The sequence below is a fragment of the Hyphomonas sp. genome, from assembly GCF_046313735.1.
GTDB lineage: Bacteria > Pseudomonadota > Alphaproteobacteria > Caulobacterales > Hyphomonadaceae > Hyphomonas.
On sequence record NZ_JBKBXW010000016.1, the window covers coordinates 1 to 49811 of the forward strand.

The 49811-nt window shown below is 65.9% G+C and carries 67 protein-coding genes and 1 riboswitch (1 of these 68 running past the window's edge); of the genes, 33 read left to right on the plus strand and 34 right to left on the minus strand.

Annotation, left to right across the window (positions count from 1 at the left end):
- The coding region (locus tag ACK4SV_RS09120) for a hypothetical protein (RefSeq protein ID WP_409917607.1) at positions 1-152 on the minus strand (152 nt) is incomplete at its 3' end.
- 169 nt (positions 153-321) lie between these two features.
- On the opposite strand from ACK4SV_RS09120, the gene ACK4SV_RS09125 reads away from it, so the two are divergent.
- Positions 322-513: a hypothetical protein gene (locus ACK4SV_RS09125; protein ID WP_409917512.1), complete on the plus strand. Its 192-nt coding sequence runs from the start codon at positions 322-324 to the stop codon at positions 511-513.
- A gap of 4 nt (positions 514-517) precedes the next feature.
- Here the strand turns inward: ACK4SV_RS09125 and ACK4SV_RS09130 are convergent, their stop codons facing one another.
- Together ACK4SV_RS09130 and ACK4SV_RS09135 are read right to left on the minus strand one after the other, a co-directional pair.
- The gene (locus tag ACK4SV_RS09130) at positions 518-1375 is read right to left on the minus strand and encodes a 50S ribosomal protein L11 methyltransferase (RefSeq protein ID WP_409917513.1); all 858 of its coding nucleotides are present in this window, start codon (positions 1373-1375) and stop codon (positions 518-520) included.
- A gap of 56 nt (positions 1376-1431) precedes the next feature.
- A complete protein-coding gene (locus ACK4SV_RS09135) occupies positions 1432-1830 on the minus strand; it encodes a DUF1330 domain-containing protein (RefSeq protein WP_409917514.1) in 399 nt (132 codons plus the stop codon).
- A gap of 157 nt (positions 1831-1987) precedes the next feature.
- Here ACK4SV_RS09135 and ACK4SV_RS09140 point away from each other — a divergent pair, with 157 nt between their 5' ends.
- The 10 genes from ACK4SV_RS09140 to ACK4SV_RS09185 all read left to right on the plus strand — a co-directional run bounded on the left by ACK4SV_RS09140 (position 1988) and on the right by ACK4SV_RS09185 (position 10163).
- Positions 1988-2353, plus strand: a complete 366-nt coding sequence (locus ACK4SV_RS09140; protein WP_409917515.1) for a PRC-barrel domain-containing protein — start codon at positions 1988-1990, stop codon at positions 2351-2353.
- Between the two features lie 188 nt (positions 2354-2541).
- On the plus strand, positions 2542-2835 hold the full coding sequence (locus tag ACK4SV_RS09145) for a TM2 domain-containing protein (protein WP_409917516.1): 294 nt from the start codon (positions 2542-2544) through the stop codon (positions 2833-2835).
- A gap of 159 nt (positions 2836-2994) precedes the next feature.
- Entirely contained in the window at positions 2995-3468 is a 474-nt protein-coding gene (locus ACK4SV_RS09150) for a VOC family protein (RefSeq protein WP_409917517.1), read from the plus strand.
- Positions 3465-3800 carry an ArsR/SmtB family transcription factor gene (locus ACK4SV_RS09155; protein WP_409917518.1) on the plus strand — a complete coding sequence of 112 codons (336 nt, stop codon included), beginning with the start codon at positions 3465-3467 and terminating at the stop codon, positions 3798-3800. The genes ACK4SV_RS09150 and ACK4SV_RS09155 overlap by 4 nt, the downstream gene beginning before the upstream one ends.
- Complete coding sequence (locus tag ACK4SV_RS09160) at positions 3797-4267, plus strand: SRPBCC domain-containing protein (RefSeq protein ID WP_409917519.1); 471 nt, start codon at positions 3797-3799, stop codon at positions 4265-4267. Before ACK4SV_RS09155 ends, ACK4SV_RS09160 begins: the two co-directional genes overlap by 4 nt.
- Before the next feature lie 32 nt (positions 4268-4299).
- Positions 4300-5214: a peptidylprolyl isomerase gene (locus tag ACK4SV_RS09165; RefSeq protein WP_409917520.1), complete on the plus strand. Its 915-nt coding sequence runs from the start codon at positions 4300-4302 to the stop codon at positions 5212-5214.
- 178 nt (positions 5215-5392) lie between these two features.
- Positions 5393-6688, plus strand: coding sequence for a macro domain-containing protein (locus ACK4SV_RS09170; protein ID WP_409917521.1), 1296 nt, complete (start codon positions 5393-5395; stop codon positions 6686-6688).
- Positions 6689-6828: 140 nt separating this feature from the next.
- Positions 6829-7863: a ribonucleotide-diphosphate reductase subunit beta gene (locus tag ACK4SV_RS09175; RefSeq protein ID WP_409917522.1), complete on the plus strand. Its 1035-nt coding sequence runs from the start codon at positions 6829-6831 to the stop codon at positions 7861-7863.
- Between the two features lie 207 nt (positions 7864-8070).
- Complete coding sequence (locus ACK4SV_RS09180) at positions 8071-9801, plus strand: DNA polymerase III subunit gamma/tau (RefSeq protein ID WP_409917523.1); 1731 nt, start codon at positions 8071-8073, stop codon at positions 9799-9801.
- Between the two features lie 38 nt (positions 9802-9839).
- A complete protein-coding gene (locus tag ACK4SV_RS09185) occupies positions 9840-10163 on the plus strand; it encodes a YbaB/EbfC family nucleoid-associated protein (RefSeq protein ID WP_409917524.1) in 324 nt (107 codons plus the stop codon).
- 112 nt (positions 10164-10275) lie between these two features.
- Here ACK4SV_RS09185 and ACK4SV_RS09190 read toward each other — a convergent pair whose 3' ends face one another.
- The 3 genes from ACK4SV_RS09190 to ACK4SV_RS09200 form a co-directional block, all read right to left on the minus strand.
- Positions 10276-10524 (minus strand): HNH endonuclease, encoded by a 249-nt coding sequence (locus ACK4SV_RS09190; RefSeq protein WP_409917525.1) that lies wholly within the window; start codon positions 10522-10524, stop codon positions 10276-10278.
- Positions 10521-11408 (minus strand): bifunctional methylenetetrahydrofolate dehydrogenase/methenyltetrahydrofolate cyclohydrolase FolD, encoded by an 888-nt coding sequence (gene folD, locus ACK4SV_RS09195; protein ID WP_409917526.1) that lies wholly within the window; start codon positions 11406-11408, stop codon positions 10521-10523. The genes ACK4SV_RS09190 and folD overlap by 4 nt, the downstream gene beginning before the upstream one ends.
- 108 nt (positions 11409-11516) lie before the next feature.
- On the minus strand, positions 11517-11810 hold the full coding sequence (locus tag ACK4SV_RS09200; protein ID WP_409917527.1) for a YggT family protein: 294 nt from the start codon (positions 11808-11810) through the stop codon (positions 11517-11519).
- 162 nt (positions 11811-11972) lie between these two features.
- On the opposite strand from ACK4SV_RS09200, the gene ACK4SV_RS09205 reads away from it, so the two are divergent.
- Positions 11973-13217, plus strand: coding sequence for an MFS transporter (locus ACK4SV_RS09205; protein ID WP_409917528.1), 1245 nt, complete (start codon positions 11973-11975; stop codon positions 13215-13217).
- Positions 13218-13222: 5 nt separating this feature from the next.
- Here the strand turns inward: ACK4SV_RS09205 and ACK4SV_RS09210 are convergent, their stop codons facing one another.
- The 3 genes from ACK4SV_RS09210 to ACK4SV_RS09220 form a co-directional block, all read right to left on the minus strand.
- The gene (locus ACK4SV_RS09210; RefSeq protein ID WP_409917529.1) at positions 13223-13720 is read right to left on the minus strand and encodes a hypothetical protein; all 498 of its coding nucleotides are present in this window, start codon (positions 13718-13720) and stop codon (positions 13223-13225) included.
- Positions 13721-13725: 5 nt separating this feature from the next.
- Positions 13726-13962, minus strand: a complete 237-nt coding sequence (locus ACK4SV_RS09215; protein ID WP_409917530.1) for a helix-turn-helix transcriptional regulator — start codon at positions 13960-13962, stop codon at positions 13726-13728.
- 288 nt (positions 13963-14250) lie between these two features.
- Entirely contained in the window at positions 14251-15024 is a 774-nt protein-coding gene (locus ACK4SV_RS09220) for an SDR family oxidoreductase (protein WP_409917531.1), read from the minus strand.
- A 149-nt stretch (positions 15025-15173) separates the two neighbouring features.
- Here ACK4SV_RS09220 and ACK4SV_RS09225 point away from each other — a divergent pair, with 149 nt between their 5' ends.
- The 5 genes from ACK4SV_RS09225 to ACK4SV_RS09245 all read left to right on the plus strand — a co-directional run bounded on the left by ACK4SV_RS09225 (position 15174) and on the right by ACK4SV_RS09245 (position 19607).
- Complete coding sequence (locus tag ACK4SV_RS09225; protein WP_409917532.1) at positions 15174-15815, plus strand: hypothetical protein; 642 nt, start codon at positions 15174-15176, stop codon at positions 15813-15815.
- Between the two features lie 70 nt (positions 15816-15885).
- Positions 15886-16251: a hypothetical protein gene (locus ACK4SV_RS09230; RefSeq protein ID WP_409917533.1), complete on the plus strand. Its 366-nt coding sequence runs from the start codon at positions 15886-15888 to the stop codon at positions 16249-16251.
- A 93-nt stretch (positions 16252-16344) separates the two neighbouring features.
- On the plus strand, positions 16345-17751 hold the full coding sequence (gene lpdA, locus ACK4SV_RS09235; protein ID WP_409917534.1) for a dihydrolipoyl dehydrogenase: 1407 nt from the start codon (positions 16345-16347) through the stop codon (positions 17749-17751).
- A 94-nt stretch (positions 17752-17845) separates the two neighbouring features.
- The gene (locus tag ACK4SV_RS09240; protein ID WP_409917535.1) at positions 17846-18265 is read left to right on the plus strand and encodes an N-acetyltransferase family protein; all 420 of its coding nucleotides are present in this window, start codon (positions 17846-17848) and stop codon (positions 18263-18265) included.
- A gap of 4 nt (positions 18266-18269) precedes the next feature.
- The gene (locus ACK4SV_RS09245) at positions 18270-19607 is read left to right on the plus strand and encodes an ATP-dependent RecD-like DNA helicase (RefSeq protein WP_409917536.1); all 1338 of its coding nucleotides are present in this window, start codon (positions 18270-18272) and stop codon (positions 19605-19607) included.
- A 4-nt stretch (positions 19608-19611) separates the two neighbouring features.
- On the opposite strand, the gene ACK4SV_RS09250 is transcribed toward ACK4SV_RS09245, so the two are convergent.
- The 5 genes from ACK4SV_RS09250 to dut form a co-directional block, all read right to left on the minus strand.
- Positions 19612-20352, minus strand: a complete 741-nt coding sequence (locus ACK4SV_RS09250; protein WP_409917537.1) for an RDD family protein — start codon at positions 20350-20352, stop codon at positions 19612-19614.
- 82 nt (positions 20353-20434) lie between these two features.
- A complete protein-coding gene (locus ACK4SV_RS09255; RefSeq protein ID WP_409917538.1) occupies positions 20435-20665 on the minus strand; it encodes a hypothetical protein in 231 nt (76 codons plus the stop codon).
- Between the two features lie 37 nt (positions 20666-20702).
- Positions 20703-20930 (minus strand): hypothetical protein, encoded by a 228-nt coding sequence (locus ACK4SV_RS09260; protein WP_409917539.1) that lies wholly within the window; start codon positions 20928-20930, stop codon positions 20703-20705.
- A 60-nt stretch (positions 20931-20990) separates the two neighbouring features.
- On the minus strand, positions 20991-21212 hold the full coding sequence (locus ACK4SV_RS09265) for a hypothetical protein (RefSeq protein ID WP_409917540.1): 222 nt from the start codon (positions 21210-21212) through the stop codon (positions 20991-20993).
- 99 nt (positions 21213-21311) lie between these two features.
- Positions 21312-21767 carry a dUTP diphosphatase gene (dut, locus tag ACK4SV_RS09270; protein ID WP_409917541.1) on the minus strand — a complete coding sequence of 152 codons (456 nt, stop codon included), beginning with the start codon at positions 21765-21767 and terminating at the stop codon, positions 21312-21314.
- A gap of 101 nt (positions 21768-21868) precedes the next feature.
- On the opposite strand from dut, the gene ACK4SV_RS09275 reads away from it, so the two are divergent.
- Together ACK4SV_RS09275 and ACK4SV_RS09280 are read left to right on the plus strand one after the other, a co-directional pair.
- A complete protein-coding gene (locus ACK4SV_RS09275) occupies positions 21869-22132 on the plus strand; it encodes a type II toxin-antitoxin system ParD family antitoxin (RefSeq protein ID WP_409917542.1) in 264 nt (87 codons plus the stop codon).
- A complete protein-coding gene (locus ACK4SV_RS09280) occupies positions 22129-22455 on the plus strand; it encodes a type II toxin-antitoxin system RelE/ParE family toxin (RefSeq protein ID WP_409917543.1) in 327 nt (108 codons plus the stop codon). The genes ACK4SV_RS09275 and ACK4SV_RS09280 overlap by 4 nt, the downstream gene beginning before the upstream one ends.
- A 3-nt stretch (positions 22456-22458) precedes the next feature.
- On the opposite strand, the gene coaBC is transcribed toward ACK4SV_RS09280, so the two are convergent.
- Together coaBC and ACK4SV_RS09290 are read right to left on the minus strand one after the other, a co-directional pair.
- On the minus strand, positions 22459-23688 hold the full coding sequence (coaBC, locus tag ACK4SV_RS09285) for a bifunctional phosphopantothenoylcysteine decarboxylase/phosphopantothenate--cysteine ligase CoaBC (RefSeq protein WP_409917544.1): 1230 nt from the start codon (positions 23686-23688) through the stop codon (positions 22459-22461).
- A gap of 141 nt (positions 23689-23829) precedes the next feature.
- On the minus strand, positions 23830-24150 hold the full coding sequence (locus ACK4SV_RS09290) for a hypothetical protein (RefSeq protein WP_409917545.1): 321 nt from the start codon (positions 24148-24150) through the stop codon (positions 23830-23832).
- Between the two features lie 198 nt (positions 24151-24348).
- On the opposite strand from ACK4SV_RS09290, the gene ACK4SV_RS09295 reads away from it, so the two are divergent.
- Positions 24349-24861, plus strand: a complete 513-nt coding sequence (locus tag ACK4SV_RS09295; RefSeq protein ID WP_409917546.1) for a nuclear transport factor 2 family protein — start codon at positions 24349-24351, stop codon at positions 24859-24861.
- Positions 24862-24883: 22 nt separating this feature from the next.
- Here the strand turns inward: ACK4SV_RS09295 and ACK4SV_RS09300 are convergent, their stop codons facing one another.
- Entirely contained in the window at positions 24884-26410 is a 1527-nt protein-coding gene (locus tag ACK4SV_RS09300; protein WP_409917547.1) for an AarF/UbiB family protein, read from the minus strand.
- A gap of 92 nt (positions 26411-26502) precedes the next feature.
- On the opposite strand from ACK4SV_RS09300, the gene ACK4SV_RS09305 reads away from it, so the two are divergent.
- Entirely contained in the window at positions 26503-26667 is a 165-nt protein-coding gene (locus ACK4SV_RS09305) for a hypothetical protein (RefSeq protein WP_409917548.1), read from the plus strand.
- A gap of 17 nt (positions 26668-26684) precedes the next feature.
- Here ACK4SV_RS09305 and ACK4SV_RS09310 read toward each other — a convergent pair whose 3' ends face one another.
- Positions 26685-27473: a class I SAM-dependent methyltransferase gene (locus tag ACK4SV_RS09310; RefSeq protein WP_409917549.1), complete on the minus strand. Its 789-nt coding sequence runs from the start codon at positions 27471-27473 to the stop codon at positions 26685-26687.
- Between the two features lie 46 nt (positions 27474-27519).
- On the opposite strand from ACK4SV_RS09310, the gene mutM reads away from it, so the two are divergent.
- Entirely contained in the window at positions 27520-28365 is an 846-nt protein-coding gene (gene mutM / locus ACK4SV_RS09315; protein ID WP_409917550.1) for a bifunctional DNA-formamidopyrimidine glycosylase/DNA-(apurinic or apyrimidinic site) lyase, read from the plus strand.
- 104 nt (positions 28366-28469) lie between these two features.
- Here mutM and ACK4SV_RS09320 read toward each other — a convergent pair whose 3' ends face one another.
- From ACK4SV_RS09320 to ACK4SV_RS09370, 11 genes are all read right to left on the minus strand, one after another.
- A complete protein-coding gene (locus ACK4SV_RS09320) occupies positions 28470-29672 on the minus strand; it encodes an FAD-dependent oxidoreductase (RefSeq protein ID WP_409917551.1) in 1203 nt (400 codons plus the stop codon).
- A gap of 31 nt (positions 29673-29703) precedes the next feature.
- Positions 29704-30873, minus strand: a complete 1170-nt coding sequence (locus ACK4SV_RS09325) for an acyl-CoA dehydrogenase family protein (RefSeq protein WP_409917552.1) — start codon at positions 30871-30873, stop codon at positions 29704-29706.
- Positions 30874-30932: 59 nt separating this feature from the next.
- The gene (locus ACK4SV_RS09330; RefSeq protein WP_409917553.1) at positions 30933-31322 is read right to left on the minus strand and encodes a type II toxin-antitoxin system VapC family toxin; all 390 of its coding nucleotides are present in this window, start codon (positions 31320-31322) and stop codon (positions 30933-30935) included.
- Positions 31319-31570, minus strand: a complete 252-nt coding sequence (locus ACK4SV_RS09335; RefSeq protein ID WP_409917554.1) for a FitA-like ribbon-helix-helix domain-containing protein — start codon at positions 31568-31570, stop codon at positions 31319-31321. The genes ACK4SV_RS09330 and ACK4SV_RS09335 overlap by 4 nt, the downstream gene beginning before the upstream one ends.
- Positions 31571-31611: 41 nt before the next feature.
- Positions 31612-31962 carry an MmcQ/YjbR family DNA-binding protein gene (locus ACK4SV_RS09340; RefSeq protein ID WP_409917555.1) on the minus strand — a complete coding sequence of 117 codons (351 nt, stop codon included), beginning with the start codon at positions 31960-31962 and terminating at the stop codon, positions 31612-31614.
- A gap of 17 nt (positions 31963-31979) precedes the next feature.
- Positions 31980-32867, minus strand: a complete 888-nt coding sequence (locus tag ACK4SV_RS09345; RefSeq protein WP_409917556.1) for a lysophospholipid acyltransferase family protein — start codon at positions 32865-32867, stop codon at positions 31980-31982.
- On the minus strand, positions 32864-34024 hold the full coding sequence (locus ACK4SV_RS09350) for an acyl-CoA dehydrogenase family protein (RefSeq protein ID WP_409917557.1): 1161 nt from the start codon (positions 34022-34024) through the stop codon (positions 32864-32866). Before ACK4SV_RS09350 ends, ACK4SV_RS09345 begins: the two co-directional genes overlap by 4 nt.
- The gene (locus tag ACK4SV_RS09355) at positions 34021-34419 is read right to left on the minus strand and encodes a type II toxin-antitoxin system VapC family toxin (RefSeq protein WP_409917558.1); all 399 of its coding nucleotides are present in this window, start codon (positions 34417-34419) and stop codon (positions 34021-34023) included. The genes ACK4SV_RS09350 and ACK4SV_RS09355 overlap by 4 nt, the downstream gene beginning before the upstream one ends.
- Complete coding sequence (locus tag ACK4SV_RS09360) at positions 34416-34730, minus strand: AbrB/MazE/SpoVT family DNA-binding domain-containing protein (protein ID WP_409917559.1); 315 nt, start codon at positions 34728-34730, stop codon at positions 34416-34418. The genes ACK4SV_RS09355 and ACK4SV_RS09360 overlap by 4 nt, the downstream gene beginning before the upstream one ends.
- A gap of 31 nt (positions 34731-34761) precedes the next feature.
- Entirely contained in the window at positions 34762-35682 is a 921-nt protein-coding gene (gene metA / locus ACK4SV_RS09365; RefSeq protein ID WP_409917560.1) for a homoserine O-succinyltransferase, read from the minus strand.
- 77 nt (positions 35683-35759) lie between these two features.
- Positions 35760-35837: riboswitch (SAM riboswitch) on the minus strand.
- Between the two features lie 585 nt (positions 35838-36422).
- Positions 36423-37235, minus strand: coding sequence for an enoyl-CoA hydratase/isomerase family protein (locus ACK4SV_RS09370; RefSeq protein WP_409917561.1), 813 nt, complete (start codon positions 37233-37235; stop codon positions 36423-36425).
- A gap of 136 nt (positions 37236-37371) precedes the next feature.
- On the opposite strand from ACK4SV_RS09370, the gene ACK4SV_RS09375 reads away from it, so the two are divergent.
- Positions 37372-38310, plus strand: a complete 939-nt coding sequence (locus ACK4SV_RS09375; protein WP_409917562.1) for an NAD(P)H-dependent flavin oxidoreductase — start codon at positions 37372-37374, stop codon at positions 38308-38310.
- Positions 38311-38415: 105 nt separating this feature from the next.
- Positions 38416-40596: a M3 family metallopeptidase gene (locus ACK4SV_RS09380; RefSeq protein ID WP_409917563.1), complete on the plus strand. Its 2181-nt coding sequence runs from the start codon at positions 38416-38418 to the stop codon at positions 40594-40596.
- 85 nt (positions 40597-40681) lie between these two features.
- On the opposite strand, the gene ACK4SV_RS09385 is transcribed toward ACK4SV_RS09380, so the two are convergent.
- The 3 genes from ACK4SV_RS09385 to pspF form a co-directional block, all read right to left on the minus strand.
- Positions 40682-41146 carry a PTS sugar transporter subunit IIA gene (locus ACK4SV_RS09385; RefSeq protein ID WP_409917564.1) on the minus strand — a complete coding sequence of 155 codons (465 nt, stop codon included), beginning with the start codon at positions 41144-41146 and terminating at the stop codon, positions 40682-40684.
- Between the two features lie 26 nt (positions 41147-41172).
- Complete coding sequence (gene hpf / locus ACK4SV_RS09390) at positions 41173-41769, minus strand: ribosome hibernation-promoting factor, HPF/YfiA family (RefSeq protein WP_409917565.1); 597 nt, start codon at positions 41767-41769, stop codon at positions 41173-41175.
- Positions 41770-41934: 165 nt separating this feature from the next.
- Positions 41935-43014, minus strand: a complete 1080-nt coding sequence (gene pspF / locus ACK4SV_RS09395) for a phage shock protein operon transcriptional activator (protein WP_409917566.1) — start codon at positions 43012-43014, stop codon at positions 41935-41937.
- Positions 43015-43213: 199 nt separating this feature from the next.
- Here pspF and ACK4SV_RS09400 point away from each other — a divergent pair, with 199 nt between their 5' ends.
- The 5 genes from ACK4SV_RS09400 (at position 43214) to ACK4SV_RS09420 (ending at position 45126) form a co-directional block, all read left to right on the plus strand.
- The gene (locus tag ACK4SV_RS09400) at positions 43214-43357 is read left to right on the plus strand and encodes a hypothetical protein (RefSeq protein WP_409917567.1); all 144 of its coding nucleotides are present in this window, start codon (positions 43214-43216) and stop codon (positions 43355-43357) included.
- 28 nt (positions 43358-43385) lie between these two features.
- Positions 43386-44066, plus strand: a complete 681-nt coding sequence (gene pspA, locus ACK4SV_RS09405; RefSeq protein ID WP_409917568.1) for a phage shock protein PspA — start codon at positions 43386-43388, stop codon at positions 44064-44066.
- Positions 44067-44183: 117 nt separating this feature from the next.
- Positions 44184-44441: an envelope stress response membrane protein PspB gene (pspB, locus tag ACK4SV_RS09410; protein WP_409917569.1), complete on the plus strand. Its 258-nt coding sequence runs from the start codon at positions 44184-44186 to the stop codon at positions 44439-44441.
- 10 nt (positions 44442-44451) lie between these two features.
- Positions 44452-44868, plus strand: a complete 417-nt coding sequence (pspC, locus tag ACK4SV_RS09415; protein WP_409917570.1) for an envelope stress response membrane protein PspC — start codon at positions 44452-44454, stop codon at positions 44866-44868.
- Positions 44869-44940: 72 nt separating this feature from the next.
- Positions 44941-45126 carry a hypothetical protein gene (locus ACK4SV_RS09420; RefSeq protein ID WP_409917571.1) on the plus strand — a complete coding sequence of 62 codons (186 nt, stop codon included), beginning with the start codon at positions 44941-44943 and terminating at the stop codon, positions 45124-45126.
- A gap of 9 nt (positions 45127-45135) precedes the next feature.
- Here the strand turns inward: ACK4SV_RS09420 and mnmC are convergent, their stop codons facing one another.
- A complete protein-coding gene (mnmC, locus tag ACK4SV_RS09425; protein WP_409917572.1) occupies positions 45136-46947 on the minus strand; it encodes an FAD-dependent 5-carboxymethylaminomethyl-2-thiouridine(34) oxidoreductase MnmC in 1812 nt (603 codons plus the stop codon).
- A gap of 102 nt (positions 46948-47049) precedes the next feature.
- On the opposite strand from mnmC, the gene ACK4SV_RS09430 reads away from it, so the two are divergent.
- From ACK4SV_RS09430 to ACK4SV_RS09445, 4 genes are read left to right on the plus strand one after another with little or no spacing between them, the layout of a single operon-like run.
- Entirely contained in the window at positions 47050-47337 is a 288-nt protein-coding gene (locus tag ACK4SV_RS09430; RefSeq protein WP_409917573.1) for a GNAT family N-acetyltransferase, read from the plus strand.
- A gap of 29 nt (positions 47338-47366) precedes the next feature.
- Entirely contained in the window at positions 47367-47648 is a 282-nt protein-coding gene (locus tag ACK4SV_RS09435) for a GNAT family N-acetyltransferase (RefSeq protein WP_409917574.1), read from the plus strand.
- Positions 47645-48094: a YcgN family cysteine cluster protein gene (locus ACK4SV_RS09440; RefSeq protein ID WP_409917575.1), complete on the plus strand. Its 450-nt coding sequence runs from the start codon at positions 47645-47647 to the stop codon at positions 48092-48094. Before ACK4SV_RS09435 ends, ACK4SV_RS09440 begins: the two co-directional genes overlap by 4 nt.
- 58 nt (positions 48095-48152) lie before the next feature.
- The gene (locus tag ACK4SV_RS09445) at positions 48153-49052 is read left to right on the plus strand and encodes a tyrosine recombinase XerC (protein WP_409917576.1); all 900 of its coding nucleotides are present in this window, start codon (positions 48153-48155) and stop codon (positions 49050-49052) included.
- Between the two features lie 6 nt (positions 49053-49058).
- Here ACK4SV_RS09445 and hemW read toward each other — a convergent pair whose 3' ends face one another.
- Positions 49059-49811, minus strand: the 3' portion of a protein-coding gene (gene hemW / locus ACK4SV_RS09450) for a radical SAM family heme chaperone HemW (protein ID WP_409917577.1). 420 nt of this gene lie beyond the right edge of the window; the window shows 753 of its 1173 coding nt (coding positions 421-1173); the start codon falls outside the window, past its right edge — the gene reads right to left on this strand; it ends in the stop codon at positions 49059-49061.

Genomic DNA, 49811 nt, shown 5'->3' on the forward strand with positions numbered 1-49811 from the left:
TCATTCGCGTCCGGCAGGTACTCGTTCTGGTACTCGTCGTCATGCGGCACATAGAAGCCATCAAGGCCCTGGGCAGCGAGTTCACGGCGAAGGAGCGGCAGGTGGGCCCGGCCGTCCTGCGGCCCGCCCTTGATGTCGAATGTCTGTCTCATGGGTCCTTCTTAACCCGCAGGCGGAGTGCCGCAAAGCAATCGAGCTATGCTATTTTTCATACCGATTTCGGCTTTGCCATACTTTTTTGGAAAGCTCTCTCGCCTATATACCGGCCGAACACGGACAATGCTGCACCGCAGCAATAGAGACTTTACAAAGGGTTAACCAATGAAAACCGAAATCAACCTCGCCCCGGCGGCCGATATGGTCATCGAGAGCGTCATGCGCCCCGCCATGGTCAATGAAGTGACCGGCCCGATGCTGGCCCCGCGCCGCGCCGAAGCTGCTGCCGAGCCGGCCCGCCTGAACATCCTCGCCCGCCGCTACGCCCGCTGGGACCGCCGCGCCGTCCGCGGCTAAGCCCCTACCTCGCCTTGCGGAACACGAGGCTGGACCAGCCGTCGCGCTTGATGCGGCGCTGGAACAGCATCCCGTGCCCCTCGAAAGCGGCTTTCACCGGGCCGGCCTGGTGGTGCAGCAGCCCTGACAGGATGATCACCGCGCCGGGCGCCGAGAGGCGCTCGATCTCGGGCGCGAGCCCGATCAGCGGCTTCATCAGGATATTGGCGAAGATCGTGTCATACGGCCCCGCGCGCCGCAGGCCCGGATAGTTGGCGCCGCGCACATGGTGGACGAAGAACCGGCTGACCCGGTTCTTGCGCCCGTTCTCGCGCGCAACAAAAACCGAATCCCGGTCAATGTCCGTGCCATAGGCGAGCTCCGCCCCGGTCTTCAGCGCGCCGATCGCCAGCACGCCGGACCCGGTGCCAAGGTCCAGCACCCGCCCCGGGCGCCGGTGGCGGCTCGCTTCTGCCAATGCCAGCAGGCAGCCAAGCGTAGTGCCATGATGGCCGGTGCCGAAAGCTGGTCCCGCCTCGATGAGGATCGAGGTCTTGCCCGGCGAGGCCTTGGCGAGGGCATGACTGCCCGCCACGACGAACGGCCCGGCATGAACCGGCGGCAGGCCTTCCAGCGACATCGTCACCCAGTCGCGCTCGACAATCTCCTCGATCCGCGCGGTCAGCTCCGGCGCGGCCTCCTCGATGATCGCGGCGCACTCTTCGGCTTCTTCCAGCGTTTCGGCGAAGGCATCGAGCCGCCAGCCGCCGCGCGTATCTTCCTTCGCATCGACGGCGCCGGCCGGCGAGGGGTCTGCCCAGGCGAGGGCATCCCAGGCTGTTTCAATGGGCCCGCGCGGGCCTTTGGCGGTGATCTGGTACATGGGCGGCGGGGTTAGCAGGCTGCCTTAGGAATGAAAAGCGCCCCGTTGCGCGCCCCTCAGGGCGCCCTGCCCTCCACCACCATCAGGCGCGAGACGGCCGTTGCCCGGCGGATCGGCGCGATGGCGGCATATTCCGGGGAAACCTGGAAGGCTTCGGCCGCCGCAAAGCTCGGAAACTCGATCACTACGAGGCGCCCGGCCGGCGGGGCGCCCTCCCAGGAGGCGCTGCGTCCGCCGCGCACCAGATAGACCCCGCCATACTGCGCGACCAGCGGCCCGGCAGCGGCGACATATGCCGCATAGGCCTCAGGATCGGTGACTTCGATTTCCGCAATCACATATCCTTTCGGCGTCGCGGGCGCCTCAGACGGTGCCGCCGTAGAGGCACAGGCCGCGCCGATCAGCAGCCCGGGGAGCAGCGGCGTGGCCAGTCCCCGCCTTGTTATCCTGATCATCGCTTTCCCTCCCGAGGCGGCACATCTGCCAGCTATCATCCGATGACGGAGCATACGCCGCAGCCCCTGCCGACGCAAACCTGATCAGGATTTAACAGAACTTTTTCCCGGCCTGCGCGTTCCCTCAGCATACCCCAACCGAAAGAGGAGTAGTGACATGCCAACCCCCAGCGGCCACACCACCGCCATCCCCGCCAGCCGCACCATCGGCACCAGCGTCTACAACATGGACGGCGAAAAGATCGGCAAGGTCGAGGATGTGATGCTCGACAAGACCGAGAACACGATCATGTTCGCGGTTGTCGGCTTCGGCGGCTTCCTCGGCATCGGCGAGAAATACCACCCCCTCCCCTGGTCCTCGCTCGATTATAACAAGGACAAGGATGGCTATATCGTGCCGTTCTCCAAGGAACAGCTTGAAGCCGCCCCGGCCGACAGCATCGACGAGCTGACGCGCAATGATGGCCGCCAGGTCCGTGACGCGGCTTACAGCTATTACAAGGTCCAGCCCTACTGGCTGTAAGGCCGGCAGCAGGCAAACCGGCGGGCGGGCGGGCGCAGAGGCGCTCGCCCGCTTTTCGCATCCCGGTTTTCACATGAGGGCTGCTCGCAGCCGGGCTGAAAAATCTCGTCGATAAACGATAATTTTTCTGGATATCCGGCCCCGGCATTCTTATATGTTTATCGATAAGACTTGCAGGAGGGCCCGCCATGAGCTTCACCACCAATGACATGATCCTGATCGAGACCAGGGTGGCGACCGAGCGCAAGAGCGCCGGCGCGGCCTATCTCCTCTGGTTCTTCCTCGGCTGGGTCTCGGCGCACCGCTTCTATCTCGGCAAGCCGGTGACGGCGATCCTGCAGATCCTCAGCTATTTCATCCTCGTCGGCTTCCTCTGGTGGCTGCTCGACCTGTTCCTCATCCCGGGGATCATCGACCAGAAGTCCGGCGAAGTGCGCGAGGACATGACCCGCGCCCTGCGCCGGCGGGGCCTCGGCTATTAAAGCCGGGGGGCGGGCTGACCTCCTCACACCAGACGCCCGGGCCCCGGCTGCGCAGTCCGCGCCGGGGCCTTTCCTTTTTATTCCCGCGCTTGCGGGAGTCTGATTGACTATTTATTTTTACGATTTTATAAATATGTCCAAAAATGGGAAGGAACTAACATGTCCGAACATTACCGTCCGAAAGGCCTCTCCAGCGCTGTCAGCTATGTCGATCCGAAAGCCGCCTTCCGCTGGCTGGAGGAGGCCTTCGGCTTCGAGCCGGTCATGGTCATCCTCGATGAGAACGACAACATGGCTCATTCCGAGATGAAGCATGGCGATAGCGTCGTGATGATCGGCAGCGAGTGGAGCGAGGATCATCGCAGCCCGAAGAATACGGGCGGCAAAAACACGCAGAGCCTGCATGTCCAGCTGGCCCGGGGCGAGGATATCGACGCTCATTGCGCCCATGCGCGCAAGGCCGGCGCCGAAATCATCCAGGCACCCGACACCCAGTTCTATGGCGACCGCACCTACCGCGCGCGCGACCCGGAAGGCCATGTCTGGACCTTTGGTGTCACGATCGAGGAAAAGACCCCGGCCGAATGGGACGCGGCGACCGGCGGGGCCCTGCGCACGCAGACCCGCCTGTGAGCCGCGCCGCCCGGCTTGATCTTGTCTTCACCGCGCTCGCCGATCCGGATCGGCGCCGCGCAGTGGAACTTCTCGGCCAGCAGCCGCGCAGCGCGGGCGAGCTGGCGGGCGCACTCGGTCTCGCCGCCCCGGCGATGAGCCGGCACCTGCGCCTGCTGAAACAGGCCGGGCTTGCGGAAGAGACTCATCCGGAATTCGATGCGCGCGTGCGCATCTATTCCCTGAAGGAGGGCGCGATGGCAGACCTCAAACACTGGCTTGCGGACACAGAGACGATGTGGGCGGATCAGCTCGCCGCCTTCAAGGCGCATGCGGAGAACCGGCGCAAGTGAGCGCAGTCATCGTCTCGCTGCGCGTCGCCGTCTCGCCGGAGGATGCCTTCGATACGTTTACGGAGGACATCGGCCTGTGGTGGCAAGCATCGGAGTTGTTCCAGATCACGCCGCGGGGGGATGGCACATTGTCTTTCGACAATCGCGAACGCCTGATCACCACCCTGCCCAATGGCAATGTGTTCGAGATCGGCAGGGTCCGCGTCTGGGAACCGGGCCGCCGCCTAGCCTTCAGCTGGCGGCAGGCGACGTTCACGCCGGATCAGCTGACCCATGTCGAGATCATGTTCGAGCCTGTGGGCGCGGAGACCCGCGTCACCGTCACCCATCGCGGCTGGGACGAGATCCCGCAGGACCATGTCGCCCGCCATGGCTTTCCCCTCGCAGCCACGCAAATGCGCCTTGCCGAAACCTGGCGCGGGCGCCTTGCCGCCTATGCCGGCCGGATCGGCCCTGCCCGAGATTGACGCGCGCGCCGGTCTCGCCGACAGTCGCGCCCATGACGCGCGCTATTGCTGCCTTCGCCTTCCTCCTCGCCGCCTGCGCCGCGGGCCCCGCTGCGCCGACAGAGCCTGCTCCGGCGCCGCCTGCCTCCAACTGGCGCGCGGTCGATCCGGAGAACCTCATCCTGATCGACGTGCCGACCGGGACATTTGCCATCGAGCTTTATCCCGATTCTGCCCCCGCCCATGCCGCGCAGATCCGCGCCGCGGTCCGCGCCGGCTTCTATGACGGGGAATATTTCTACCGCGTCATCGAAGGCCATGTCGCCCAGGGCGGACGCGAGTTTGACCAGGCCCTTGAAGGCTGGCCCACCCTGCCCTTCGAGGCAGAACGCGCCGTCAACCGCGATGGCTTCGTGACCCATGGCAATGCAGATCCCTTCGCCCCGGAAGTGGGCCACCGCCACGGCTTTGCTGTCGGGCGCGAGGGCGAGCAGGAATGGCTGCTCAACTGCCCCGGCACGCTGGGCATGGCGCGCAATGATCCGCCGGGTTCCGGCTCCACCGAAATCTTCATCCCGCTGCAACCCCGGCGCTATCTTGACCGCAACTACACGATCTTCGGCCGCGTCATCGACGGGCTGCAGCATGTCCACCGCCTGCCCCGCGTCGATCCGTCAACGGAGGAAGAGACCGAAGCATTGTTCGGCGACGATCCCGAACTCGCCCACCAGATACGCCAGTGGCGCCGCTCGAAACTCGCGGAGAATGTCATCCTCTCCGCCCGCATCGCCGCTGACCTGCCGGAGGAGGAGCGGCCCGCCTTTGAAGTGCTGATGGTGGAGTCCGAAGAATGGGACAGCCGCAAGGCTGCGCGCCGGGATTTTTCCGCCATCCCGGCCTTCATCTCCCCACCGCCGCAAATCCTCGAAATCTGCTCCCTGCCCGTGCCCGTGCGCCGCGCGGAGTAGACCCTGCGCCCCGGAAAGCCGGCCAGACGCCAACCTTACGCATTTATAATCTGCCCTAAATCCTGCAGGATTCAGGGCCCTAAGCCTTGGCGCGCGCCCATCTGTCATTTTCCGTCCGTACACGGCCTTGCCAGCATTCCAGCGGCATAGTTTCGTGATGCCTGAGAGGGCTGGATACATGGCGTTCGAAGGCAAACCCAACGGCACCGAACGGGCCGCAGACACCGAAACACGCGGCGCGACAGGCCGGCGGTGTTTCGTCATCCTCCCCTGGCCAGCGGGCGATGACGCCGCCGCAAGGGTCGATTTCGAAGCCGTCTATAACGAGCTTATCCGCCCCGTGGCCGAAGACCTCAATCTCGATTGCCTGCGCGCCGACCGGGTCAGCCGCTCCGGCCTCATCCACAAGGAGATGATCGAGAACCTCCTCGAAGCCGATGTCGTCATCGCCGATGTCACACTGGGCTCGCCGGACGTCTATTTCGAGCTCGGCATCCGCCAGACCGCGCGGCGCGCAGGGACCGTCATCCTGCGCCATGCGGGCAGCGCCGTACCCTTCTCCATCGCCGGCATGCGCGCGCTCGACTATGACCTTGAAGGCCGCGCCGGCATCGCCCGCCAGCAGGTGATCGAGGATTGCCGCGCGCTCCTGCGCACGCACATTCGCAACAGCCTCGATAATCCGAGCACGGACAGCCTGGTCCATACGCTGATGCCGGGCCTCGGCGTCGCCCTGCCCGACCGGCCCCTGCCCGAGCGGCGCTACCTCTCCTACCGTATCGGCGCCGCCGGCCCGAAAGCGCCGAAGACAATAGACCTCGTCACCGGCGACATTGCCGGCATCGACGATGTCGATGTCTGGGTAAACCCCGAGAACACGCGGATGGAATTCGGCCGTTTCCATGACGAGTCCGTGTCCGCCGCCATCCGCTATCTCGGCTCGCGCCGCGACCGGCATGGCTTCGTGCGCGACGATGTCATCGCCCGCCAGCTCGCCCGGCGCACCGGCCGCCACCAGCAGCGCAGCGGCGTTGAGCCCGCAACCATCCTCGCCACCCCGCCCGGCCGCCTTGCCCGCACCAACCGGGTGCGCCTCCTGCTGCATGCCGCCGCCTATCAGGGCGAGCCCGGGCGCGGCTACCGCCTCATCGGCAATTACCGGCGCTGCGTCGCCCATGCGCTGGCCGCCACCGATGCCCACAATCGCAGCCTCGGCGTGCGCCTCCGGCCGAAATCCGCGCTGCGCTCGGTGCTCATCCCCCTCTTCGGCACGCGCAGCCCCGGCGACAGCCCGCATGAGCGCGCCTTCGGCCTCGTCCAGACCGCGCACCAATACCTCGTGAACTGGCCGGATTCGAAGATCGACCGCGTCGTCTTCCTCTGCCACACTCAGGCGGACCTCGACCTCGCCCAGGCCGCGCTCTACCGTCTGGGCCTGAAGCTGATCAGCGGGCCGCGCCCCGGCAAAACCTGACGCAGCGCACCGTTCCTGTGAGTTTCGGCCTCTGCGGCAAAGACACATCTTGCGCCATTAACCACTTTCAAACACTATATATGGTGTTCTGAAGATCTTCTGATTGCCCCCAGATTGCCCAACGGATGGAGTTTCGACCCATGGCCACCGCACGCACCGACCTTCCCGGCCTCCTCACGCCGAGCCGTGCCTACAAGCCGTTCCGCTATCCCTGGGCCTATGAATTCTGGAAAAAGCAGCAGCAGGTCCACTGGATGCCGGAGGAAGTGCCCCTCGGCGAGGACTGCAAGGACTGGGCGGTCAAGCTGACCGATGCCGAGCGCAACCTGCTCACCCAGATCTTCCGCTTCTTCACCCAGTCGGATGTCGAAGTCGGCGCGAACTACATGGAACACTACATGCCGCTGTTCAAACCGGTGGAAGTGTCCATGATGCTGTCCTCCTTCTCCAACATGGAGACGATCCACATCGCGGCCTATGCCCTGCTGCTGGAAACGATCGGGATGCCGGACAGCGAATTCTCCGCCTTCATGGAATACAAGGAGATGGCGGCCAAGCACGACTATCTCGGCCAGTTCGGCACCGAGACAAATGAAGACATCGCCGTCTCCATGGCCGTGTTCGGCGCCTTCACCGAGGGCCTGCAGCTGTTCGCCAGCTTCGCCATGCTGATGAACTTCCCGCGCTTCAACAAGATGAAGGGCATGGGCCAGATCGTCACCTGGTCGATCCGCGATGAGAGCCTTCACTGCGAAGGCATGATCAAGCTGTTCCACACCTTCTGCGCCGAAACCGGCGTGATGAACGATGCCCTGCGCGAGCGTATCCGCGAGTGCTGCCGCACGGTGGTCAGCCTTGAGGACAAGTTCATCGAGCTCGCCTTCCAGATGGGCCCGGTCGAAGGCATGACCGCTGACGACATCAAGCAGTATATCCGCTACATCGCCGACTGGCGCCTCAACCAGCTGAAGCTGGAACCCATCTTCGGCATCACCAAACACCCCCTGCCCTGGCTGACCGAAATCCTGAACGGCGTGGAGCACGCCAACTTCTTCGAACAGCGCGCGACGGAATACTCCAAAGGCGCCACCAAGGGCGACTGGCACGGCGATGACGGCGTCTGGAGCCGCTTCGACGAACGCCGCAAAGCGCCGGACACCGTCCCGGCGGAGTAGGCCATCTAAAAGCCCCTTCTCCCTTGGGAGAAGGGGTTGGAGATGAGGGGGCGAGCCCTCTCACAGAAGTACACCCATTCAGCTTTGCTCCCCCTCACCCCTGCCCCTCTCCCAAGGGAGAGAGGTACGTTGCACTGTCGTTTAGCCGGCCCCGCTGAACTCCCGTTTGCGCCCCCGCCGCCGCGCCGCTAATGTCCGCGCAGGCCCATGAGCACAGACGATTCCTCCACAGGCGATGATGCCACATGCGCACTCTTTGGGGGCGATGCGGCGCCCGTGCGCGGCAAGGCCTATGAGGTGCTCGCCCGCAAATACCGCCCGCGCCGGTTCGAGGACCTGATCGGCCAGGAAGCGATGGTGCGCACGCTGTCCAACGCCTTCGAGACGGGCCGCATCGCGCATGGCTTCATGCTGACGGGCGTGCGCGGCATCGGCAAGACGACCACCGCCCGGCTCCTCGCTCGCGCGCTGAATTATGAGCCTGCCGCCAAAGGCAAGAAGGCGAAATCCTCCGGTCCCAGTATCCATCTCGACCCGCCCGGCTTGCATTGCGAAGCCATCATGGCGAGCCGGCACCCGGATGTGCTGGAGCTCGACGCCGCCTCCCGCACCGGCGTCGCCGATATGCGCGACCTGCTGGACTCTTCGCGCTACGGCCCGGTCTCGGCGCGCTACAAGGTCTATATCATCGACGAAGTGCACATGCTGTCGAATGCGAGCTTCAATGCGCTGCTGAAGACGCTGGAAGAGCCCCCGCCGCACCTCAAATTCATCTTCGCAACCACCGAGATCCGCAAGGTTCCGGTCACCGTCCTCTCCCGCTGCCAGCGTTTTGACCTCAAACGCCTCGACAGTGCGGAGCTCGCCCGCCACCTCGGCAACATCGCCGGCACGGAGGGCGCGAACGTCTCCGAGGAAGCCCTCGCCCTGATCGCACGGGCGGCCGAAGGTTCGGTGCGCGACGGGCTCTCCCTGCTCGACCAGGCCATCGTCCAGACGCTCGATGGCGAGGCGGTCACCGCGTCTGCGGTGCGCGCCATGCTGGGCCTCGCCGACCGCAGCCGCCTGTTTGATGTGTTCGCCCGCGCGCTGTCGGGCGATGCCGCCGCCGTCCTCACCGAACTTCAGGAACAGATGGGCGACGGGGCAGACCCGGCCACCGTGCTCAAGGACATCCTCGACATCGCCGCCGACATCGCCATCGTGCAGGCCGCCGGCGACAGCTGGACCCCGCCCGGCCCCGCCGACTGGGCGAGCCAGACCCGCGCCCTCGCCCAGCGCCTCACACCCGCCCAGGCAGCCCGCAACTGGCAGCTCTTGCTGTCGGGCTACAGCGATTTGCAGCTGGCGCCGGACCCGGCGACCGCGCTGCGCATGGTGCTCTTGCGGCTCACGGCCGCCTCCCGCCTGCCCTCTCCGGAAGAGGCGGCGCGGATAATTGCGGAGGGCCGTTCCCCGCCGGGAAAGCCTGAACCGCCCCCTGAGGCAGCGCCCGCAACGGCCGGCGCCATCACCAGCTTTGCCTCGCTCATCAGCGCATTGGAGGAAGCCCGCGAGGTCGGCCTGCAGGTCGATGTCGAGCGCTATGTGCGCCCCTCTGCGATGACAGCCGGCACCCTGTCCTGCGCGCTGGCCGGCGGCGCCCCGGCAGGCCTGCTCGGGCGGATCAAGGCGTTCCTGGAGGAACATACCGGCGACAGCTGGACCGTAGAGGAAGCCATCACGGATGCTGAATCCCTGCGTGAGCGCCAGCGCCGCGAGAAGGCCGAACGGATCGAGGAAGCCAGCCGCCACCCGCTGATCGCCGAAACCCTCGCCGCCATCCCCGGCACGCTGATCCTTGACGTTTCGGAAGGCGCCTCCGGCCTTGAAAGCGCAGGCGACGGGTCCCACCTCGGCAGCAATGTCATTGACCTGAAGACGCGCCGCCCGGCCTGACGTTTTCGCCAATCCCCTTCTTCCCGGAGAACCCAACGATGAAAGACCTCGCCCAGATCATGCAGCAGGCCCAGGCCATGCAGGCGAAGATGGCCGAAGTGCAGGCCAAGATCGAGGCAACCGAGGCTGACGGCGTTTCCGGCGCGGGCATGGTGCGCGTCCGCCTCAAGGGCAAAGGCGAGCTTGTCTCCGTCAGCATCGACCGCAGCCTGATGGGCGATGATCCGGAAATCCTCGAAGACCTGATCAAGGCCGCCCACAGCGATGCGCGCCGGCGCCTCGACCAGGCGATGGAAGAGGCGATGAAATCCGCGACCGCCGGGTTTGGCGGGCTCCTGCCGGGCTTCAAGCTGCCGTTCTAAAGCGGCGTTCCGAAAAGCGGGAACCGGTTTTCGGAAAAACGCCGTGACAATTCAAAGACTTAGAACATCGGGCTGATTCAATGAATTAGCCCGATGTTCCAGCGCGAGGCGTTCAGCCCGCCCCTTTGCGCCAGTTGCATTCTGCATGCGCCAGCTGGAGGTTTTCCGGCCGGTCGCTGCCGCCGCGCGCCCTGGCGCGGATATGGTCAAAGCTCGGGCGCTGTTTCTTCCAGACCGAGGCGTGCGCAGTCTCGAACCTGTGCTTCGGCATCGGCTTGCCGCAGAGGGCACAGCGGCCCTCCTGCCGTTCCCAGAGCGCCCGGAACAGGGGCGTATCCGGCGGCGCGAAGCCCTGGCTCACAGCTGAGGCGGCACAGCCCAGCCGCGCCGCGCGCAGGCCGCCAGCACCGTATTGCGCAGGAGGCAGGCAATCGTCATCGGCCCCACCCCGCCCGGCACCGGCGTGATGAACCCGGCCACTTCGGCGCAGCTTTCGAAATGCGCGTCGCCCACAAGCCGGGTCTTGCCCTCGCCCTTCTCCGGCGCGGGCACGCGGTTGATGCCCACATCAATCACCGCCGCGCCGGGTTTCACCCAGTCGCTGCGCACCATCTCCGCCCGGCCAACGGCTGGCACCAGAATGTCCGCCGTCCGGCACAGCGCCGGCAGGTCCGCCGTGCGGCTATGGGCGATGGTGACCGTGCAGTTCTCAGCGAGGAACAAAAGCGCCGCCGGCTTGCCGACCAGGATCGACCGCCCGATCACCACGACATGTTTCCCCGAAAGGTCAGGTCCGAGCGCATGTTTCGCAAGGATCACCGAGCCGACCGGCGTGCAGGGCCGAAGCCCCGGCTTGCCAAGGCTGAGCCGCCCGGCAGACATCTCCGTCAACCCGTCCACATCCTTGGCCGGATCGATCCGCTCGATTGCTGCATCAGCATCGAGCCCCTCCGGCAGCGGCAGCTGCAAGAGGATGCCATCAACCTCCGGATCAGCATTCAGCGCCGCAATCAGCCCCTCGACCTCTGACTGGGACGCAGACGCCGGCAGCCGGTGATGGACCGAGCGCATGCCCGCCTCTTCGGTCGAGCGCACCTTGTTGCGGACATAGACCTCGCTGGCCGCATCATCGCCGACGAGCACCACCGCCAGCGTGGGGGCGCCCGGCAGGCCGGCGACCCCTGCCGCGACGCTGGAGCGCACACCGGCCGCCACGGCATTGCCATCAATCCGGATCGCGCTCATTGCCAGCCCCGCAGGATTCCCGGCCGGGCAGGAAACGCCCTTCAGCCATTGGCGCGCTCTATGCTCCGAGTCCGGCGCCAAGTCAGCCTCAGGAGGGCAGTTTCCACATCAGAAAAGCACGGCGCTATAGGCATAGCGGACAATGACGGACTGGAGGAAAAAGATGATCAGCAACACGATCAGCGGCGTCAGGTCGAGCCCCTGCATCTGGGGCAGCAGGTTTCGGATCGGCCGGTAGACCGGCTCTGTCAGTCGCTCAAGCCCCGTCCAGATCGACCGGATGGCCGGATTCTGCAGGCTGAGGACATTGAACGCCACCAGCCAGGACAGGATCGCCTGGATGATGATGATCCACGAGACGATGCGCAGGATCACCAGAATGACGTCAAGGATCGCGGCCATGCCTGCCATCTCCATTCGGATTGTTGCAATACAGTGCGCCAGATAGGGTGAACCGCCCCCCTCGCGCAAGCGCAGCCCTGCCACACCCTGCCGCAAGGACAGGGTTTGGCATAGCCAGAGACGCGCCCTAGCGTGATGGCCAAAGGGGCATCCGAACAGAATATGGCAGACACCGAACACCCTCTCCTGCCGCTGAGCGCGTTCCAGAAAGGGATGCTGCTGCTGGCCTCCATCTCGATGGGCGCCGGCATGAGCATCAATTTCGTGGTGGTCGCCCCCCTAACCCGCAAGGCCGGCCTCGGCGAGGTGGAAGTGGCCGCCATCCTGACCCTGTCGACCGCGCTCTATGCCATGATGATCCCGCGCTGGGGCCGGATCGCCGACCGGATCGGCCGCAAGCGGGTGATGGTCTTCTCGCTCATCATGATGGGCCTGACCAATATGGCCTTCCTGTTCACGCTGGACGCAGCCCTTGCCGGCGCGGTGGCGGGCACATCGCTGCTGCTGCTGCTGGTCTTCGTGCGGCTATGGTTCGGCCTGCTTACGCCCGGCCTGCAGCCTGCCTCGATGGCGGCGATGACGGACGCAACCACGTCGCGCGACCGGGCGGCCGGCCTCGGGATGCTCGGCGCAGGCATGAGCATCGGCTCGATCCTCGGCCCCGCCGGCGCCGCTGCGCTCGCCCCCCTCGGCGCGCTCGCGCCCCTGTGGGGCTCCATCGTCTTCTCCATCGCAACGGGCCTGCTGATCGGTTTCACCCTGCCCGCCACCAAGCCCCGCCCCCGCAACCAGGCCCGCCCCAAGCCGCTCTCCATGTTCGATGCGCGGGTGCGCCCGCACCTCACTTTCCTCGTAGCCTATTTCATCGGGGTGGGCATGGTGCAGCAGACGCTCGGCTGGTTCATCGAGGACCGCTACCGCCTGCGCGAAACCTATCCCGACACCGCCGGCCAGACGGCCGTGCTGTTCACCGGCATCGCCTTTGCCTGCATGGCGGCGGCCACGATCCTCGTCCAGTTCGGCTATATCTCGCGGGTAAAGCCCGATCCGCGCCGCGTGCTCTGGCTCGGGCTGGCGATGGTCTGTGCGGGGTATATCGCGGCTGACCTGTTCTATGAATTCTGGGTGCTGTGCGCGGCCTTCTTCCTGGTGGGCGCAGGCTCGGCGCTGGCGATCCCGTCAGCCAATGCCCTCGGCAGCCTGTCCGTCACGCGGGAGGAGCAGGGCTCAGCCGCCGCGCTGCTCTCTGCCGCCCCGCCTGCGGGCTTCATCTTCGGGCCTCTGATCGGCGCAGCGCTCTACCAGGCCGGGCACGCCCTGCCGCTGATCGCCTCCGCCATCGTCGTCGGCGCGCTGGCGCTCTATGCCTTCCTCGTCACGGCGCGGCGCCCGCTCGGCACCGGCTGACGGCCTCACTCCTCCTCGGGCGGCGCCTGCCTGAAGGCAAGGATGGCGCCCGGCAGCGTAAAGGACAGCAGGATCAGCCCGCCGAAGATGCCGTTCCAGTGCCCGCCGGAGGTCGGACGCCACAGGTCCAGCTTGCCGGCATCCGCAAGGTCCGCCGTCAGCATCAGGTAGAGCACGCCCATCAGCACGACCCCGGAAAAGATCGCATGGGCCTGATAGGTCGCCCGGTTGCGCTCGGCGCTTTCGCGCTCATCCAGCACGCTTTCCGGCTCCTGCGCCTGACGCTGCAGGCTGCTGCCCGCCAGCACCGCAAACAGGATGAACACGCCGGCAATCATCAGGAGCCCCGCCACACTCGCTGCCGTCTCGCCCTCCCAGCTTTCCGGCAGCATCTGCAACAGGCAGCCCAGCGGATAGAGCACATAGATGCCAATGAAGATCCGGCGTGCGGCTGGCAGCGACAGGCTGCGGCCGCCGGGATTGGCTTTGGTGCGGATGAACATGGCGATCAGGACTCCGGCTCTCTGAGGATCTTGGACAGGGGCGCAAACGGTTTCAGCGAAAACAGCTGCTCGACCGGCACTTCAAACAGGGCGGAGAGTTTCAGCGCGAGCTCGACCGAGGGCGCATAATCGCCCCGCTCGAGATAGCCGATGGTCTGGGGGTTCACCCCGACCTTCTCCGCAATGTCCTTCCGGCTCAGGCCCCGCTCGGCCCGGAACACGGACAACCTGTTATGCACCATGATCAAAACATCTTTTATCACTGTTGATATGTTGTGTTTACACAACAATTCATTGCGCGTCAATAGGAGATTTTTTTGGGGGGATGCACCTCGGCAGGCACACCCCCCTCGAGAGGAACGCCCAGCCTCCACCATCGTCACGCCCGGCGGGCGTCAGCCCGTCTGGGCGCCCATCTCCCGCCCTGTCCGTGTGCGTCGCGGGACAGAATCGGAGATGGGCACCCTGATGCGCTGACGCGCATCGGGTGTGACGAAACAACTGAGGGCAGAGGAATATAGGCCAGCCGCCTACATCGCGCTGATGCCGCCATCCACTTTCAGCTCGGCCCCGGTGACGAGCTTGGATTCGTCCGATGCCAGATACAGCACCGCATAGGCAATATCGTCCGGCTCGCCGACCTTGCCGAGCGGGATCTGGCGGCCGAGCTTGGCGAGGGCCTGTTCCTCGCCGAACATTTCCTTGGTGCGGTCAAGGATCGGCGTGTTGATGAACACCGGGTGCACGGAGTTGCAGCGGATCTGCCCGCCGGTCTTCGCGCAGTGCAGCGCCACCGATTTCGACAGGTGGCGCACAGCCGCCTTGGCCGTGTTGTAGGAGACGTAGTTGCCGCTCGCGATGATGCCCGCAATGGACGAGATATTGACGATCGAGCCAAGCCCATGCGCCCGCATCAGCGGGATCGAATACTTGCAGCCGAGGAAGATCGAATCGACATCCACCGCCTGCACCTTGCGGAAGGTCTCATAGTTCTCATCCTCGACCGAGCCGAGCGAGCCGATCCCCGCATTGTTGACGAGGATATTGAGCCCGCCCATCGCATCATGCGCGGCCTGGGCCACTTCCTTCCATCGCGCCTCATCGGTCACATCCTGCTCGAAGGCGAAGGCGGTGCCCGCCCCATGCGCCGCGTTGATGCTGGCCGCGACCGCTTCGGCGCCTTCGCCATTGATGTCGGTCAGCGTGACCTTCGCGCCTTCCTTCGCCAGCATCCGCGCGATGGCTTCGCCCAGCCCCTGCGCGCCGCCCGTTACCAGCGCTTTCTTTCCCTCAACCCGGCCCATGGCATCCTCTCCCTGTTGTCTCGTGCTGCTGAGCCCTAGCAGGCCGCCTCAAGCCGCGCCAATCCCTGCCGCGCGGGAGGGGGGGAATCGATCAAAATTCACCGAACCGCTTCAGCGGCTGCTTACCACGCCCATGCTATGCCGCGCGGATGCCCCGCCGGATCATCTATTTCCTGCTGACCGCCTATGCCATCGCCTTTGCCTTCGGCGCGATGACGGCGGTGCGCTGGCCCTCCATCGTGATGGTGATGGGCTGGATCCTGGCCGAAGACCTCTCCGGCGGCCTCAAGGAGGTGGACTGGCGCCAGCTCGGCATCGCCCATGGCGGCGCCTACCTCCTCGCTGCCGTCTGCTACTACGCCTCAGCCGCAACGATGGTCGCGCGCAGGCGCGGGGCCGTCCTCTGGTACCTGATGGCGATGACCGCCTCGGCGCCGGCCATCCTGCTCGTGCATTTCGATCCCGACTGGTGGCAGAACCCCAGCGCCGGGGAAGGCGCCCTCGCCGGCCTCGCCGCCGGCGCCCTGCTCCTCTTCTTCGCGGTGTGGGAGCTGCGCTGGCGCCCGCCCCGCCCGCCGGAAGAGGAAGAGCCAGAAGCACCCCAGCAGGTGATCATCTACCAGCCTGCCCCGGTTGAAGCGCCCGTGATGGCGATACGCCCCCGCCGCGCGCCGGTCTTCGTGCCGGACATCATGGTCGCCCGCCAGCGCGCCGCCTATGCCGCTCATGCCCGCCGCAAGGCCGAACGCCGCCGCCGGTATCAGGCCGAAGAAGAGTTCGCTGAGGATTAGGGCCGTATCATTGCGCCCTGCCCCGCATCGCCCTAGGTTTCAGGCCGAAGACTGCGGGGAGGCAGCCAGCATGACACTTCGTCAATACACCGCCCTTGCGCTCGGCGCAGTTGCCGCCTGGCTCCTCTGGCAGGGGATCGAAGTCGTGATGATCCTGACATCGCGCGGCAGCCCCCTGTCCGACGCGCTGCTCGAGCCGCCGACCAGCCTCTGGCGCATCCTCGCCGCCCTGATCGCGCTCGACGGCGCCGTGCTCGCCGCGCTGCGCATCCGCTTCGGCGCCGTGCTGGCCCTGATCGGCAGCCTGCTGTTTGCCGCCCTCGGCCTTGTGCTGATGCTGATGGGCACAGATGTGAGCATCTGGCTGGACGAAGTGATCTTCGGCGCGGTGATGGTGCTCCTCAGCGGCGTCCTGCTGGCGCTGAAACGCAGCTGAGTTCGGATTCTGGTCCCACCGGATTGATTTCGGGCTGAGAATGCATAGGTTGGCGCCGGATTCGGACCAGCCCCCTAAAAGGAATAAATTCCCATGGCAGAGACCTATGACGTCGTCATCATCGGCGGCGGCCCCGGCGGCTACAACTGCGCCATCCGCGCCGGCCAGCTTGGCCTGAAAGTCGCCTGTATCGAGACGCGCGCCACCCTCGGCGGCACCTGCCTGAATGTCGGCTGCATTCCCTCCAAGGCGCTTCTGCACGCCTCGCACCTCTTCCATGCCGCGCAGAACGAGTTTGCCGCCCTCGGTATCAAGACCGGCAAGGTAGAACTCGACCTCGCCCGGATGATGGCGCAGAAGGATGAGGCCGTCGAAGGCCTGACCAAAGGCATCGAATTCCTGTTCAAGAAAAACAAGGTCGAACACGTGAAAGGCCGCGGCCGGATCATGGCGCCCGGCAAGGTCGAAGTGACAGCCGCAGACGGCACAAAGCGCGTGCTGGAAACGAAAAACATCGTCATCGCCACCGGTTCGGAGCCCGCCACCCTGCCCGGCATCGAAATTGATGAGGAGCGCATCCTCTCCAACACCGGCGCGCTCAGCCTGAAGGCCGTACCGAAGAAGCTCGTCCTCATCGGCGCCGGCGTCATCGGCCTCGAAATGGGCTCTGTCTGGGCGCGGCTTGGGTCTGAAGTCACCGTCGTGGAATATCTCGACCGCATCCTGCCGCCCGCCGACGCAGAGGTGGCCAAGGAAGCCGAGCGCACCTTCAAGAAACAGGGCCTTGCCTTCAAGCTCGGCACCAAGGTTACCGGCATCGAGAAGACCAAGACCAAGCTCAAAGTCTCCGTCGAGCCCGCCAAGGGCGGCGAGACCGAAGTGCTCGAAGCCGACGCGGTGATCGTCGCCATCGGCCGCAAGCCGTACACGGAAGGTCTCGGCCTCGACGCGGTCGGCGGCAAGACCGACAAGCGCGGCGTGATCGAAGTCATCGACGGCCATTTCAAGGTCGCAGACGGCGTCTGGGCCGTCGGCGACTGTATCCACGGGCCGATGCTGGCCCACAAGGCGGAGGATGACGGCACAGCCGTCGCCGAACTGATCGCCGGCAAGGCGGGACATGTGAACTATGATCTCGTGCCCAGCGTCGTCTACACAAACCCCGAAATCGCCTGGGTCGGCAAGAATGAGGAAGAGCTCAAGGCCGCCGGCATCGAGTACAAGAAGGGCAAGTTCCCCTTCATGGCCAATTCGCGCGCCCGCACCAATCACGAGACGGCCGGCTTCGTGAAGATCCTCGCCGAAAAAGGCACCGACCGGATCCTTGGCGCCCACATGATCGGCGTCGGGGTCGGCGAGATGATTGCCGAAATCTGCGTGGCGATGGAATTCGGCGCCGCCTCGGAAGACATCGCCCGCACCAGCCACGCCCACCCGACCCTGTCCGAAGCCATCCGCCAGGCCGCCATGGGCGTCGAAGGCTGGACGATGCAGATGTAACGGGCAAGGTGCAACAGAATGGCAGAAGCGCTGGACGGGCGCGGCTGCCGCGCCTAGTCTGGCGCCCATGTACAGGCACGCCGGAGCAGGATGGATGATCAGGCCGCTGGAAACAGCGGACATCCCTTCTTGCCGGGACATCTTCACAGACTGCCTTCAGGACATGCCCTGGCGCGCCGCGCACCGGGGCCAGCACCTGACGCTGCGCCGCGCGCTCGAAGGCCAGCCCGGCTGGGTGGCCGAGGAACAGAACGCCGGCATCATCGGCTTCCTGACGCTGCAGGTCCCGGCCGATTATGTCGACCACCTGTTCGTGGCGGAGGACTGGCGCCTGTGCGGCGTGGCGCGCGGCCTCCTGGAGGTTGCGCGGCGCGAGGCGGAAGGCCCGCTGAGCCTTGATGTGGATACGGACAATATCACCGCCCGGCGCGCCTATGAGGCGCTCGGCTGGCAGGTCGTGGCCAGCACCGGGGGTGGCAGCCGCGGGCGCCAGATGCGCCTCGTCGGCCCCTGAGGGGATGACCACCCCTGCCCCGGAGACGGTCTATGCCGCGCCGGCTGACTGGGTGGCCCGCGGCGCGGGCGCACAGGGCAACCTGTTCCTGACCGGCCGGGCGGGCACCGGCAAGACGACGCTCCTGCGAAAATTCCTAGCCGAGGCCGGCGACACTGCCGTCGTCCTCGCCCCCACGGGCGTTGCCGCGATGAATGCCGGCGGGCAAACGATCCATTCCTTCTTCAAGCTGCCCCCGCGCCTTGTCGAGCCGCAGGATGTGCGCCGCCTGCCGAATGCGCGCGTCGTGCGCGCCATCGAGACCATGGTGATCGACGAAATCTCCATGGTGCGCGCCGATATGCTCGACGCCATCGACCGCAGCCTGAAACTCAATCGCGGCTCCAAGCGCCCGTTCGGCGGTGTACGGATGATCCTCTCCGGCGACCTGCACCAGCTGCCCCCGGTGATCTCGTCCGAGGAAGGCCCGATCCTCCAGGAGCGTTATGGCGGCGGATTCTTCTTCAACGCCCCGGCCTTCCGCGAGGGCGAGTTTGCGCTGCTTGCGCTGAAACATGTGTTCCGCCAGGCCGATCCGCGCTTCCTCGCCCTGCTCGGCGCGCTGCGTTCCGGCCGGGTGACGCCTTCCGATGAAGCCCTGCTGGAACGCCTCGTCTCCTCCCGCAAGGCGGCGGACGCTTCCGAAACGCATGTCGTGCTAACGCCCAACAATGCCAACGCCTTCCGCATCAACCAGACCCGGCTCGCTGAAATCCGTGGACAGAGCAAAGTCTTCCGCGCGGATGTCCAGGGCCAGTTCGAGGACAAGGCCTATCCCACCGAAGCCGATCTTGAACTGAAGGTCGGCGCCCGCGTCATGCTGATCCGCAACGATCCGGAAGGACGCTGGGTCAATGGCTCGCTCGCCCATGTCGCCGGCTTCGGCGCGCGCAGCGTGATCGTCGAGCTCGATGGCCGCGCCTATGAGATCGAGCCCGCCGCCTGGGAGAAATACCGCTACGGCCTCGAGGCTGACACCAAGAAAGTGAAGCGCGAAGTCATCGGCACGTTCAAGCAGGTGCCGCTGCGCCTCGCCTATGCCGTCACCATCCACAAGGCGCAGGGCCTGACGCTTGACCGCGTGTTCATCGACTTTGACGCCGGAATGTTCGCCCACGGGCAGGCCTATGTGGCCTTCTCCCGCGCCCGCACGCTGGAAGGCCTCGAAATCTCGCGGCCCCTGCGCCCGCGCGACATCGTGCTGGACCGCACGGCGTTTGCCTTCGGCGCGCTCGACACGATCGAGGAGACACCGGCCTATCTGCTGGCAAAATTCCGCAAGGACGAAGGCGTCCTCGTCTGAGGCGTCAGTCGAATGCGCCAGCCTGCGCCGTGCTCAGCCCTGCCCCATTGCGCGCGCGCACCATGGTCGAGCTCATAAGGTCATGCAGGCAGATCCGCTCGCGCGAGAACAGCCCCATCAGATAGCCGATGCCGAACGGGATCATGTTCACAACCAGGCGGCCCGCCGTATTGCGCAGGACAATCGCGCCAAGGCTCGCCCGCTCCTGCGTGCGGCTGACGACGACAGCGCCGCAGAGCAGCTTGCCCACCGTCGCCTGCAGGGACGAGCTTTCCATCAGGATACTGTAGGCCGTCCGCAAGATCACATATGTCAGCGTGAAGATGAACAGCTGCATCATCGCGGTCGCCTGCTCTGCTGATCCCTCGGGCGAGGCCGCATAGGTCGCCGCTGCGGCCAGGAGGCTGCCGCCGAACAGGAACGTCACCGCCAGCCAGACCAGCATGTCATCAATGAACAGGGCAATGATCCGCCGGCCGAAGACAGGTTTTCCGCCCGGATTGAACGTGGCCCCCGATTTGCGCATGGCCGAGCGGGCGAGGGTCTCCAGCGAGGCATCCTCGCGATCGAATATGGCCCCCGCCGCGCTGCGCCCGCGATCTGCCTCCAGGAAGGCCATCGCCTTCGGAGACAGGGGCTGCGGCGCCGGTTTCGAGGGAGCAAAGCCGCCAGCCGCAAACGGGCTGGGCTTCTTTCCAAATGCCTTGCGAGGCGCGCCGGTGAGGCCCGCTGCCGGCCGTCCCATAGACTTCATCGCTCCAGACCTCCCATTCCAGAGGTTCTGTATAGCTGTCATTGGTTGATATTCGGGAAACCTCCGCCCGGTCTCAGCCGAGCCGGCGGATATCGTCAGACAGCTGGCGGTCCTTGTCGGTCACGATCTCTTCCAGAACGCGCACGCGCTCTTTCAGCTTAGCGATATCCTGCCGCGCGCCGGAAAGCTCCTCGCGCAGCCCATCATCGGGCCGCTCGCGGTTCCGGGATTTGATCCAGGTATTGACGACGCCGGCGGCCACGCTGATCGCCACAATGGCGACAACCATCGAGAAAGGGTCCATGCGGCATTCCTTTGCGAGCCGGGCAAACAGCGAAACCTCAGGCGAGGCGGCGGATTTCTTCGGACAGCTGGCGCTCCTGATCGGTGACGATCTTCTCGAGCACGCGCACCCGGTCTTTCAGCTTTTCGAGGTCGGCGCGCATCGCTGCAGTGTCGCCATCGGCGCCCCGCGCGGCCAGTTTCGCCTTGGTCTTCATGTGCACTTCATAGGCGGCATACGCCATGCTGGCGACAACGATGACCGCGACCATTGTGAACACATCCATCAGTGCCTCCTGCTGCACAAAGTCCTGAACCTATAGCCCGGAGCGGGCATCGCCGCCAGATCAGCGGTCAAGATCGTCAATGTCCCGGCGAAGCTGCCAGTCGCGGTCGGTGATGATCCGCTCGAGGGTGCGTACCCGGTCTGTCAGCCGGTCGATCATCTCGTCCCGGGGATCGGGGCGCGGATCAGGGCCAGCATGGCGCACACGGGGGCGGCAACTCCGCCGGCCGATGAAGAACCAGGCGATTGCGAAGCCAAGAAAGATATAGAAAACAGGGCCCATATGCGCCTCCCTCCATATTGATAAACAATATGTGGGAGATGTTGTCTACTGTTCAAGAAAAATTGATCGATCCGGCGAAGTTTTTTTCGCGCCGCCGCCTTACCGTCCGGTAGAGCCGAACCCGCCCGCCCCGCGCGCGGTCCCGTCGAGCGCTTTTACCTCAGACCAGGCCAGCCGCGTGACCGGCGCGAGCACGAGCTGCGCGATGCGTTCCCCCCGGCGGATGGTGAAGGGCTCTGCGCCCAGATTGATCAGGATCACCTTGATCTCGCCGCGATAATCGGAATCGATCGTGCCCGGCGTGTTGAGGCAGGTCAGCCCATGCTTTGCTGCCAGCCCCGAGCGCGGGCGCACCTGGATCTCATAGCCCTCGGGGATCGCCACCGTCAGCCCCGTCGGCACCATCGTCCGCGCGCCCGGCGCCAGCACGACCGGCGCATCCTCCGCCACCGCCGCGCGCACATCCATCCCGGCCGATCCCGCCGTCTCATAGGCCGGCAGGTCCAGCCCCTCGAAATGCGCCAGCGGCACAACCTGAACCATCACATCGCTCATGCCCGGAGGGGTGCGGAGACTCTGCGCGGGAGTCAAGCCGGGCCCGTTTTGACGATGCGTGGCAATTGGCATATACTGCCAACGCTCACAGGAGGCCTGCCATGGCGACCCGGAATGTTGTCCTCACCGAAGCCCAGTCCGCGATGATCGACCGGCTGGTTGCCTCCGGCCGCTACCAGAATGCCTCCGAGGCGCTGCGCGCGGGCCTGCGCCTGCTGGAGCGCGAGGAAAGCGAAATGGACGCGCTTCGGGCGCGCCTCACGCTCAGCCTTGAGGAAGCCCGGCGCGGCGAGCTGGCCGAGGGCAGTGGCGAGGCCGCCATCCGGCGCGCCTTCCGCGCGGCGCGCAGGAAGGCCGCCAAGTGAAACCCTGGCGGCTGACCCGCCGTGCCGAAGCCGCACTCACCGGTATCGCAGACTGGACCTATGAGACCTTCGGCCCCCGTCAGGCGGAAGCCTATGAGCAAGACCTGATCGCCTGCTGCACCGGAATCGCCGCTGGCACCGTGCTGTCCCACAGTTGCCGCAAGCTGATTGATGCGAACCTGCCGGAGGATCTGCGCTTTGCCCGATCCGGCCAGCATTTCATCGTCTTCATCGAAGACGCTGCTGAAATCATCATCCTCGATTTCCTGCACGCCCGCGCAGACCTGCCCGGCAAGCTGAGCGCGCTGGACGAAGGCGGCTGACGCCTACTCCGCCGCCAGGCTGAAGGCGCCGTCATCGCCGCTCAGCGCATCGGCGATCCGCGAGGCGAGGCGGGCGCTGACAGCGTCCTTCGCCATGCGCGGCCAGCGTTCTGCGCCGGCGTGGGTGATCAGCGCGATCTCGTTCTCCGCCCCGCCCATGACATCGCCGGAGACATCGTTCGCCACGATCCAGTCGCAGCCCTTGCGGGCGAGTTTCTCGCGCGCATGGCGCTCGACCTCTTCGGTCTCCGCTGCAAAGCCGATGACGAGGCGCGGGCGTTTCTTTTTCTTCTGGCTCAGCGTGCGCAGGATGTCCGGGTTCTCTGTGAGCTCGATGGCCGGCGCGCCTTCCTTGCCCTTGAGCTTGAGTTTCTGGCTCGACGCCTTCACCGGGCGCCAGTCTGCCACCGCCGCCACCGAGACGAAAACACCCGCCGGCAGCGCATCTTCGCACGCCTTCAGCATCTCGCGCGCGGTCTCGATCCGCACCAGGTCCACGCCCTTCGGCGCAGGCAGGGACACTGGGCCGGAGACAAGCGTCACCCGCGCGCCTTCGGCAGCGAGCGCAGCGGCAATCGCATAGCCCTGCTTGCCGGAGGAATGGTTGGAGATATAGCGCACCGGATCCAGCGGCTCGCGCGTCGGCCCGGCAGTCACGAGGGCGTGCACGCCTGCCAGCCGCCCTGCCCGCTTCGGCGCGAGCGCGGCTTCCACGGCGGCCACAATCGCGGGCACTTCGGGCAGGCGCCCCGGGCCAAACTCCCCGCATGCCATCGGGCCGATGTCCGGCTCCAGCACGCTCACGCCATCCTCGCGCAGGCGCGCGACATTGCGGCGGGTCGCGGCATGGTCCCACATCCGCACATTCATCGCCGGCACCATCAGCACCGGCTTGTCGGTCGCCAGCAGCGCGGTGGAGGCAAGGTCATTGGCAAGGCCATTCGCAGCTTTCGCCATCAGGTCGGCGGTCGCCGGGCAGACGACGACGAGGTCCGCCGAGCGCGAGAGCTCGATATGCCCCATCTCGGTCTCATCGGTCAGGCTGAAGAGTTCGGAATAGACCTTTTCGCCCGAGAGCGCGGCCACCGACAGCGGCGTCACGAATTCCGCGCCAGCTTTAGTGAGGATCACGCGGGCGCCGATGCCGCGCCGCGCAAGCTCGCGGATCAGCTCGAGGCTCTTATAGGCAGCGATGCCGCCGCCGATGATCAGGAGGATGCGTTTTGCGCTCATCTGGCCATTCATGTCAGGCATATTGGGCATATCGGGTCCCGGAGGCCCCGTTCCTAGCGCAAAAAGATTGCTGCCGCCCCATCAAATCCGCGGGATTGCTGCGGCCACGTCAAGACACCGGCAAGGTTTGGAGCTGCCGCCTCAGCGCACCCGCACGATACGCGCAGAGCTCGACGCCGCGAAATCCTTGCGGTCAGCGGTGTCGGTGATCAGTGCCGGGCTGGAAGGCTCGCCCCGGCGGACGATGATGGTCGTCGCCGTCCGCTCGCCGGGCCGCATCGTCTGGATCACCTGCCGCGCCGGGCCGGGGCAGCCATCGCGGACGACCACCACCTGCGTAGTGCCGGCCGCAGGCGGCGTGATCAGCGCTGCACTGCCCCCGCATCCGGCACCCAGAAGCGCCTGCGCGCTGGCAGGACCAGAGAGGGCAATCGCGGCGAGGACGAGAATGGCAGCTTTCATGGCCGGGCTCCTGTCTGGCGGCATCGCCCGAAAGGTAACCCAAACGTTAACGCGGCGAAGGGCTTACTCCCCTGACGCGAACGCGCTTCTGCCCGGCAACCCGCCCCGGCGAATTATTCGCGCGGCGGGGGCCGGTGCCCCTCCCCCTCGACCGGATTCAGGCTTAACGTGGAGGCACAGGGCGGGGGGAAAATCAGCATGTCCGGTTTCAGGCTTTACATGGCGGCTTGCAGCATGACCGCCGCGCTTGCCCTCGGCGGCTGCAATTCGGACGAACTCCGGCCGCAGGACAAAACGGTGATCATCTCGGAAACCGGCGACTTCCTCCAGACCTGGGCCGAGACCCGCCTGCGAGGCAGTGGTGCCGACCTCGCGCCGATGTATTGGCCCGATTCCGGGTTCCTCTGGATCGAGGACGGCCGCGTGATGCATGATTACGGACCCGATGCCGCCGCCGCGCTCGATTTCTCAGCCACCGGCGGCTACACGCCAGAGCTCCTGCTCTCCAACTTCGAGATCACGCCCATCGCCCGGAATGTTGCCGCTGTGTCGGGCGATTATGTTCAGGCTCTACGCCTTGGCACCGTGCAGATCGAAGGCCCGGGCGTCTTCACGGCGACCCTCGTCAAGAAGGACGAACGCTGGCAATTCGTGCACGCACATTTCAGCCCAACGGCTGATTTCACCCCGGCGGCGCTGCCTGAGCCTTAAGCGGAGCCCGCACCCGGCCTGCCTAACTGAGCCCCTGCACCGCAAAGGCCGCGAGCCCGGCCAGCACGGCCACCAGCCCGAACCATCCCCACCAGGGCGCAAACCGCTCGCGCGGCGGCGGCGGCGCGGGCTGGGCGTTGAGGCTCGCCTCGAACCGGTCCATCACCTCCGGCAGGCGCTTCAGCCGGTTCGTCACATCACGGATCGTTTCGCCCACCATGCGCACTGCGCCTTCGGGGCCGAAATTCTGCTTCATCCAGGCCGCGATCACAGGCTCCGACGCGGTCCAGATATTGTGCGTGGGATCAATCGCGCGCGCGACGCCTTCCACCTGCACCATCGTCTTCTGCAACAGGACGAGTTCCGGGCGCAGCGCCATGCCGAAGGTGTGGGTGTAATCGAACAGCTGCAGCAGCACCCGGCCCATCGAGACTTCTTCGGCCGGCCGTCCGAACAGCGGCTCGCCGATGGAGCGCAGCGCCTGCGCAAAATCGCCCACCGACTGGCTCGGCGGCACATAGCCGGCCTCGAAATGCACTTCGGCAATGCGGTAATAGTCGCGCTTCAGGAAACCCCAGAGGATCTCCGCGAGAAAACGCCGCTCGGTCGGCCCGATCCGGCCGATGATGCCGAAATCGACAAGCGCAATTTTGCCCTCCGGCGTCAGTATGGCGTTGCCTTCATGCATGTCGGCATGGAAGACACCGTGATTGATCGCGCTGGAGAGGAAGCCCTGCGTGATGTCGTTGGCCAGCTGTATCCGGTCGATACCTGGCCGGTCGAAGGCGTCCGGCGCCGTCAGCGGCGTGCCCTCGATCCATTCGGCCGTCAGCACGCGGCGGCCCGTGCGTTCCCAGTCGACCTTCGGTATACGGAAGTAACCGAGCTTTTCGTGGATCTCGCGCATCTCGTCGGCCCCGCCGGCCTCAAGGCGCAGGTCGAGTTCGCGCAGCATCGAGCTCGCAATCGTCTCGGTGAACGCAACCGGGCGCAGCCGGCGGCTCTCGCTGGAGACGCCCTCGATGGTGCGCGCAGCGCGGCGCATCGCGGAGAGCTCAAGCTCCAGCTGCCGTTCGATCCCGGGACGGAGGATTTTCACCGCCATATCGCCCTCCGGCAGCGCCATCCGGTGCACTTGCGCCAGCGAGGCGGCGGCCACAGGGTCCGACAGGCTCGGAAACAGCCGCGCGGCCTCCGCCTCACCGAACTCCGCCGCCAGCGCCGCGCGCGCCGCCTTCATCGGAAACGGTGGCAGCTTGTCCTTCAGGCGCGAGAGATCGCCCGCCACTTCGGAGCCGAACACATCCGGCCGGGTCGCCAGGAATTGCCCGAGCTTGATATAGGCCGGCCCCAACTGTTCCAGCGCGCGCGCCAGCCGCTCGCCCGGACGCCCCTTCGCGCCGCCCGCCACGAGGCGCAGCATTCCGCCCGCAATCCGTGCGGGCAGCGGCAGGCGTGTGCGATAGGCGCCCGGCAGCACGACATCATGGCGCGCGAGCGAGGTGCCCGCGCGCATCAGGCGGCGATAATCGGAAAGTGCCCTCAGCATGGCCGGGCCTTTAGCGCCCACGCGGGGCGTTGGGAACCTCTGCCGCGCCTTGCGCGTTGTAAAGGCAACAGATAACCCCACAGGAGGCTTTCATGCCCAGTCCGCGTTCGTCCGGCAACGGAATGTTCTATTTCATCATTGGCGCCGTATTCGCCGGCGCAGTTGCCTTTGGCATCTACTATTTCGCCGAAGGCCCGGGCAGCTCGGACAATATCGAAATCTCCATCGGCGAAGACGGAATCCGCATCAACGATTGACGGGGCCACGCCGCGCATCAGACGGCCCAGCCAAAGTGCAGGGCCGCGATGCCGGCGTGGTAATTCGTGACCGAGACATTGCGGAAGCCTGCGCCTTCGATCTCTGCCCGGAAGGTTTCCTGATCCGGGAACTGACGAATGGATTCGATCAGGTATTGATAGCTCGCCCGGTCGCCCGCGATCATCTCGCCCATGCCGGGGATGACCGCAAAGCTGTAGGCGTCATATGCCTTCTGCAGCATCGGCGCCGTCATCTGGCTGAACTCCAGCACAGCGAGCCGTCCGCCCGGCTTCAGCACGCGGCGGAATTCCTTCAGGCCCGCGACCCTGTCGGCAAAGTTGCGGATGCCGAAGGAAATCGTCACGGCATCGAAGCTCCGGTCGGCAAAGGGAAGGTTCTGCCCATCGGCACAGATCCAGCTCAGCCGGCCTTCCCATTTGGCATTGTCGCTGCGCGCCTTGCCGGCTTCCAGCATCGCTTCATTGATGTCCGACACGATAGAGGTCGCCTGCCGCGCATCGCCGCGCCGGGCGCCAGCCTTGTCAGCCAGCGCCAGGAAGGCGCGCGCAAGCTCCCCCGTGCCGCCGGCCACATCGAGGTGGCGCTCGCCCGGCTGAGGGTTCACGCGGTTCATCGCGTCATGCTTCCAGAGGCGGTGCACGCCCCCGCTCATCGCGTCATTCATGATGTCATAGCGTGAGGCGACCGAGCGGAACACGCCCTTCACCCGGTCGACCTTCTCGGCCTCCGTTACCTCTTCGAAGCCGAAGGAGACCTTGCGGTCCCCGGTTTCCTGACCCGTCATGCGCATCCACCTTAACGCCTGATGATGTAGCGTATATGCGATAAAGATGCCTGAATTACCTGAAGTCGAGACAGTTCGCCGCGGACTTGCCCCTGTGATGGAGGGCCGCCGCATCCTGCGGGTCGAGCAGCGCCGCGCCGACCTGCGCTTTCCCCTGCCCGAGCGGTTTGCCGAGCGTCTCGCCGGCCAGCGGATCGACCGGCTCGCGCGGCAGGCGAAATTCCTGTCGGTCTTTCTCTCGGGCGGGGAAGTGCTGGTGATGCATCTCGGCATGACGGGGCGGTTTACCGTCTCCGGCCAGCTGACCGGCGATTTCCACCACGAGACGGGCAGCCTTGCCGCCCATGACCATGTTGTCTTCCACCTCGAGGGCGGGGAAACCGTCACCTATAACGACCCCCGCCGGTTTGGCTTCATGGAACTCTGGCCTGCCGAGGCGTTTGCGGCATACCCAAGGTTAATCGCGATGGGGCCGGAGCCGCTGTCGAACCGCTTCTCTCCCGCCTATCTGGACGAGGCCCTAAGGGGCAAGGCCGCCCCGATCAAGGCCGCCCTGCTGGACCAGAAGGTGATCGCCGGGCTCGGCAATATCTATGTCTGCGAGGCGCTGTTCCGCGCTGGCATCTCGCCCAAGCGCCTCTCCCGCACCATCCCCGGCCAGCGCGCCGCAAGGCTTGCCCCGGCCATCAACGCCGTGATCGCCGAGGCCATCGAGGCGGGCGGCTCGTCCATCTCGGACTTTGCCGCCGCCGATGGCGCGCTCGGCTATTTCCAGCACCGCTTCGACGTTTATGACCGCGAGGGAGAGGCGTGCAAACGCTGCGGCGGCACGGTGCAGCGCATCGTCCAATCGGGGCGGTCGACGTTTTATTGCGGCGGGTGCCAGCGGTAGGCCCTCACCTCCCACTTTGTGGGAGAGGTGTTAGTGGAGCTCCCCTTGACCCCTCTCCCTCTGGGAGAGGAGGGGCCCGCGCCGAAGGCGTGGGAGGTGAGGGCCTACCGCGCCGCCGCGAGCCCCAGCCGTTTCAGCGGAGACCCGATCCCCCCGGCCACCAGCCCGGCAAGGACCGGCGGGGCGGGCCACAGTTTCAGCAGCGGCGCAGCCAGCCGGTCGCGCAGCCAGGGCAGCACCGCCCCGTCGGACTGGTAGACCGGCGTGAACGCCCAGGTCATCCACTGATAGATCCGCACATGCATTGCCCGCAGCCGCAGGAAATGCTGGAGCGCCGGGCCAGCTTCGGCCGAATCTTCCAGCGCGCGGGCAAGGGCAAACGCATCCAGCAGCGCCATGTTCGCCCCCTGCCCCAGCTGCGGGCTCGCCGCGTGCCAGGCATCGCCAATATGGACGAGGCGGCCCTCCACTACCGGCGCATGGGTGCGGTGGCGATAGCCCGCGAAGGCCATCTGCTCGGGGGATTCGATCTGAGCCAGCAGCACATCGGTCTGCGGCCAGAGCGCCCGGGCGGCGTCTTTCCAATGGGTCAAAGGCTCGGAACGGAACGTATCGTATTGGTCTGCCCGGATGGACCAGAAATAGGTCAGGCTCTCCGGCGCGCCCGGGGACGCCCGCCCGGACGGCATCACGCCCGCCATCTTCCGCGCCGCCTCATAGCGCTGTTCCAGCGCGCGCGTGTCGAAGCCCGCCCCCTCCGGCCAGGGCAGCGTTGCCCAGAGCGCGCCATAGGCGAGCTCCGTCTTCGGCGCAGAGGACAGCGGCGAGCGCACGCCGAGCCCGTCGACGAGCAGGTCATACGGCCCATGCACCCCGCCGGCATCATCGACGAGCACGCCGGACTGGCCGTTGGCGGCGGTGATCCGCGTCTGCGTCACGAGGCGCACGCCTGCTGCCTGCGCGGCTGCCAGCAGCACATCGAACAGCGTTGCCCGCTGGATGCCCAGCCCGATCAGCCCCTTGCGCAGCGCGCTGTAGCGCACGTCCAGCACCGGGCGGCCTGTATCAGCGGAGACGCCCCAGAGCCGGTCAATCGGCGCGCCGAGCGCCTCGACCGCCTCGCGCAGCCCCATCGCGCCGAGCACGGCAAGTCCGGTTTCCTGCAGCATCAGGCCGGAGCCGACCGGGCCGGCAGCTGCAAACTGGTCGAACACCGCCACGCGGTGCCCCTGCCCCGCCAGCACCGCGCCAGCGGCGAGCCCGCCGATGCCCGCCCCGGCAATGCCGATACTCAGTGAGCGCCCCATCCTGCTTCCCTGCCCCCGCAAGACTTTCCGGTCAGATCATGCCGGCATCAGTCGGCAGGCCGAACAGAACCCGCCCGGTCAGCTCCAGCGTCGAAGGCGCGGTGACGATATGCTGGGTGATGGCATGGGCATCGCGGAAGCGGCGCTGCAGGTCGCTCGCCTCGAACAGCGCCGCGCCGCCGCCAAGATCGTAGAGGGTGCGGCAGATGTCGGCGCCGGTGCGCGTCATGTGGGTGCAGGCGAGGCGCAGATCGGCGCGCGCCCCGACCGGGATGGCGCCCTCGCCTTTTGCGATTGCCCAGACGCGGTCGATCTCCGCGAAGAGGTACGCCCTCGCCGCGCGCCACTGCGCCTCGCAGCGCGCGAATTCCGCCTGCATCGTCTGGCGCTCGGCGAGCGTCTTGGCGCTGCCCTGGCTTTTCTTCACCGTCGCAAGATCCCGGAACGCATCGAGCGCGCCGCGCGCATTCCCCAGCGCAACCGCCGAGACACCCAGCGCCAGCAGGCCGAAGGCGGGGAATTTATAGAGCGCACCCGCCTCACGCGGCGCATCTGCCACAAGCGAGACAGAGCGGCCCCTGGGCACGAGGATGTCCTTCACCTCGATATCGCCGGAGCCTGTGCCCTTCAGGCCCATGACATGCCAGGTGTCGTGCAAGATCGCCTCGGACGCCGCGAACACCATCATCCGCGCATCCGGCGCGCCGGAGGGAAGGCGCAGCATCTCGCCATTCTCCCAGACGGTGCAGCCACCGCAGAGCCAGGTGCAATTGGCCGAGCCCGAGCCCCACTGCCAGCGCCCGGTGACGCGGTAATGATCGCCCTCGACCACCGCCCGTCCCATCGGGGCGAAGACGCCGCCGGTGATCGTCATGGGATCGGCATAGATTTCGGCAGCGTATTCCGGCGCCATGTAAGCGGCGTTGAGCGCGGTGGTTGCCGCGATCATCGCGCACCAGCCTGCGCTTGCATTGGCGGCAGCAATCGCCTCGGTCGTCTCGACAATCTCGCGGGGGGAGAGCTCCAGCCCGCCAAAGGCGGCCGGCGAGACCATGCGGAAGACCCCCGCCTCCGCCAGCTTCTGCGCAAGATCCGCGGGCAATCGGCGCACGGCCTCCATCTCCGCCGCCCGCGCGGCGAGCTCCGGCAGGAGCGGGGTGACATGGGTCAGCGGCGAAGCGGGGGAGAGTGTATCAGCCATGCACCGGACGCTAACCGGAACAGGCGGGCGTGTCAGCCTTGAACTCGCGCGCGCCAGATTCAGCGGATCGAGTCGATCTCGACCCTGACGATGCCGGCAAGCCCCAGCCACGCCCTGTCAGCCGTCAGCACTTTCAGGCCTTCAACCTGCGCTGTCGCAAGACAGGCCCGGTCGGCGAGCGACAGGCCGTGGGCGCGCGTCAGGGGCCGCATGGCAGCAGCGGCGAGGGCGTGATCGGTGCTGAAGTCAAGAACTCGCACGCCTGTCTGATCGATCAGGTATTGGCTCTCATCGACGGAAAACCCGCGCTCATGGAGGCGGGCCGCCACTTCGGACAGGTTGACCGATGAGATCAGCGCGCCGGACGCAAGTGAGGATGCCATCTCCCACCCCCGTTCCTGCTGGAGGATCGCGAGGAGGACCGAGGCATCCACCAGAACGCCATTCATTCGCGGGCCGCTTCAGCCCGGCGTTCCGCAATCAACTCATCCACCAATGAGGGCGCACCCGGAGCGCGCAAAGCAGCCAGCTTCTCGCTGATCGCGCGCAGCCCTTCGGCTGACAGCTTCGGCGGAGTGAGCGTCGACTCCAGAATATCCCGCGCCTCTTCCTCCATGCTGCGGCCGTTGCGGGCGGCGCGCAGGCGGAGGGCTTCCTTCACGCGGTCGTCGAGTCTGCGGATCGTGATGCTGGCCATGGAGGGCAGTATACCAAGTGATAGCAATGCAATCAATGCAATCACTTTTGCCGAAGCTCACCATGCAGCTTCGCAGGCGCCGCATGGCGCCAGGACATGACGAGGGCGGAGCGCAGGGTGGCAAGATCGCAGGCGGCGAGGCGGATCGAAGTCGCGCCCTTCTCGCCCCATTTGTTGGGCACCGGAAAGAAGATCGCCGGCTCGGCCTCGCACAGCATTCGCTGCTCTTCCGGCGCCAGGAACACGTTCGAGAACTCATGATGCGGCGGCAGGGTGGCGAAGATCTTGCCCCTCGGCGCATCAACGCGGAAACTCGCCCAGTCGAAATGCGGGCGTTCGATCGCGCGCGGCAGGGCGAGCGCTTCGGCGCGCAGGGCCGATGCGGTGATCATGGGGGCTGTCTCTCGCTTCATTGGAATATCTTCGGCTTGTTCGCGCGGAAACGCTCACCCGCGCGGCGATAGCCTGCCGCCTTTCCGCCGGGGGCGAGGCCGTAGGTGAGCTCGCGCAGGTATTCCATGAGGTCGCGGCGCTTGCCCGCGGCAGCGAGAGCCTCCGGGGTGAGCGTCTCGCCGATGCCGACCGTGACGGTCTTGCCGATGCGGCGGCGCACTTCGCGGAAGACGAGGGCGAGGCGCAGCTCCAGCGAGAGGTGCGAGGCGATCTGGAACAGGCGCGAATTCTGGCCATTGAAAAAAACCGGCGTGACCGAGGCGCGCCCCTGCGTGATCAGCTTGGCGGTGAAGGGCTTCCAGTCATCATCGACCGCAAGCGGATCAAATGGGCCGGGCGTGGTGGAAACCCCGCCCGCCGGAAACACGATGACGCAGCCGCCGGATTTCACATGGCCGAGCGCGGCCTTGCGCATCGCAAGGTTGGCTTCCAGCGCTGCGCGCGTGCCGCCGAAATCGACCGGCAGCAGCCAGGGCTTGGCCTCGGGCACGGCGTCCAGCACCGAATTCGTCAGCACCCGGAAATCCTGCCGCCGCTGGCCGATCAGCCAGCAGATGATCAGCCCGTCCAGCACGCCGAAGGGGTGGTTGGCGACGACGACCAGCGGGCCTCCGGCCGGAATGTTCAGGAGGCGGGCGACATCAAATCGCACATTCAGCTCAAGGAGGCGGATGGCGGCCTCGAAGAAACCGGCCTCGCCGAGCTCGCCGGCGCGGTAGCGTTCATAGAGGCGTTTCAGCTTCGGCTGGCCGGTCGCCTTTTCGACGGCGCGCACGAGGGCGCGCTTCATCGGATCATGGAAATACGCCGCATAGGAGAGTTCCGGCGCGGCGGCGTCCATCATAGCCTCCACATCCGGGCGAGATTGTTCTTCTGCATGTCGGAGGAGCCGCCGACGATGGGCATGCCGAGCAGGTCACGCACATTGCGCTCGATGTCATAGGCGTCCGACAGGCCATAGGCGCCGATCACCTGCTGGCAGGCGAGCGCGATCTCGACGCCGGTGTCTGCCACGAAGAGTTTCGCCATCGCTGTTTCCGCTGAACAGGGCTGGCCGGTGCCGGCGAGCCATGCGGCATGATAGAGCATATGGCGGCAGGCGGCGAGCTTTGTCCGTGCCGTGACGAGTTTGTGGGCGATCGCCTGGTGCTTGCCGATGGGCTTGCCGAACTGGACGCGCTCTCCGGCATAGCGCCAGGCCTCCTCCAGCGCGGCGCGAGCAAGGCCGTAAGCCACCGCCGTGATCTCGATCTTCTCCACATCCAGCGCGCGGCCGGCAAGGGCCTCCCAGCCGCGATTCCATTTCTCCGGCCCGCCGACGATGGCGCTTTCGGGCAGGCGGACCTGATCGAGATAGACATCCATCGAATGAGTGTAGCGCAGGTTCGCGTGCTCGATGGGCTGCATCGTGACGCCTTCGGCTTTTGTTGGTACAAGGACGAAGGTGAGATTGCCATGGCGCGCGCCGGGCTCACCCGAACGGCAGAGGCAATAGATATAGTCTGCCCAGTCCGCGCCTGTGCACCAGCGCTTGGCGCCGGTGATGACAATCTCCCCACCATCACGCTCCACGCGCGTCTCGACGCTTGGCAGGTCGCCGCCGACATTCGGCTCGGACAGGCCATAGGCGAGGAAGATTTCCCCGCGCGCGAGTTTGGGCAGCAGGGCTTCTTTCTGCTCCTTTGATCCGTTCTCGGAGATATTGAGCCCGCCATAGAAGGCGGCATGGATATACGGCCCCGCCATGCTGGCGCCACCCTGGCAGAGCTCCTCGATCACGGCGGCGGCGGCGTAGATGTCCTCGCCCTGTCCGCCATATTCCTCCGGGATTGTCAGGCCGATGAGGCCCATCTCTGCAAGCTCGCGGAACAGCGCCCGGTCCCATGTCGCAGCCTTGTCCCATTCCCGGCGCTTCTCGCGCGGCATCTTCTCCGCAACCCAGCGCGAAAGCTGACGGCGGAGCTCGGTAACGTGGTCTGGTTCGGCAGCAAAACTGGTCATGGGGTGATGAGCTCAAGGTCTGGGAAATAGGTGCGGTAGCGGGCCGTATCGCGTGTGATCAGCCTTGCGCCTTCCGTCAATGCCTGCGCGCCGATCAGGAAGTCCGGCAAGGTTCCTGTGCGCGTGCCGCCCCGGCGGCGATATTCAAGATGGACGCGCGCGGCCATGAACAGCGCCTCGCGCGAGGGATGGACGAGCACGACGCCGAGCACAGCAAGCGCCTTGTCGAAACGGTCCTGCGCGCTGAAGAAGGCCGAGGTTTCCGACCAGACGATGGGCGAGCAGGCGAGCCCCTGATTGAGATGCGCGCCTAGGACCTCGCCCGCCCAGTCCGTCCAGCTGTTCGGGGCGCCGAGCAGGTCGATCAGCACATTGGAATCAACATGGACGCTCAAGCTGCGCTGCCCCGGCGGCCGGGAAACCGGCCTGGATAGTCAGCCGGATCAGCCGAGGGCCAGTCCTCGCCGCGGGTAAAGCGGAGGTATTCATCGGTGGTCATGCCCGTGTTGGCATCCGCACTGTTACGCACCTGTTCGATGGCATCGCGGCGCGCGGCATCGCTCATATGGCGGCGGACCACGACCTGTCCATCCGCGCGGATTTCGAACCAGACTTCGTCGCCCTCGCGCACCCCAAGATGCTCGCGGATCGCCTTGGGCAGGGTGACCTGGCCCTTTTTGGTGATGCGGTATTCGGTATTACTCATGAGCCGAAAGTAATACCGACGCCGGGCCCCGTCAATTGCGGCCGATATCGTCGAGGATGTAGGGCGTCGTCTGGTAGGTCTGGTTGATCCAGTTGCCGAACAACAGGTGCGCATGGCTGCGCCAGCGGTTGAGCGGCGGGCGGGACGGGTCATCGCCGGGGAAGTAATTGTGCGGCACCTCGATCGGGATGTTCTGGGCGCGGTCGCGCTCGAATTCTTCCTTCAGCGAGAAGGAGTCGTATTCGACATGGTTGAACATGAAGAGGCTGCGGCTCGGCGCGTGCTGCAGGAGGCAGGGGCCTGTGCGCTCGCAATCGACGAGGAGATCGAGTTCGGTGCGCACGGCAACATCCTCGCGGTGCACTTCGGTCCAGCGCGAGACAGGGATCAGGAAATCATCGGAGAAGCCTGCCAGGAAAGGCGAGGCCGGCACGAGGTTGCGCTGGCGGAACACGCCGAAGGCTTTCTGCTTCAGCTCATATTTCGGCAGGCCGTGGAAATGCCAGGCCGCTGCCATCGCGCCCCAGCAGATGAACAGGGGCGAGTGCACACTCGTCCGTGTCCAGTCGAATATCTGCCTGAGTTCGTCCCAATAGGTGACCGCCTCGAACGGCAACAGCTCGACCGGCGCGCCGGTGACGATGAAGCCGTCAAACTTCCGTTCCCGGATTTCTTCCCAGGTCTGGTAGAAGCTGATCAGGTGGTCCTTAGAGGTATTCTTCGGCGTGTGCCCGCCGATGCGAACCAGCGTCAGCTCCACCTGCAGCGGCGTTGCCCCGATCAGGCGGGCGATCTGCGTCTCGGTGCGGATCTTGTTGGGCATCAGGTTCAACAGGCCGATCTGCAGCGGGCGGACATCCTGGCGGATGGCGTCTGTCTCGCGCATCACGGCGACGCCCTCGGCCAGCAGGGTCTCGCGCGCGGGCAGCGTATCGGGAATCCGGATCGGCATGGCTCAAACGTCCTCTGCGGCCTGCTTACGGAAGGCATTGGAAAACGCATCGCATGGGGGGATGATGGGCGGGGCGCTTTCCCCGCTTCTCGGCCCTTTAGCGACTTGTTTAACGTGGCTGCAAGCCGGCCGGCCAAATCACCACGAAACCGCATCTAGTATGGCCGCGCGGCGGCGTCAAATGGGGGAAGGCCCTCACCTCCCACGCCCTTCGGGCGCCCTCACCTCCCTTTGCTTCGCAAAGGGCCCCTCCTCTCCCAGAGGGAGAGGGGTAAGGGGGTCGGGTCAAACACCAAGGGCCGGACAGGGCGCGCCCTTCCGGTTTTGCGGGGTGTTCGGGTCCTGCGGATGGGGCGTTCGCCCGAGGCATCTGAGGACTTGGCAGTCAGGGGTAGACGGAATTCTCTGCCCCAGTGCACGAGGGCGAAGCACTCCATCCGCATTCCAGCGATGCCCGGACGATTCCGCGCGCCGCCGACCCGCGCGGGGGTTTGGCTGTCACCTCCTTTGCCCCGCGCTTCGAGGCGAAGGATAACCCGGGCGCGGACCCGGTCGGATTGGATTGGGGTGGTTTTTTTTGGTGCGCCGGTTTTGGCCGGCGATGGGAGGCCGTAAGCGTTTGTGTTTCTTGTGTTTTCTGGGTCCCGGCTTTCGCCGGGATGACATGGGAAGAGGCAGCGGTGGGCCGCGGAGGTGCGGGATTGGCGGGGGCTTGCACCGCAGAAATCCGCCCCCCTGCCCTAGTCTCCCGTCAGCTTCGGCGGGCGGCGTTCCTTGAAGGCGGCGACGGCTTCGCGCCGGTCGCCGAGATAGTTCGAGACGCTTTCCCAGCCAATCGAGGCATCCATCAGCTGCGCGGCGAGCGCGCGCAGGGGGATGTTGGCGGTCGTCTTGGTCCAGCGCACGGCCCATTTGGGATTGGCGAGGATCTTGCCGGCGATCTCGGCAACTTTCGCGTCGAGCTCTGCGGCCGGGACGGCATAGTTGATGAGGCCGAGAGCCTGGGCTTCCTGCGCGGTCAGGAGGTCGCCGGTCATCAGCAATTCCTTGGCCTTGGCAAAGCCGATCAGCTGCGGCCAGATCAGTGCGCCGCCATCGCCCGCAACCAGCCCGACCTTCACATGCGGGTCGCCGATCTTCGCAGTCTCGTCGGCAATGATCACATCGCAAAGGAGCGCAATCGTTGCGCCGAGGCCGGCGGCGGCGCCGTTCATGCGGCAGAGGATGGGCTTCTCCATCTGCAGGAGCGTGACGACGATCTGCTTTGCGTCCCACCCGATGCTGCGGAAGCGTTCGGGGTGGGCGATCTGTTCCTCGAACCAGTCGAAATCCCCGCCGGCGCAGAAGGCGCGGCCTTTGGCGGAAAGGATGATGAGGTCGCTTTCGCTGTCGCGCTGAAGGCAGTTGAAGATCAGGGCGAGCTCGGTGTGCATCTGCTCGTCCACGCCGTTCACCGGGTGGTCGGAGGTGATGTAGGCGGTGAGGATCGGGCCATTCCGCTCGAAGGTGAAGCGGTGCCAGGTGTCGGCGGTGATGTCGTAGGTCGCGCTCATATTCTTTTCCTCCCTGATCCGGGCGACCTTAAGCGGCAGGGCGCGGATGTCACGGGGGCGAAGGCGGCCCCCTTGCCTCCCGCGGCGTCAGGCGCCTCAACTGCCCCGGCAGAACAAGATACGCCGGAGGAGCCCCATGACTGCAGCGCCCGTGAAGACCCGCATTACCGAGATGCTGGGCATCGAGAAGCCGATCATCCAGGCGGCGATGGGGTGGATTGCGCGCGCGCATCTTTCCTCGGCCGTGTCGAATGCCGGGGGCATGGGGATCATCGAGACGTCTTCGGGCGAGCTGGATGCGATCCGCGAAGAGATCCGCAAGATGAAGACGCTGACGGACAAGCCCTTCGGGGTGAATGTCGCGCAGGCCTTCGTGCGCGATCCGGACATCATCAATTTCGTCATCGGCGAGGGCATCAGATTCGTCACCACCTCGGCGGGCGACCCGATGAAATATACCGGCATGCTGAAGGAGGCGGGGCTGACCGTGTTTCATGTCGTGCCATCGCTGGCCGGGGCCCTGCGCGCGATCGAGGCGGGGGTGGACGGGCTGATCGTCGAGGGCGGCGAAGGCGGGGGCTTCAAGAATGCCAAGGATGTCGCCTCGATGGTGCTGATCCCGCAGGTGTGCGAGCGGGTGTCGGTGCCGGTGGTGGCCGCCGGCGGCATCGTGGACGGGCGCAGCATGGCGGCGGCCTTTGCGCTGGGCGCCGAAGGCGTGCTGATGGGCACGCGGATCCTGTCGTCTGCTGAAAGCCCGGTGCACCCGAACTGGAAGGACGCGATCGTGAAGGCGGATGCGACCGATACGGTGTTCCTGAACCGCGCGGGCCCCGGCCCGGCCCTGCGGGCGCTGCGCACTGAGCGCACAACGCGGCTCGAGAAGGACGGCAGCCCCAACATCTTCGGCGAGTTTGCCGGCACGCAGGACGTCTATTTCAAGGGCGACCTGGAGGCCGGCATCGCCCTGACCGGGCAGGTCGCCGGGCGGATCAGCGAGGTGAAACCGGTGGCGCAGATCTTCGAGGAAACCATCGAGGAATATCACCGGACAGTGGCAAACCTGCCGCGCTGAAGGGAGCTGGACGGGGCAATATTGCCTCATCCTGCCGCATTTGCTGGAAATCTGCTGCCGTGATGGCTAAACCGGCCCGCAAAGCTGTTCTCCAGAGGAAATCCCATGCGCATGACAGACATCCTGAAAGGCGGCGCAGCCGCGCTCGTCCTGGCGGCCGCCGCGGCGGCCTGCGGGGCGCCTTCGGCCACCGCCCCTGCCCCGGCCGTGCAGATCGAACTGCCGGAAATCACCGTGACGGACGCCGAACTGGAAGGGAACCCGTTCCGCGCCGAATGGGCGACGCCGTTTGGCGTGCCGCCCTTCGCCGAGATCCGCGACGAGCATTACATGCCGGCGGTCAAGAAAGGCATCCTGGAGCGGCGCGCCGAGATTGACGCGATCGTCAACAATCCCGAGCCGCCGACCTTCGAGAACACGATTGTGGCGCTGGAAACCGCCGGCGGGTCGCTGACCCAGGTGATGCGGGTGTTCAGCAACATTGTTGGCACTGACACCAATGACACGCTGAACGCGCTGCAGGGCGAGATCTTTCCGATGCTGTCGCGCGAGAGCGATGCGGTGACGTTCAACCCGGCGCTGTTTGCGCGGGTGAAAGCCGTTTACGACCAGAAGGACCGGCTAGGCCTCGATGAGCAGGAAGCGCGGTTGCTGGAGCTGACCCACCGCAATTTCGTGCGCGCAGGCGCCAACCTGCCGGCCGAGACGCAGGCGAAGATCGCCGAGATCAATTCCGAACTGTCGGCCCTGTCGACGCAATACAGCCAGAACCTGCGCAGCGCGAACAATGCCTACCGCCTCGTGATCACCGATCCGGCGCGGCTGGGTGGCCTGTCCGAAGGCTTCAGGAATGCGCTGAAGATCGAGGGCGAAGACCGCTGGGAAGTGAACCTCAGCCGCTCGTTCTTCGAGGGCTTCATGTCGACGGCCGAAGACCGGGAGCTGCGCTCCGAGCTGTTCGACGGCTACCGCACGATTGCCTCGTCAGGCGAGTTCGACAATGGCCCGGTGGCCCTGCGCATTGCGCAGCTGCGCGCCGAACGGGCCGAGCTGATGGGCTATCCGAGCCACGCGCATTACATCCTGGAGCTGCGCATGGCGCGCAATCCGGAGACCGCGATCGACTTCCTGAAACAGGTACTCGAGCCCGCCCTTGCCCGCGCGGCAGAAGAGCAGGCCGATATGGCGCGCCTCGCCGGGCGCGAGATCGAGGGCCATGACTGGTGGTTCTATTCGGAGAAGGTGCGCGCCGACCGCTATGCCTTCGATGCCGACCAGCTGCGCCCCTATTTCGAGCTGGAAGCCTCGTTCGCCGGTGCGTTTGAAGTGGCTTCGCGGCTGTTCAACATCACCATCGAGCCGGTGGACGTGACCGGCTGGAACCCGGTCGTGCGCGCCTATGATGTGACCGATACCGAGACCGGCGAACATCTCGGCCTGTTCATGGTCGACATGTTTGCCCGCGATTCCAAGCGCGGCGGGGCATGGATGAGCTCCTACCGTGTCGCCTCCGACATTGGCGGCGAGCGTATCCGGCCGATCATCACCAACCAAATGAACCTCGTGCCGCCCGCTGCCGGCCAGCCGGCGCTGCTGTCGCCAACCGAAGTGGAGACGCTGTTCCATGAGTTCGGCCACGGCCTGCACGGGCTGCTGACGCAGATCCGCTTCCCGAGCTTTGCCGGCACGTTTGGCGGCCCGGATTATGTCGAGTTCCCGGCGCAGGTCATGGAGCATTGGGCGGAGCATCCGGAATCGCTGGCCCTGTTCGCCCGCCATTACCGGACCGGTGCGCCGATTCCGCAACAGATGCTGGACCGGATGCAGCGCGCCTCGACCTTCAACCAGGGCTTCAAGACGACCGAGTTCATCGCAGCCTCGCTGATCGACCTGCACTGGCACATGCTGTCGGCGGAAGAAGCCCGCAACGTGACCAGCGCGCGGGAGTTCGAGCTGGAGGTCCTGCGCCGCTACAACATCCCGGAGATCATCGAGCCGCGCTACCGCTCGACCTATTTCACACACAGCTTCTCCGGCGGGTATTCGGCCGGGTATTACTCCTATCTGTGGGCTGAAATTCTGGATGCGGACGGCTTCGAGGCGTTCGAGGAAACGGGCGACATCTTCAACCCCGAACTGGCCGCACGTCTGAAGAAGTGGGTGTATGAAGCCGGCGGCCTGCGGGAGACCAGCGAACTCTACCGCAACTTCCGCGGCTCCGATCCCGGCATCGAGCCCCTGCTGCGCAAGCGCGGCTTTGCCGAGCCGCCCCCGGCCGGCGGCTGAGGCAACCCCTCCGGAGACGGACAAAAAGAACCCCGCCTGCGCACTGCAGGCGGGGTTTTTCTTCGTGGGCGGTTGAAAGGATGCGTTAGCCGCTGACTGGATCCTTGCAGATGACCGCGCGGATTTCATCCTCGTTGCGGGCCTTGCGCAGGCCGTCGCGCACGGCGGGCTGGCGGAAGAAGCGGCTGACCTGCGCCAGCGCGCGCAGATGATCCGCGCCCGACCCATCCGGGGCGAGCAGCATGAACACCAGATCGCACGGCCGGTCATCAATCGCTTCAAAGTCGACGCCCTGCGCAAGGCGCAGGAAGCCGCCAACCGGCGCGGTGAGGCCGGTGAGGCGCGCATGGGGGATCGAGACGCCTTCGCCGACACCGGTGGAGCCGAGGCGTTCGCGTTCCATCACCGCATCCTCAATGGTGCGGGCGCCCAGGCCGGTGGTTTCCGCAAGCGCTTCGCACAGGATGTGGATGGCCTGTTTGCGGCTCGTTGCTTCATGGAAGGGTATGATGACCCCGCCGCGCAGCAGAGCACTCAAATCCGTTGTCATCTATCATGCATCCGTGGCGTATCGCACTAGTTCCGGGGCGTGTTTGCAGGGTCGACCCAGCCAATGTGCCCGTCCGGGCGGCGGTAGACCATATTCAGCCCATCATGGCTAGCATTTCTGAACATCAGTGCCGGGACATCCCGCAATTCCAGCTGCATCACTGCCTCTGAAACAGTCATTGTGCGGATCTGGACCTGGGTTTCCGCAACCGTAAGGGGTGCATCCCCCAGCTCCATACCCGTGTCATCATCGCTGTCCGAATCCTCATCCGGTACCTGAATCAGTGTTTCTGCAGCCATTTGCGCCGGAAGTTCGGGCTGGCCGTTCATGTGATGGTCCTTCAGGCGGCGCTTGTAGCGGCGCACCCGTTTTTCCATCTTGTCGAGACTGACTTCGAGCGCCGCATAGGGGTCGTCGGCGCGGCCAGTGGATTGCAGGACGATGCCGGAGGGCAGGTGGACATTGCAGTCCACCTCAACAAACGGGCCTTCCTGCGAGACGAAGACATTCGCCTCACCCGGCCGGCTGAAATATTTCGAGATGGTGGCCTCCAGGCCCGTTTCGATCCTGCCTCGCAGCGCTTCACCGAGATCCATATGCTTGCCGGTGATCTGAATCTGCATGGGCGTCTCCTTGTCTGCCGGGGGCATCAGGGCGCCGCCCGGTTTCTGGGAGTATGCCTCAGGAGTTCGCCAGTGGCGACTCCCCTTCGGGCGAGCGGGGGCGCATGTGTCTGAAATCTAATGTGTTGCTGCCCCTGAGAGGCGTTCGCAGCATCCGGTGCAGGATCAGGCGGCCGTCTCGCTGGCGCGGCGGGCATAGCCATGCTTCTTCAGGAGGCCGCGGAACTGGTGGTAGGTGAGGCCGAGGATTTCGGCGGCGCGGCCCTGATGGCCCCCTGCCCGGGCGAGGGCGTCGTCGATCAGCTGCATCTCATAGAGGCGGACGGCGGCCTCAAAGCTCTGCGCAGGTTCAGCCGGGCGCTCGGCGGTGAGGGCCGGGGCGGGCGCGGCGGCGGCAGGGGCAGCGATGATCGGGGCGGCGGGCTTTGCCTCTGCCGCCACCGGCTGGGGCGCGGGGCGCCAGGGCGAGGCGAAGGGGTCGAGCGCGGCGGGCTCGAAGCGGACCTGTTCGTAGGGCGCGGTGATCAGGGCGCGGTGGGCGAGGCGTTCGGCGAAATTGCGCAGCTCGCGCACATTGCCGGGCCAGTGATACGCCTCGATTGCCTCAAGCGCGGAGAGGGAAAAGCCGGGGAAATCCTGCGCCATTTCGATGGCCATGCGCCGGGCGAAGAACTCCGCCAGCAGCGTCTTGTCGCCCCGGCGCGCGCGCAGGGGGGGCAGCGTGATGACATCGAAGGACAGCCGGTCGAGCAGGTCCCAGCGGAACTTTCCGGCCTCGGCCATGGAGGGCAGGTCCGCATTGGTGGCCGCCGCGATGCGGACATTGGCGGTCAGGACCTTCGAGCCGCCGACACGCTGGAATTCGCCATATTCGACGACGCGGAGGAGCTTCTCCTGAACCTGCTGGGAGGCGGTGGCGATCTCATCGAGGAAGATCGTGCCGCCATCGGCAAGCTCGAACCGGCCGCGGCGCATTTCGGTGGCGCCGGTGAAGGCGCCGCGCTCATGGCCGAAGAGTTCGGAATCGAGCAGCGTCTCCGACAGGGCGGCGCAGTTGACCTTCACGAACGGGCCTTCCCAGCGCTTCGAGAGGAAGTGGAGACGCTCGCCGACAAGCTCCTTGCCGGTGCCGCGCTCGCCGATGACGAGGACGGGCCGGTCGAGCGGGGCAAGCCGGCTCGCCTGCTCCAGCGCGCTGAGCCAGGCGGGAGATTCGCCTATGAGTTGTGTTGTCCGGCCATCCATGAGGCATTATTAGCCAATCTTGATGGTAAAATCGACTACATTTTTAGCGCTTTTTGCCTTCTGATTATTAACGCGAGGCTTCGAAAAACTTTTTTTCTTATGTTTTTCAAGGCTTTGAAGAATTAATTTCGAACTGGCACGGCTCTTGAAATCAAGATGGCATCAGGGCGACGGGCGTTGCCAACCAAGTGAAGCAAGGATGCAGAAGACGATGAGCTACCAGGACGACCGCTACACACCCCGCACCGATGCCGGACGCTTCGGACGCTGGCTCGCCAGCCGCCGGGCCGAGACGTGGATGTTCTTCGCCGTGGGCGTCATCCTCGGCGGCATCTTCTTCTGATCAACACCTGACACGAAAGGATATCCAGATGGGTCTCTTCTCCCGCCTCGGCGACATCATCAACTCGAACATCAACGCGATGCTCGACGGCGCCGAAAACCCCGAAAAAATCGCCCGCCTGATCATCCAGGAAATGGAAGACACGCTGGTGGAAGTGCGCACGGCAGCTGCCCGCGCGATGGCCGACAAGAAAGAAATGGAGCGCGAGATCGCCCAGTTCACGGCCAGCCGCGATGACTGGGCCGCCAAGGCCGAGCTGGCCATCGACAAGGGCCGTGAGGACCTTGCCCGCGGCGCGCTGGCTGCCAAGCAGAAGGCCGAAGCCGAGATCGAGCGCCGCAAGAGCGCCATGAAGATCGCCGAGGAAGCCTTCGAGCGCCGCCAGGACGACCTGACAAAGCTGCAGGCCAAGCTGGACGAAGCGAAAGCCAAGCACCGCGCGCTGGTCATGCGCCGGGAAGCTGCCGAGCAGCGCATCCGGATGCGCACCCAGATGTATGACGGCCGCGCCGATGAGGCGATTGCCCGCTATGCCAACCTGGAGCGCAAGGTGGACGAGATGGAGGCCTATGCCGACGCCATCCGCGGCCGCGAGCCGAGCCTGGAGCAGGAATTTGCCGAGCTCGAGCAGAACGACGCCATCGAGCAGGAACTCGCCGCGCTGAAGGCCCGCAAGGGCAAGACCGGCGGCAAGAAATCGGAGGGCTGAGGCATGTTGTTCTCGATTGCCTGCCTGTTTGGCTTCCTGACCGTGATCTGCGCGCCCGGGCTGATTGCCCAGGCCAGGGAAGAACGCTCGGCCGCCGCACAAAGAGAGGCCTGAGCGATGGCGGAAGCAATGCTGATCCCGATCATCGCGATCCTCTCGATCTTCGTCATCCTGCCGGGAATGGTGTTCCACTATGTCACGCTGTGGCGGCGCCAGAAGACGCTGATGCCGGATGACGAAAAGATGCTCGAGGACCTCTGGCGCTCCGCCAAGAATATGGAGCGCCGGATCGAGACCCTCGAATCGCTGCTCGAAACGCGGGAGGCCGAGACGCGCCGGCCTCCGCGCGCCACCCGCCCCACCTTTGACGATTAAGGAGACGAAGATGTCCCGCCCCGATGAATTCTACCGCTCCCCCAACCCGAAGCGTTTCTACCGTTCACGGAACGACAAGGTGATCGCCGGCGTGTGCGGCGGGATTGCCGACCGCTTCGGATGGGAACCTGTGCTCGTCCGTGTGCTGCTGGTGCTGGCCACCTTCTTCGGCATGGGCCCGTTCACCATCGTTGCCTATGTCGTTGTCTGGATGATCACGCCCAAGGCGCCCTATGGCCTCGGCAGCATGAGCCCCGAGGAAGACGCTTTCTGGCGGGGCGTATCGGACCGGCCGCGGGCAACCTTCGGGTCGCTCAAATATACCTTCATGGATCTCGACGAGCGCCTGAAGAATATGGAGCGGGCAGTGACCTCCGACGAATGGCGCCTGCGCCAGGAATTCCGCGACCTCGAAAAAGGCAACTGAACAGGCTAATGGGCCGGAACCGTCCGGCGCACCTTCCTCCCACCAATTTTACTCCGTGCAAGGACCGGAACAATGAAACAGGGGACTATCCACAACGCAAACCTGCTGCTGGGCGCCATCGCTGCAGCGATCCTTCTCTCCGGCGCCATCGCCTCGACGCTCAGCGGTGAGGTCTCGGTTGAAGTGGCCGGCGTCGCGATGAGCTTTCAGCAAGCGGAAGAAGGCGGGCTGCGGCTCTTCTTCGTCCGCGCCACCTGAAGCAAGGGATCAGCGGCGCTTCAGGCGCCGCACAACCTGCCGGGCGGGATCCGCCGCCCGCAGCGCCTCCAGCCCCGCCGGCAGCGGCGACCCGCAGAGGCCCGAGACAATCACCCCCGCCGCCCAGGGCGCCCAAGTGAAGCCCCGGCTGCCATACCCCCCCGCCACATAGACCCCCGCAAGTGCAGGCCAGCTGGCCTGTGCTGGATTGTTCGCGAATGCGGCTTCGATCGCGCCGATATCCGGCGCCGGACCGGCCAGCGGGAGGCGGTCGGGCGTGGTGGCGCGCACCGAGGCGCGGGAGGCGGGCACGCTGCGCCGCGCCTCGGCGATCCACCAGGGGGAGAGGGATTCGAGGCCGGCGAGGTTTTCGGCGCGGGCGGCGTCTGTGACTTCGGCAGCGCCGCCCTGCCCGGCCGGCTCGAAGGTGGCGCCCCAGAGACGTTCCGTACCCGTACAGATTGCGTAGGTGCCCGAGGCGTCAGACGAGGGCGGCGCGGAGACGGCCGCGACTGGGAGGTGTTCGACCTGGCCCTGACGGCCGGTGAGCTCGATGCCGGGCAGGAGGCGTGCGATCGCCATGCCGCTGGCGAGGAGAATGGCGTCATAAGCCTCGCCATTGACGCGGAGGGTTTCAAGGTCTGCAATGACGGGCTGGCCGAGGCGCAGGTCGGCACCTTCGAGAAGGTTTGCCACGATCTGCCGGGGACGGAGGATCAGGGCGCGCTTGTGCAGGAGGCCGCCGCCGCGCAGGGCTTCCAGGTCTTCCAGCGGCAGCGGCGGATCTGCGAGGACTTTTTCGAAGCGGCGAAGCTCGGTCTCGTTGCGGGGCAGCTGGCGGACGCTGGTTTCCTCCGCACCGGGAAGGCCTGCATAGGCGCGGCGGGCTTCGAGGTAAGCATCAATGAGCAGTCGGGCTTCGGCCGTGTCGCCGGCATCGAGGCGCGGCATCAGGAGGGCGAGCGGATTGCCGCTGGCGCCGCTGGCAATGTCCGTGGCCGGATCGAAGACAGTCGCCTTAAGGCCGCAGGCGCGGGCGCGCGCGGCGAGGCTGGCGCCAGCGATCCCGGCGCCGAGGATGGCGATGCGGCGGGGCGCTTCCTCAGGGGTCTGCGCGCCGGGGAAGATGGCTTCGAGGCGTTCGCGCTTGCGGCCATGGCCGGCGGCCTTTGCGGCGGTGAAGCCAGCCTCGCCAAGGGCGCGGCGGACGCGGCCGGCGACGGTGAAGGTGGCAAGCCGCGCGCCGGGGGCGGAGCGTTCCGCGATGGCCGGGAACAGCGCCTCGATCCACATGTCTTCATTGCGGGCGGGGCTGAAACCATCGAGGAACCAGGCATCGGCGCGGAAGCGGCTCTGCGGCAGGGTCTGGTTGATGTCGCCGAGGTGGAGGATCAATTCAATCCCATCCGCATCGAACGGAATGTAGCGCACACCGGGCACGGGGCCGGGCCATGCCTTCAGGAGCTGGCCTGACAAGGGCGCGAGTTCCGGCCAGCGGCTGAGCGCGCGGGCGGCATCTTCGGGCTTCAGGGGGAAGGCTTCGAAGCTGACAAAGCTGAGCCGGGCGTCCGGCGAGGGACGGTGATCGCGCCAGAGCCGCCAGAGGGCGAGGAAATTGAGGCCGGTGCCGAAGCCGGTTTCGGCGACGGTGAAGCGGCGGCGCCCCGCCCATGCCTGCGGCAGGCCGCAGCCTGTAAGGAACACCGCGCGGGTTTCGGAAAGGCCGTCTTCTGCCGAGAAATAGACGTCGCCAAAGGCGCGCGCGACGGGGGTGCCGTCGTCCTGCCAGTCGATCTCGGGATGGGAAAGGAGGCGGGCCATGCGCCCTGCCCTAGCCGGTTGCGCCGGGATTGGGAACAAGATCGGCCATTGCAGTTGGGGCCCCGGCAGGCCATTTGGGGGGAGAGCCATGAGGAGCCCGCCATGAGCGAACCGGATGTGCAGCGCGAAGACGGGCCCTCGGGCGGGCGGTATTTCGTGACGATTGATGGCCATACCGCCGAGATGACTTATTCCAAGGCGGGCGCGACCCGCATCATCATCGACCATACCGGGGTGCCGGATGCGCTGCGCGGCAAGGGCGCCGGGCAGGCGATGGTGAAACGCGCGGTCGAGGATGCGCGGGCGGCGGGGATCAAGATCATCCCGCTCTGCCCGTTCGCGAAGGCGCAGATCGGGAAACATCCCGAATGGCAGGATGTGCTCGCCTGAACTGAATTGGGCCCCGAGAGAGAGCTGAGATGACCGAGACCCCGATCACCCATGACGCCGCGCGCCAGCGCTACAGCCTGCTCGATGGCGGGGTCGAGGCGTATCTGACGTATGAGTATCCGCGCGCCGGTGTGCGCAACATTACTCATACGATCGTGCCGGACACGATCGGCGGGCGCGGGCATGGCAAGGTTCTGGTGCGCCGGGCTGTGGAGGATGCGATTGCGGCGGGTGAGCGGCTGGAGGCGTCCTGCTGGTACGCGCGCGAGCAGTTCGGCAAGCACCCCGAATGGGCAGCGCACCTGGCATGACCCTGCCCTTCTGGAAGACCAGGACGCTGGACCAGATGACCCGCGAGGAGTGGGAGAGCCTGTGCGATGGCTGTGGCAAGTGCTGCCTGCTGAAGCTTGAGGACGAGGACACCGGCGAGATCGCCTATACGCGCCTGCATTGCCGGCTGCTGGATGCGGAGACCTGCCGGTGCAGCAATTATGAGAATCGCAAGGCGCATGTGCCCGATTGTGTGAAGCTGACACCGGCGGGGATCGAGGAAATCAACTGGATGCCTTCGAGTTGCGCCTACCGGCTCATCCATGAGGGCAAGGAATTGCCGGACTGGCACCATCTGGTCTGCGGCGACCCGATGCGGGTGCATACCGAGGGCCATTCGATCCTTGGGCGGACGGTTTCGGAAGACACCGTGTTCGATGAGGACCAGGAGGACTGGATCGTCGACTGGGAAGGCAACGCGCCCTGACCGGGGCGGGAACTGCGCCCTTCAGGCATCCTTAAGCGCGCCATGGCAGGCTGCCGCGATGGATATCCTGCCGGCCTTTCTTCAGAACCTGTCGCGTGAACGCCGGATGGCGGCGAAGACGGTTGAGGCCTATGGCAGCGACCTGTCCTTCTTCCTGGCGTTCCTGCGGGTGCATATGGGCGGGGAGCCGTCGCTGAAGATGCTGGCGGATGTGCGGGCGCGCGACATTCGTGCCTACCTCGCCGAGCGGCGGCGGGAGGGGCTGTCGGATGCGTCGGTGGCGCGTGTCCTGTCCTCGATCAAGGCGCTCTATCGCTGGCTCGACCGGGCGCACGGGATCAACAATGCGGAAGTCGGATACCTGCAGGGCCCGCGCCGGCCGCAGCGCCTGCCAAGGCCGGTATCCATCGATGCGGTGCAGGACCTCATCTCGGAAGCGGAGAGCGAGCCGGATCAGGCGCCTTGGATCGGCGCGCGCGATGCGGCCGTGCTGTCGCTGCTCTATGGGGCGGGGCTGCGTATCTCCGAGGCGCTGAGCCTGACGGGCGCGGACCTGCCGCCGCCGGAGCGGCTGCGTATCAAGGGCAAGGGCGGCAAGGTGCGGATCGTGCCGCTGATCCCGGCGGTGCGCGACGCCATCACGGATTATGCGGAGATCTGCCCGTTTGCGCTGACGCGCGACAAGCCGCTGTTCCGGGGCGCCAAGGGCGGGCCGCTGAACCCGAGGCTGATACAGGGCGCGATGCAGCGGATGCGCGGGTATCTCGGCCTGCCGGACACGGCGACGCCGCACGCGCTGCGCCACGCCTTTGCGACGCATCTTCTGGCGAACGGGGCGGACCTGCGCTCGATCCAGACGCTCTTGGGGCACGCCTCGCTGTCGACGACGCAGGTCTATACCGGCATCGATGCCGGGCGCCTGCGCGAGGTGCACGCGGCGGCGCATCCGCGCGCCTGAGCGGCTTCAGGGGGAGAGCTGAAGGGTGATGGCGTCGGCGAGGAGCCGGCCGGCCGGTGTCAATGACAGGACATTGCCTTCAAGCGTGACCCATCCCTCCTCCGCGAAGGCGCCGATCTTGTCGCGCGGGACCGGGCGGCCGCTGACGAGATCGACACGGCGCAGGTCGATACCCTCCGACGCGCGCAGGCCCATCGAGAGGATTTCCTGCGCGACGTCCTTGCGCTCCAGCCGCGCGGCATCGGCCCAGCTGTTCTGCAGCATCTGGACAGCGGCGATATAGGCTTCCGGGCGGCGCTCGGCTTCGCTGGCATAGCGCCCGCCGCCAACGGTAAGGCGCCCATGGGCGCCGGGGCCGACGCCGATCCAGTCGCCGCTGCGCCAGTAGATGAGGTTGTGGCGGGAGCGGTGCTCCGGCGCGGCGGCATGGTTTGACACTTCATAGGCGGGCAGGCCGGCCTGAGCCGTGAGGCGCTGGGTGAGTTCGTAGAGTTCGGCCTGGGCGTCGTCCTCCATCGGGGCCATCTCGCCGCGCCGCTGCGCCATCCCGAAGGCGGTGGCGGGCTCGAAGGTCAGCTCATAGAGCGAGAGGTGCGGCGCGCCGAGGGCGAGGGCGTCGAGGAGTTCGGCCTCCCAGGCGGCGGCAGTCTGGCCCGGGCGGGCATAGATCAGGTCGAACGAGACGGAGGGGAACGCCGCGAGCGCCAGGCGCACGGCCTTTTCCCCGGCCAGGGCATCATGGTCGCGCCCGAGGAAGCC

What these genes read in the sequence shown, in the direction of transcription:
- ACK4SV_RS09125 (WP_409917512.1), top strand. Translation starts at nt 322, where the DNA reads ATGAAAACCGAAATCAACCTCGCCCCGGCGGCCGATATGGTCATCGAG.
- ACK4SV_RS09130 (WP_409917513.1), bottom strand. Translation starts at nt 1,375, where the DNA reads ATGTACCAGATCACCGCCAAAGGCCCGCGCGGGCCCATTGAAACAGCC.
- ACK4SV_RS09135 (WP_409917514.1), bottom strand. Translation starts at nt 1,830, where the DNA reads ATGATCAGGATAACAAGGCGGGGACTGGCCACGCCGCTGCTCCCCGGG.
- ACK4SV_RS09140 (WP_409917515.1), top strand. Translation starts at nt 1,988, where the DNA reads ATGCCAACCCCCAGCGGCCACACCACCGCCATCCCCGCCAGCCGCACC.
- ACK4SV_RS09145 (WP_409917516.1), top strand. Translation starts at nt 2,542, where the DNA reads ATGAGCTTCACCACCAATGACATGATCCTGATCGAGACCAGGGTGGCG.
- ACK4SV_RS09150 (WP_409917517.1), top strand. Translation starts at nt 2,995, where the DNA reads ATGTCCGAACATTACCGTCCGAAAGGCCTCTCCAGCGCTGTCAGCTAT.
- ACK4SV_RS09165 (WP_409917520.1), top strand. Translation starts at nt 4,300, where the DNA reads ATGACGCGCGCTATTGCTGCCTTCGCCTTCCTCCTCGCCGCCTGCGCC.
- ACK4SV_RS09170 (WP_409917521.1), top strand. Translation starts at nt 5,393, where the DNA reads ATGGCGTTCGAAGGCAAACCCAACGGCACCGAACGGGCCGCAGACACC.
- ACK4SV_RS09175 (WP_409917522.1), top strand. Translation starts at nt 6,829, where the DNA reads ATGGCCACCGCACGCACCGACCTTCCCGGCCTCCTCACGCCGAGCCGT.
- ACK4SV_RS09180 (WP_409917523.1), top strand. Translation starts at nt 8,071, where the DNA reads ATGAGCACAGACGATTCCTCCACAGGCGATGATGCCACATGCGCACTC.
- ACK4SV_RS09185 (WP_409917524.1), top strand. Translation starts at nt 9,840, where the DNA reads ATGAAAGACCTCGCCCAGATCATGCAGCAGGCCCAGGCCATGCAGGCG.
- folD (WP_409917526.1), bottom strand. Translation starts at nt 11,408, where the DNA reads ATGAGCGCGATCCGGATTGATGGCAATGCCGTGGCGGCCGGTGTGCGC.
- ACK4SV_RS09200 (WP_409917527.1), bottom strand. Translation starts at nt 11,810, where the DNA reads ATGGCCGCGATCCTTGACGTCATTCTGGTGATCCTGCGCATCGTCTCG.
- ACK4SV_RS09205 (WP_409917528.1), top strand. Translation starts at nt 11,973, where the DNA reads ATGGCAGACACCGAACACCCTCTCCTGCCGCTGAGCGCGTTCCAGAAA.
- ACK4SV_RS09210 (WP_409917529.1), bottom strand. Translation starts at nt 13,720, where the DNA reads ATGTTCATCCGCACCAAAGCCAATCCCGGCGGCCGCAGCCTGTCGCTG.
- ACK4SV_RS09215 (WP_409917530.1), bottom strand. Translation starts at nt 13,962, where the DNA reads ATGGTGCATAACAGGTTGTCCGTGTTCCGGGCCGAGCGGGGCCTGAGC.
- ACK4SV_RS09220 (WP_409917531.1), bottom strand. Translation starts at nt 15,024, where the DNA reads ATGGGCCGGGTTGAGGGAAAGAAAGCGCTGGTAACGGGCGGCGCGCAG.
- ACK4SV_RS09225 (WP_409917532.1), top strand. Translation starts at nt 15,174, where the DNA reads ATGCCCCGCCGGATCATCTATTTCCTGCTGACCGCCTATGCCATCGCC.
- ACK4SV_RS09230 (WP_409917533.1), top strand. Translation starts at nt 15,886, where the DNA reads ATGACACTTCGTCAATACACCGCCCTTGCGCTCGGCGCAGTTGCCGCC.
- lpdA (WP_409917534.1), top strand. Translation starts at nt 16,345, where the DNA reads ATGGCAGAGACCTATGACGTCGTCATCATCGGCGGCGGCCCCGGCGGC.
- ACK4SV_RS09240 (WP_409917535.1), top strand. Translation starts at nt 17,846, where the DNA reads ATGATCAGGCCGCTGGAAACAGCGGACATCCCTTCTTGCCGGGACATC.
- ACK4SV_RS09245 (WP_409917536.1), top strand. Translation starts at nt 18,270, where the DNA reads ATGACCACCCCTGCCCCGGAGACGGTCTATGCCGCGCCGGCTGACTGG.
- ACK4SV_RS09250 (WP_409917537.1), bottom strand. Translation starts at nt 20,352, where the DNA reads ATGGGACGGCCGGCAGCGGGCCTCACCGGCGCGCCTCGCAAGGCATTT.
- ACK4SV_RS09255 (WP_409917538.1), bottom strand. Translation starts at nt 20,665, where the DNA reads ATGGACCCTTTCTCGATGGTTGTCGCCATTGTGGCGATCAGCGTGGCC.
- ACK4SV_RS09260 (WP_409917539.1), bottom strand. Translation starts at nt 20,930, where the DNA reads ATGGATGTGTTCACAATGGTCGCGGTCATCGTTGTCGCCAGCATGGCG.
- ACK4SV_RS09265 (WP_409917540.1), bottom strand. Translation starts at nt 21,212, where the DNA reads ATGGGCCCTGTTTTCTATATCTTTCTTGGCTTCGCAATCGCCTGGTTC.
- dut (WP_409917541.1), bottom strand. Translation starts at nt 21,767, where the DNA reads ATGAGCGATGTGATGGTTCAGGTTGTGCCGCTGGCGCATTTCGAGGGG.
- ACK4SV_RS09275 (WP_409917542.1), top strand. Translation starts at nt 21,869, where the DNA reads ATGGCGACCCGGAATGTTGTCCTCACCGAAGCCCAGTCCGCGATGATC.
- coaBC (WP_409917544.1), bottom strand. Translation starts at nt 23,688, where the DNA reads ATGAGCGCAAAACGCATCCTCCTGATCATCGGCGGCGGCATCGCTGCC.
- ACK4SV_RS09290 (WP_409917545.1), bottom strand. Translation starts at nt 24,150, where the DNA reads ATGAAAGCTGCCATTCTCGTCCTCGCCGCGATTGCCCTCTCTGGTCCT.
- ACK4SV_RS09295 (WP_409917546.1), top strand. Translation starts at nt 24,349, where the DNA reads ATGTCCGGTTTCAGGCTTTACATGGCGGCTTGCAGCATGACCGCCGCG.
- ACK4SV_RS09300 (WP_409917547.1), bottom strand. Translation starts at nt 26,410, where the DNA reads ATGCTGAGGGCACTTTCCGATTATCGCCGCCTGATGCGCGCGGGCACC.
- ACK4SV_RS09305 (WP_409917548.1), top strand. Translation starts at nt 26,503, where the DNA reads ATGCCCAGTCCGCGTTCGTCCGGCAACGGAATGTTCTATTTCATCATT.
- ACK4SV_RS09310 (WP_409917549.1), bottom strand. Translation starts at nt 27,473, where the DNA reads ATGACGGGTCAGGAAACCGGGGACCGCAAGGTCTCCTTCGGCTTCGAA.
- mutM (WP_409917550.1), top strand. Translation starts at nt 27,520, where the DNA reads ATGCCTGAATTACCTGAAGTCGAGACAGTTCGCCGCGGACTTGCCCCT.
- ACK4SV_RS09320 (WP_409917551.1), bottom strand. Translation starts at nt 29,672, where the DNA reads ATGGGGCGCTCACTGAGTATCGGCATTGCCGGGGCGGGCATCGGCGGG.
- ACK4SV_RS09325 (WP_409917552.1), bottom strand. Translation starts at nt 30,873, where the DNA reads ATGGCTGATACACTCTCCCCCGCTTCGCCGCTGACCCATGTCACCCCG.
- ACK4SV_RS09330 (WP_409917553.1), bottom strand. Translation starts at nt 31,322, where the DNA reads ATGAATGGCGTTCTGGTGGATGCCTCGGTCCTCCTCGCGATCCTCCAG.
- ACK4SV_RS09335 (WP_409917554.1), bottom strand. Translation starts at nt 31,570, where the DNA reads ATGGCCAGCATCACGATCCGCAGACTCGACGACCGCGTGAAGGAAGCC.
- ACK4SV_RS09340 (WP_409917555.1), bottom strand. Translation starts at nt 31,962, where the DNA reads ATGATCACCGCATCGGCCCTGCGCGCCGAAGCGCTCGCCCTGCCGCGC.
- ACK4SV_RS09345 (WP_409917556.1), bottom strand. Translation starts at nt 32,867, where the DNA reads ATGATGGACGCCGCCGCGCCGGAACTCTCCTATGCGGCGTATTTCCAT.
- ACK4SV_RS09350 (WP_409917557.1), bottom strand. Translation starts at nt 34,024, where the DNA reads ATGACCAGTTTTGCTGCCGAACCAGACCACGTTACCGAGCTCCGCCGT.
- ACK4SV_RS09360 (WP_409917559.1), bottom strand. Translation starts at nt 34,730, where the DNA reads ATGAGTAATACCGAATACCGCATCACCAAAAAGGGCCAGGTCACCCTG.
- metA (WP_409917560.1), bottom strand. Translation starts at nt 35,682, where the DNA reads ATGCCGATCCGGATTCCCGATACGCTGCCCGCGCGCGAGACCCTGCTG.
- ACK4SV_RS09370 (WP_409917561.1), bottom strand. Translation starts at nt 37,235, where the DNA reads ATGAGCGCGACCTACGACATCACCGCCGACACCTGGCACCGCTTCACC.
- ACK4SV_RS09375 (WP_409917562.1), top strand. Translation starts at nt 37,372, where the DNA reads ATGACTGCAGCGCCCGTGAAGACCCGCATTACCGAGATGCTGGGCATC.
- ACK4SV_RS09380 (WP_409917563.1), top strand. Translation starts at nt 38,416, where the DNA reads ATGCGCATGACAGACATCCTGAAAGGCGGCGCAGCCGCGCTCGTCCTG.
- ACK4SV_RS09385 (WP_409917564.1), bottom strand. Translation starts at nt 41,146, where the DNA reads ATGACAACGGATTTGAGTGCTCTGCTGCGCGGCGGGGTCATCATACCC.
- hpf (WP_409917565.1), bottom strand. Translation starts at nt 41,769, where the DNA reads ATGCAGATTCAGATCACCGGCAAGCATATGGATCTCGGTGAAGCGCTG.
- pspF (WP_409917566.1), bottom strand. Translation starts at nt 43,014, where the DNA reads ATGGATGGCCGGACAACACAACTCATAGGCGAATCTCCCGCCTGGCTC.
- ACK4SV_RS09400 (WP_409917567.1), top strand. Translation starts at nt 43,214, where the DNA reads ATGCAGAAGACGATGAGCTACCAGGACGACCGCTACACACCCCGCACC.
- pspA (WP_409917568.1), top strand. Translation starts at nt 43,386, where the DNA reads ATGGGTCTCTTCTCCCGCCTCGGCGACATCATCAACTCGAACATCAAC.
- pspB (WP_409917569.1), top strand. Translation starts at nt 44,184, where the DNA reads ATGGCGGAAGCAATGCTGATCCCGATCATCGCGATCCTCTCGATCTTC.
- pspC (WP_409917570.1), top strand. Translation starts at nt 44,452, where the DNA reads ATGTCCCGCCCCGATGAATTCTACCGCTCCCCCAACCCGAAGCGTTTC.
- ACK4SV_RS09420 (WP_409917571.1), top strand. Translation starts at nt 44,941, where the DNA reads ATGAAACAGGGGACTATCCACAACGCAAACCTGCTGCTGGGCGCCATC.
- mnmC (WP_409917572.1), bottom strand. Translation starts at nt 46,947, where the DNA reads ATGGCCCGCCTCCTTTCCCATCCCGAGATCGACTGGCAGGACGACGGC.
- ACK4SV_RS09430 (WP_409917573.1), top strand. Translation starts at nt 47,050, where the DNA reads ATGAGCGAACCGGATGTGCAGCGCGAAGACGGGCCCTCGGGCGGGCGG.
- ACK4SV_RS09435 (WP_409917574.1), top strand. Translation starts at nt 47,367, where the DNA reads ATGACCGAGACCCCGATCACCCATGACGCCGCGCGCCAGCGCTACAGC.
- ACK4SV_RS09440 (WP_409917575.1), top strand. Translation starts at nt 47,645, where the DNA reads ATGACCCTGCCCTTCTGGAAGACCAGGACGCTGGACCAGATGACCCGC.
- ACK4SV_RS09445 (WP_409917576.1), top strand. Translation starts at nt 48,153, where the DNA reads ATGGATATCCTGCCGGCCTTTCTTCAGAACCTGTCGCGTGAACGCCGG.